The 57,671-nt window shown below is 72.5% G+C and carries 45 protein-coding genes (2 of these 45 running past the window's edge); 35 read left to right on the top strand and 10 right to left on the bottom strand.

The window, feature by feature from the left end; all coding sequences use genetic code 11:
• The 10 genes from ACH4T9_RS17810 to ACH4T9_RS17765 all read left to right on the top strand — a co-directional run.
• Window positions 1–260, top strand: partial view of a dipeptidase gene (locus ACH4T9_RS17810; RefSeq protein WP_396672348.1) — the 3' portion only. It extends 943 nt beyond the left edge of the window; only the last 260 of its 1,203 coding nucleotides appear in the window; its start codon lies beyond the left edge, outside the window; its stop codon occupies window positions 258–260.
• A gap of 5 nt (window positions 261–265) precedes the next feature.
• Complete coding sequence (locus ACH4T9_RS17805; RefSeq protein WP_396672557.1) at window positions 266–1,882, top strand: ABC transporter substrate-binding protein; 1,617 nt, start codon at window positions 266–268, stop codon at window positions 1,880–1,882.
• A gap of 31 nt (window positions 1,883–1,913) precedes the next feature.
• Window positions 1,914–2,867, top strand: a complete 954-nt coding sequence (locus tag ACH4T9_RS17800) for an ABC transporter permease (protein WP_396672349.1) — start codon at window positions 1,914–1,916, stop codon at window positions 2,865–2,867.
• A gap of 25 nt (window positions 2,868–2,892) precedes the next feature.
• Window positions 2,893–3,774 (top strand): ABC transporter permease, encoded by an 882-nt coding sequence (locus tag ACH4T9_RS17795; protein WP_396672350.1) that lies wholly within the window; start codon window positions 2,893–2,895, stop codon window positions 3,772–3,774.
• A gap of 2 nt (window positions 3,775–3,776) precedes the next feature.
• Complete coding sequence (locus ACH4T9_RS17790; RefSeq protein WP_396672351.1) at window positions 3,777–4,958, top strand: M24 family metallopeptidase; 1,182 nt, start codon at window positions 3,777–3,779, stop codon at window positions 4,956–4,958.
• Window positions 4,955–5,791, top strand: coding sequence for an alpha/beta fold hydrolase (locus tag ACH4T9_RS17785; RefSeq protein WP_396672352.1), 837 nt, complete (start codon window positions 4,955–4,957; stop codon window positions 5,789–5,791). Before ACH4T9_RS17790 ends, ACH4T9_RS17785 begins: the two co-directional genes overlap by 4 nt.
• Complete coding sequence (locus tag ACH4T9_RS17780) at window positions 5,788–6,771, top strand: ABC transporter ATP-binding protein (RefSeq protein ID WP_396672353.1); 984 nt, start codon at window positions 5,788–5,790, stop codon at window positions 6,769–6,771. Before ACH4T9_RS17785 ends, ACH4T9_RS17780 begins: the two co-directional genes overlap by 4 nt.
• Window positions 6,740–7,744 (top strand): ABC transporter ATP-binding protein, encoded by a 1,005-nt coding sequence (locus ACH4T9_RS17775; RefSeq protein ID WP_396672354.1) that lies wholly within the window; start codon window positions 6,740–6,742, stop codon window positions 7,742–7,744. Before ACH4T9_RS17780 ends, ACH4T9_RS17775 begins: the two co-directional genes overlap by 32 nt.
• A gap of 31 nt (window positions 7,745–7,775) precedes the next feature.
• Window positions 7,776–8,978 carry a dipeptidase gene (locus ACH4T9_RS17770; RefSeq protein ID WP_396672355.1) on the top strand — a complete coding sequence of 401 codons (1,203 nt, stop codon included), beginning with the start codon at window positions 7,776–7,778 and terminating at the stop codon, window positions 8,976–8,978.
• 88 nt (window positions 8,979–9,066) lie between these two features.
• On the top strand, window positions 9,067–9,813 hold the full coding sequence (locus ACH4T9_RS17765; RefSeq protein WP_396672356.1) for a GntR family transcriptional regulator: 747 nt from the start codon (window positions 9,067–9,069) through the stop codon (window positions 9,811–9,813).
• Between the two features lie 280 nt (window positions 9,814–10,093).
• Here ACH4T9_RS17765 and ACH4T9_RS17760 read toward each other — a convergent pair whose 3' ends face one another.
• Window positions 10,094–10,324, bottom strand: a complete 231-nt coding sequence (locus ACH4T9_RS17760) for a DUF2188 domain-containing protein (protein WP_396672357.1) — start codon at window positions 10,322–10,324, stop codon at window positions 10,094–10,096.
• A gap of 396 nt (window positions 10,325–10,720) precedes the next feature.
• On the opposite strand from ACH4T9_RS17760, the gene ACH4T9_RS17755 reads away from it, so the two are divergent.
• On the top strand, window positions 10,721–12,127 hold the full coding sequence (locus tag ACH4T9_RS17755) for a glycosyltransferase (protein WP_396672358.1): 1,407 nt from the start codon (window positions 10,721–10,723) through the stop codon (window positions 12,125–12,127).
• A gap of 171 nt (window positions 12,128–12,298) precedes the next feature.
• Here ACH4T9_RS17755 and ACH4T9_RS17750 read toward each other — a convergent pair whose 3' ends face one another.
• Window positions 12,299–13,924, bottom strand: a complete 1,626-nt coding sequence (locus ACH4T9_RS17750) for a glycoside hydrolase family 43 protein (RefSeq protein WP_396672359.1) — start codon at window positions 13,922–13,924, stop codon at window positions 12,299–12,301.
• A 251-nt stretch (window positions 13,925–14,175) separates the two neighbouring features.
• Between ACH4T9_RS17750 and ACH4T9_RS17745 the strand changes: the two genes are divergently transcribed.
• The 5 genes from ACH4T9_RS17745 to ACH4T9_RS17725 all read left to right on the top strand — a co-directional run bounded on the left by ACH4T9_RS17745 (window position 14,176) and on the right by ACH4T9_RS17725 (window position 19,079).
• A complete protein-coding gene (locus ACH4T9_RS17745) occupies window positions 14,176–15,468 on the top strand; it encodes an extracellular solute-binding protein (protein WP_396672360.1) in 1,293 nt (430 codons plus the stop codon).
• Between the two features lie 55 nt (window positions 15,469–15,523).
• A complete protein-coding gene (locus ACH4T9_RS17740; protein WP_396672361.1) occupies window positions 15,524–16,522 on the top strand; it encodes a carbohydrate ABC transporter permease in 999 nt (332 codons plus the stop codon).
• Entirely contained in the window at window positions 16,519–17,358 is an 840-nt protein-coding gene (locus tag ACH4T9_RS17735; protein WP_396672362.1) for a carbohydrate ABC transporter permease, read from the top strand. The genes ACH4T9_RS17740 and ACH4T9_RS17735 overlap by 4 nt, the downstream gene beginning before the upstream one ends.
• A gap of 96 nt (window positions 17,359–17,454) precedes the next feature.
• Window positions 17,455–18,441: a LacI family DNA-binding transcriptional regulator gene (locus ACH4T9_RS17730; RefSeq protein ID WP_396672558.1), complete on the top strand. Its 987-nt coding sequence runs from the start codon at window positions 17,455–17,457 to the stop codon at window positions 18,439–18,441.
• A complete protein-coding gene (locus ACH4T9_RS17725; RefSeq protein ID WP_396672363.1) occupies window positions 18,438–19,079 on the top strand; it encodes a M23 family metallopeptidase in 642 nt (213 codons plus the stop codon). Before ACH4T9_RS17730 ends, ACH4T9_RS17725 begins: the two co-directional genes overlap by 4 nt.
• Window positions 19,080–19,155: 76 nt before the next feature.
• Here ACH4T9_RS17725 and ACH4T9_RS17720 read toward each other — a convergent pair whose 3' ends face one another.
• Window positions 19,156–19,899 (bottom strand): YqjF family protein, encoded by a 744-nt coding sequence (locus tag ACH4T9_RS17720; RefSeq protein ID WP_396672364.1) that lies wholly within the window; start codon window positions 19,897–19,899, stop codon window positions 19,156–19,158.
• A 217-nt stretch (window positions 19,900–20,116) separates the two neighbouring features.
• On the opposite strand from ACH4T9_RS17720, the gene ACH4T9_RS17715 reads away from it, so the two are divergent.
• A complete protein-coding gene (locus ACH4T9_RS17715; protein ID WP_396672365.1) occupies window positions 20,117–22,375 on the top strand; it encodes a catalase in 2,259 nt (752 codons plus the stop codon).
• Window positions 22,376–22,627: 252 nt separating this feature from the next.
• Here ACH4T9_RS17715 and gmd read toward each other — a convergent pair whose 3' ends face one another.
• From gmd to ACH4T9_RS17700, 3 genes are all read right to left on the bottom strand, one after another.
• Complete coding sequence (gene gmd / locus ACH4T9_RS17710) at window positions 22,628–23,665, bottom strand: GDP-mannose 4,6-dehydratase (protein WP_396672366.1); 1,038 nt, start codon at window positions 23,663–23,665, stop codon at window positions 22,628–22,630.
• Between the two features lie 30 nt (window positions 23,666–23,695).
• Complete coding sequence (locus tag ACH4T9_RS17705; RefSeq protein WP_396672367.1) at window positions 23,696–24,916, bottom strand: class I SAM-dependent methyltransferase; 1,221 nt, start codon at window positions 24,914–24,916, stop codon at window positions 23,696–23,698.
• Between the two features lie 103 nt (window positions 24,917–25,019).
• Window positions 25,020–25,571 (bottom strand): NUDIX domain-containing protein, encoded by a 552-nt coding sequence (locus ACH4T9_RS17700; protein ID WP_396672368.1) that lies wholly within the window; start codon window positions 25,569–25,571, stop codon window positions 25,020–25,022.
• A gap of 619 nt (window positions 25,572–26,190) precedes the next feature.
• On the opposite strand from ACH4T9_RS17700, the gene mmsA reads away from it, so the two are divergent.
• The 4 genes from mmsA (at window position 26,191) to ACH4T9_RS17680 (ending at window position 31,563) form a co-directional block, all read left to right on the top strand.
• Window positions 26,191–27,738: a multiple monosaccharide ABC transporter ATP-binding protein gene (gene mmsA / locus ACH4T9_RS17695; protein ID WP_396672369.1), complete on the top strand. Its 1,548-nt coding sequence runs from the start codon at window positions 26,191–26,193 to the stop codon at window positions 27,736–27,738.
• Window positions 27,735–29,033, top strand: coding sequence for a multiple monosaccharide ABC transporter permease (gene mmsB / locus ACH4T9_RS17690; RefSeq protein WP_396672370.1), 1,299 nt, complete (start codon window positions 27,735–27,737; stop codon window positions 29,031–29,033). The genes mmsA and mmsB overlap by 4 nt, the downstream gene beginning before the upstream one ends.
• A gap of 53 nt (window positions 29,034–29,086) precedes the next feature.
• Complete coding sequence (locus tag ACH4T9_RS17685; protein WP_396672371.1) at window positions 29,087–30,187, top strand: substrate-binding domain-containing protein; 1,101 nt, start codon at window positions 29,087–29,089, stop codon at window positions 30,185–30,187.
• Window positions 30,188–30,297: 110 nt separating this feature from the next.
• On the top strand, window positions 30,298–31,563 hold the full coding sequence (locus ACH4T9_RS17680; protein WP_396672372.1) for an ROK family protein: 1,266 nt from the start codon (window positions 30,298–30,300) through the stop codon (window positions 31,561–31,563).
• 3 nt (window positions 31,564–31,566) lie between these two features.
• Here ACH4T9_RS17680 and ACH4T9_RS17675 read toward each other — a convergent pair whose 3' ends face one another.
• A complete protein-coding gene (locus ACH4T9_RS17675) occupies window positions 31,567–32,184 on the bottom strand; it encodes a TetR/AcrR family transcriptional regulator (protein WP_396672373.1) in 618 nt (205 codons plus the stop codon).
• A gap of 109 nt (window positions 32,185–32,293) precedes the next feature.
• On the opposite strand from ACH4T9_RS17675, the gene ACH4T9_RS17670 reads away from it, so the two are divergent.
• The 4 genes from ACH4T9_RS17670 to ACH4T9_RS17655 all read left to right on the top strand — a co-directional run bounded on the left by ACH4T9_RS17670 (window position 32,294) and on the right by ACH4T9_RS17655 (window position 36,592).
• Window positions 32,294–32,761, top strand: coding sequence for a MarR family winged helix-turn-helix transcriptional regulator (locus tag ACH4T9_RS17670; RefSeq protein ID WP_396672374.1), 468 nt, complete (start codon window positions 32,294–32,296; stop codon window positions 32,759–32,761).
• A complete protein-coding gene (locus ACH4T9_RS17665; protein WP_396672375.1) occupies window positions 32,758–34,401 on the top strand; it encodes an MDR family MFS transporter in 1,644 nt (547 codons plus the stop codon). The genes ACH4T9_RS17670 and ACH4T9_RS17665 overlap by 4 nt, the downstream gene beginning before the upstream one ends.
• A gap of 152 nt (window positions 34,402–34,553) precedes the next feature.
• On the top strand, window positions 34,554–35,405 hold the full coding sequence (locus tag ACH4T9_RS17660) for a phosphatase PAP2 family protein (RefSeq protein WP_396672376.1): 852 nt from the start codon (window positions 34,554–34,556) through the stop codon (window positions 35,403–35,405).
• 317 nt (window positions 35,406–35,722) lie between these two features.
• On the top strand, window positions 35,723–36,592 hold the full coding sequence (locus tag ACH4T9_RS17655; RefSeq protein ID WP_396672377.1) for a hypothetical protein: 870 nt from the start codon (window positions 35,723–35,725) through the stop codon (window positions 36,590–36,592).
• A gap of 130 nt (window positions 36,593–36,722) precedes the next feature.
• On the opposite strand, the gene ACH4T9_RS17650 is transcribed toward ACH4T9_RS17655, so the two are convergent.
• Window positions 36,723–37,955: an ATP-grasp domain-containing protein gene (locus ACH4T9_RS17650; RefSeq protein ID WP_396672378.1), complete on the bottom strand. Its 1,233-nt coding sequence runs from the start codon at window positions 37,953–37,955 to the stop codon at window positions 36,723–36,725.
• 492 nt (window positions 37,956–38,447) lie between these two features.
• Between ACH4T9_RS17650 and ACH4T9_RS17645 the strand changes: the two genes are divergently transcribed.
• The 7 genes from ACH4T9_RS17645 (at window position 38,448) to ACH4T9_RS17615 (ending at window position 47,961) form a co-directional block, all read left to right on the top strand.
• Entirely contained in the window at window positions 38,448–40,895 is a 2,448-nt protein-coding gene (locus ACH4T9_RS17645; protein ID WP_396672379.1) for an ATP-binding protein, read from the top strand.
• 352 nt (window positions 40,896–41,247) lie between these two features.
• The gene (locus tag ACH4T9_RS17640; protein WP_396672380.1) at window positions 41,248–42,396 is read left to right on the top strand and encodes a hypothetical protein; all 1,149 of its coding nucleotides are present in this window, start codon (window positions 41,248–41,250) and stop codon (window positions 42,394–42,396) included.
• 172 nt (window positions 42,397–42,568) lie between these two features.
• On the top strand, window positions 42,569–43,600 hold the full coding sequence (locus ACH4T9_RS17635; RefSeq protein ID WP_396672381.1) for a 3-oxoacyl-ACP synthase III family protein: 1,032 nt from the start codon (window positions 42,569–42,571) through the stop codon (window positions 43,598–43,600).
• Window positions 43,597–44,334, top strand: a complete 738-nt coding sequence (locus tag ACH4T9_RS17630) for a glycosyltransferase family 2 protein (protein ID WP_396672382.1) — start codon at window positions 43,597–43,599, stop codon at window positions 44,332–44,334. The genes ACH4T9_RS17635 and ACH4T9_RS17630 overlap by 4 nt, the downstream gene beginning before the upstream one ends.
• A gap of 33 nt (window positions 44,335–44,367) precedes the next feature.
• The gene (locus ACH4T9_RS17625; protein ID WP_396672383.1) at window positions 44,368–45,858 is read left to right on the top strand and encodes a class I adenylate-forming enzyme family protein; all 1,491 of its coding nucleotides are present in this window, start codon (window positions 44,368–44,370) and stop codon (window positions 45,856–45,858) included.
• Window positions 45,851–47,047 (top strand): cytochrome P450, encoded by a 1,197-nt coding sequence (locus ACH4T9_RS17620; RefSeq protein ID WP_396672384.1) that lies wholly within the window; start codon window positions 45,851–45,853, stop codon window positions 47,045–47,047. The genes ACH4T9_RS17625 and ACH4T9_RS17620 overlap by 8 nt, the downstream gene beginning before the upstream one ends.
• Entirely contained in the window at window positions 47,044–47,961 is a 918-nt protein-coding gene (locus ACH4T9_RS17615; RefSeq protein ID WP_396672385.1) for an NAD-dependent epimerase/dehydratase family protein, read from the top strand. Before ACH4T9_RS17620 ends, ACH4T9_RS17615 begins: the two co-directional genes overlap by 4 nt.
• Before the next feature lie 485 nt (window positions 47,962–48,446).
• Here ACH4T9_RS17615 and ACH4T9_RS17610 read toward each other — a convergent pair whose 3' ends face one another.
• Window positions 48,447–50,570, bottom strand: a complete 2,124-nt coding sequence (locus ACH4T9_RS17610; RefSeq protein ID WP_396672386.1) for a cellulose binding domain-containing protein — start codon at window positions 50,568–50,570, stop codon at window positions 48,447–48,449.
• Between the two features lie 327 nt (window positions 50,571–50,897).
• On the bottom strand, window positions 50,898–52,448 hold the full coding sequence (locus ACH4T9_RS17605; protein WP_396672387.1) for a class I SAM-dependent methyltransferase: 1,551 nt from the start codon (window positions 52,446–52,448) through the stop codon (window positions 50,898–50,900).
• A gap of 195 nt (window positions 52,449–52,643) precedes the next feature.
• Between ACH4T9_RS17605 and ACH4T9_RS17600 the strand changes: the two genes are divergently transcribed.
• The 3 genes from ACH4T9_RS17600 to ACH4T9_RS17590 form a co-directional block, all read left to right on the top strand.
• On the top strand, window positions 52,644–54,704 hold the full coding sequence (locus ACH4T9_RS17600; RefSeq protein ID WP_396672388.1) for a putative bifunctional diguanylate cyclase/phosphodiesterase: 2,061 nt from the start codon (window positions 52,644–52,646) through the stop codon (window positions 54,702–54,704).
• 80 nt (window positions 54,705–54,784) lie between these two features.
• On the top strand, window positions 54,785–55,873 hold the full coding sequence (locus ACH4T9_RS17595; protein ID WP_396672389.1) for an NYN domain-containing protein: 1,089 nt from the start codon (window positions 54,785–54,787) through the stop codon (window positions 55,871–55,873).
• Window positions 55,874–55,929: 56 nt separating this feature from the next.
• Window positions 55,930–57,671, top strand: partial view of an ABC transporter ATP-binding protein gene (locus ACH4T9_RS17590; RefSeq protein WP_396672390.1) — the 5' portion only. 241 nt of this gene lie beyond the right edge of the window; the window shows 1,742 of its 1,983 coding nt (coding positions 1–1,742); the start codon lies at window positions 55,930–55,932; its stop codon lies off the right edge, out of view.

The following is a 57,671-nucleotide window of genomic DNA, read 5'->3' as shown; positions in this document are numbered from 1 at the left end:
TCGAACACGTGGCGTTCGGCCCGGACACCAACTTCGGTGACCACGTGGGGCTGCACGACAGCTTCACCCAGCACCTGGCGATCGGGAAGGCCCACGGAGTGGTGGACCACCCCCGGGTCCCGCACGTGAGCGGCATGGAGAACCCGGCGGAGTGCTTCAGCAACATCGTCGGGTGGTTGGTCACGCACGGTTACTCCGACGACGAGATCGCCAAGGTCATCGGCGGCAACATCATCCGGGTTCTTGAGGAGGTCTGGTGAAAAGCATGGTCAAGGGTCGGTGGCGGCTCGCCGTCGCGCTCGGCGTGGTGGCCACGCTCGGCGTTTCCGGCTGCGGCATCAACGAGGACAACGCGTCCTCCAGCAGCTCGACGGGCGATTCGGTGCTGCGGATCGGCACCACCACCGACGTGAGCAACTTCAATCCGCTGCAGTCGCTGAGCAAGACCGACTCGTGGATCCTCAACGCGATGTACCCGCACCTGCTGCGGATCGACGAGAACGCGAAGAAGGCACCTGAGCTGGCCAAGGAGTACCGCTACGAGGACGACGGCAAGACCGCCGTGTTCGTGCTGCGGGACGACTTCAAGTGGACCGACGGCAAGCCGGTGGTCGCGGACGACGTCAAGTTCAGCGCCGAGATGATCATGAAGTACAAGCTCGGCAACGTCGCCGCGAAGCTGACCTGGGTCGAGTCGATCGAGGCGCCGGACGCGACCACGGTCAAGTTCAAGCTCTCCCAGCCGTACGCGCCGTTCGCCGAGGGCGTCGGGTTCTGGATGTCGGTCGTGCCGAAGCACGTCTTCGAGCCGGCCGGCGACCTGTCCAAGTTCCCCAACGACTCGAACTGGGTCGGCGCCGGGCCGTTCGTGCTGGACAGCATGACCAAGGGCCAGCGCTACGTCATGAAGCGCAACGAGAGCTACCCGCTCGCCCCGGGTGGCAAGGCCGCGGTCAGCAAGGTCGAGTACCGGGTCTACCCGGACGTGAACACGATGATGCTGGCGCTGCGCAACGGCGACATCGACCTGATGGGCACCCCGGTGCCGGTGTCGGCGGCGAAGACCTTCGAGGGTGACTCGAAGATCAAGATGGAGAAGGTCGGCGCGTTGGGCTTCGCGCACCTGACCTACAACATGAAGAACAAGTTCCTGGCCGACCAGGAGGTCCGGCAGGCGCTGTCGATGTCGGTCGACACCAAGTCGATCATTTCGGCTGTGCTCCAGGGCGACGCCCAGGAGATGGCCGGCCCGATCTCGCCGGTCTTCTCGGACTACGACAACTCCGAGGTCAAGCCGTACGCGTTCGACCCCGCCGGGGCGAAGGCCAAGCTGACCGCAGCCGGCTACAAGGACGCCAACAACGACGGGTTCTTCGACGAGCTGGCCTTCGGCGTTGCGTGCGACCAGTCCAACGCGAACATGACCCGCGTCGTGCAGCTCTTCCGGGAGAGCGCGGCCAAGGCCGGCATCAAGCTGAAGAACGAGTGCGTCGAGCGGAACACCTTCCTGTCCCGCACCAAGAGCGGCGAGTACGACATCGACGCCTCGCAGTGGGGCGTGTTCGACAACCCGATGGACCAGCTGCGCAGCACCTACCTGTCCAGCAACCCGGGTGGCATCAACTACAACCTGCTCGAGTCGGCCGAGATCGACAAGCTGATCAACGACGCGGCCGGCACCACCGACCCCGAGGCGTTCAAGACCAAGATCAAGAACCTGGACAAGGTCGTGCACGACCAGGCGTACCTGACCCCGCTGTACGTGGAGAACTTCCGGTTCGCCTACAACGCCAGCAAGTTCACCGGCTTCACCCCGTCGCCGTCGGACCTGCTCGGCATGGTCACCGCGTACTCGCTCGCCCAGGTCACCCCGGTCAAGTAGCCGATAACCAGAGGGAAAGGAGGGGTCCCCCGTGGCGCGTTTCATGCTCAGCCGGGCACTGAAGGCCGTCCTGACCGTGTGGATTGCGATCACCTCGACGTTCTTCCTGCTCCGGATGCTGCCGGGGGACCCCACGGCCCTGATGGTCGAGGGGGACATGACGCCGGAGATGCAGGCGGCGCTGCTCAAGACGTACGGCCTGGACCGTCCGTTGTGGGAGCAGTACGTGTCGTACCTGCGTGAGCTGCTCCAGGGCAACCTGGGCATCTCGTTCCGGCAGATCCAGCCGGTCGCCGACATCATCGTCGACCGGCTGCCCTGGACGCTGCTGCTCGCCGGCAGCGCGTTCGTGATCACCATCGCCGTCGGCATTCCGATCGGCGTCTCCGCCGCCGTGCACCGGGGCCGATGGCTGGACCGTACGCTGCAGGCGCTCGGCATCGGCGGGCACGCGCTCTTCGTGCCCAGCGTCGCCATGCTGCTGCTGGTCTTCCTCGGCGCCCAGCTCGGCTGGTTCCCGATCGGTGGGGCGATCGACCCGGACACCCGGGGCGCGGCGGCCTACCTGAGCCTGGCCCACCACCTGGTGCTGCCGGTGCTGTCGCTGGTGCTGGTGCAACTCGGCCCGTACGCGCTGACCCTGCGCACCAACATGATCGAGGTCCTCGGCGAGGACTACATCCGGGCCGCCCAGGCCCGGGGACTGTCGGCCCGGCGTCGGGTCTGGAAGCACGGTCTGCGCAACGCGATCCTGCCGGCGCTGACCCTGATGGGCCTGCAACTGGGCACTCTGGTCGGCGGCGCGGTGCTCACCGAGACGGTCTTCGCCTATCCCGGAGTCGGCCGGCTGATCTTCGAGGCGGTCGGGCAGCAGGACTACCCGGTGCTCCAGGGGGCGTTCATCATGCTCGCCGTCACGGTGGTGGCCGCCAACGCGCTGACCGACATGCTCTACGCCGTCCTCAACCCCCGGATCCGACTGTGACCGCCACCTTCGAAGGGAGAACGCCGTGAGCGCCCCCGTGCTGACCGAGCAGACGGTGCCGCCGGTCGTCCCGGTCCCCGTCAAGCGGTCCTGGTACGGCTACCTGCGCCAGCCCTCCGCGGCGCTGTCGGTGCTCGTGCTGCTCGTGATGGTGGTGATGGCGGTCTTCGCGCCGCTGATCGCCGACGAGCCGGTCGGTGCCGGCTCGGACGTGCTGCAATCGCCGTCCGGTGGGCACTGGTTCGGCACCGACGACCTCGGGCAGGACATCTTCGCCCAGGTGGTCTGGGGCACCCGGACCAGCCTGGTGATCGGCCTGGCCGCCTCGGTGATCGCGATCGTGCTGGGCACCGCGATCGGGCTTGCCTCGGCCTACTTCCGCCCGATCGACGCGGTCGCCACGGTGATCACCGACGTGATGCTGGCGCTGCCCACCCTGCCGTTGATGATCATGCTGGCCGCGGTGATCAGCCCCAGCGTCTGGACGCTGACCATGATCATCGGCTTCTTCGCCTGGCCCGAGGTGGCCCGGCTGATCCGGTCGCAGGGCCTGGTCGTCAGCGCGATGCCCTACATCGACGGGGCCCGGGTGCTCGGCGCCACCGGCTGGCGGATCGTCACCCGGGAGATCCTGCCCGCGGTCGTCTCGCTGGTGATCGTCAGCGTCCTGCTCACCGCCTCCCGGGCGGTGATCTCCGAGGCCGGGCTGAGCTTCCTCGGCCTCGGCGACCCGGACGCCTGGTCCTGGGGGCGGATCCTGCTCAACGCCCAGCGCAGCGGCGTGATCGCCATCGCCTGGTGGCAGACGCTCTTCCCGTCGCTGGCGATCCTGCTGCTGGTGCTCTCGGCGACCGTCGCCGGCATGAGGTTCAACGACACCCGCGACCCCCGCCGCAACGGAGGCTGACCATGCGACTGCCCGACAGCTTCTACACCAGCGTCCGGACCCGGCTCGCCGAGGCGCTCGACGAGCGTGGCCTGGACGGCTTCCTGGCCACCTCACCGGCCGACGTCGCCTTCCTCAGCGGCTTCTTCTACATCGCCACCGAACGCCCCGTCTACCTCTGGATGCCGCGGGCGGGGGATCCGCTGCTGGTCATCCCCCGACTCGATGAGGAGTACGCCGCCCAGCAGGGCGTCCAGATGGCCACGGCCAGCTACTTCGAGTACCCGGGCGTGGTCACCGCCGAGCAGACCCTCGCCGCGGCGCTGTCCCGCCCCAACGGCCCGATCCGCCGGATCGGGGTGAGCACCGGCATCACGGTCGGCGCGTTCCGGGCACTGTCCCTGGCCATCGCAGGGGCCACCCTGGAGACCACCGACGCGGTGGCCCGGCTGCGGCTGCGCAAGTTCCCCGCGGAGATCCCGTTCCACGAGGCCGCCGCGCGGATCTGCGACGAGATGCTCGGCGCGGGCCGGGCGCTGATCGAGGAGGCGCTGGCCGGCGGGGGACCGCTGCCCCGCGAGGACGAGATCGCCCGGCACGTGATCGGGTACGGCACCGACCGGATGTACGCCCAGTACGACCTGGTCGTCTACACCACCAAGCTGGCCGGCGGGCTGGTCTACGCCGGCCCGAACTCCGCCCTGCCGCACGGCCTGCCGACCCGCCGGCGGCTCCAGCCGGGGGACACGCTGATCCTGTCCCTCGGCGCGGCGGTCGCCAGCCGGTTCGTGGAGAGCGAACGCACCTTCGTCATCGGCGAACCCACCGCCGAGCAGGCGCGCTACTACGAGGCCGACCGGGAGGCGCAGGAGGTCGGCACCGAGGCGATGATCGCCGGCCGGACCTGCGCCGAGGTCAACCGGATCTGCCTGGACGTGCTGCGCGGGCACGGGCTGGGCGACTACATCCGGCACCGGCAGGGGCACGGCATCGGGTTGCAGAACCACGAGGCGCCGTGGGTCGAGGACGGCGACGACACCGTGCTCGCCCCCGGCATGCTGCTCTCCAGCGAGCCGGGCGTCTACGTCCCCGGCCACGCCGGCTACCGCATCTCCGACACCGTCCTGGTGCGGGAGGCCGGCCCGCGCCGGCTCACCAGCTATCCGCGTGACCTGGCATCCAACGTCATCGAGGGGGTCCGATGAAGATCAACGGCGCAGAACTGGTCGTAGAGGCGTTCGGCCCGACCGACGCACCGGCGATGATCGTGCACCATGGCGCGCCCGGCCTGGGCTCGCGCAACGAGCCGAAGCGCTCCTTCGGCCCGTTCGCCGACCGGATGCGGGTCATCGTCTTCGACGCCCGCGGGTCGGGCGAGTCCAGCGACGACGAGCCGTTCACCCACGAGCAGTGGGTGGCCGACGTGGACGCCATCCGGGAGCACTTCGGCTACGAGAAGATCGTGATGGCCGGCGGCTCGTACGGCGGGTTCATCGCACTGGAGTACGCCGTCGCCCATCCGGACCGGGTCTCCGCCCTGGTGCTGCGGGACACCGCCGCGGACACCGCCCACGACCACCTCGCGGTCGAGCGGGCCCGCAACACCGACCGATCCGTGATCCCGGAGTGGGTCATCGAGCGGATCGGCACCGGCCGGTTCGCCGGCAACGAGCAGTTGCGGGAGTACTGGCGGGCGATCCTGCCGTTGTACGACCACCAGCACGACCCGGCCAAGGACGAGGCGAAGCTGGCCGCCACCCGGTTCCACTACCGGACCCACAACGCGGCCTTCGGGCAGAACATGCCCCACTACGACCTCAAGCCGAAGCTGCCGTTGATCACCTGCCCGACCCTGGTCACCGTGGGCCGGCACGACTGGCGTACCCCGGTGGCGGCCTCGCAGGTCATCGCGGACCTGGTCCCTGACGGCCGGCTGGTGGTCTTCGAGAAGTCCGGGCACTCGCCGCAGCTGGAGGAGCCCGAGCTGTTCCAGCGGGTGGTGCGCGACTTCCTCGCCGAAGCCGGGGTGCTGCGATGACCCTGCTGGAGATCGATGACCTGCGGGTCGCGTTCCCCGGCCCGACCGGGCCGATCAACGCGGTGAACGGGGTGACGCTCAGGGTCGATGCCGGGCAGACCCTGGCGATCCTCGGCGAGTCCGGCTCCGGCAAGAGCGTCACCGCGCAGGCGGTGATGGGCATCCTCGACACGCCGCCGGCCCGGATCAGCGGCGCGGTGCGGCTGCACGGCCGGGAGCTGCTGACCCTGCCGCGCAAGCAGCGCGACCGGGTCAGCGGCGAAGACATCGGCATGGTCTTCCAGGACGCGATGGCCGCGCTCAACCCGGTCTTCACGGTCGGGCACCAGATCATGGAGGTGCTACGGGTCCGCCGCGGCATGTCCAGGGCCGACGCCCGCCGCCGGGCCGTCGAACTGGTCGACCGGGTGCGGATCCCGGCCGCCAAGGACCGGATCCGGGACTATCCGCACCAGTTCTCCGGCGGGATGCGGCAGCGCATCATGATCGCGCTGGCCATCTCCCTGGAACCGGACCTGCTGATCGCCGACGAGCCCACCACCGCCCTGGACGTGACCGTGCAGGCCCAGGTGATGGAGCTGCTCGCGGAGATCCAGCGGGACAGCGGGATGGGCCTGCTGCTGATCACCCACGACCTCGGGGTGGTGGCCGAGGTCGCCGACGACGTGGCGGTGATGTACGCCGGCCGGCTCGTCGAGCAGGGCTCGGTCGAGCAGATCTTCGCCGGCCCCGCGCACCCGTACACCGAGGGGCTGCTCGCCTCGATGCCCCGGGTGGACCGGCGCGACGACGTCCTCTACGCGATTCCGGGCGCCCCGCCCAACCCGGCCCGGCTGCCCGCCGGCTGCCCGTTCCACCTGCGCTGTCCCCGGGCCACCGACGAGTGTCGGACGTCCCTGCCGCTGCTGGAGGTGCTGCCCGCCAACCGGGCCAGCGCCTGCCACCACCATGAGGAGGTGCTCAGTGCCACCCGGCGATGACGTGGTGCTGCGGGTCGAGAACCTGGTCAAGCACTTCCCGCTCAAGGGGCGGATACCGTTCACCTCCGGCGGCGTGGTCAAGGCCGTCGACGGAGTCTCCTTCGACCTGCGCCGGGGCGAGACCCTCGGCGTGGTGGGCGAGTCCGGCTGCGGCAAGACCACCCTGGCCCGGATGCTGGTCGGGCTGGAACACCCCACCTCCGGCGCGGTGCGCTTCGGCGAGTCGGTGGTGCACGCCGCCAAGGGGCGGGAACTGCGCGCCCTGCGTCGGCGGATCCAGATCGTGCTCCAGGACCCGTACACCTCGCTGAACCCCCGGCGCACCATCCGGGAGATCCTGCTCCAGCCCTTTGAGATCCACCCCGACGTGCTGGACCGGCGGCGCCGGCTCGACCGGATCCGGGACCTGCTCGACCTGGTCGGCCTCGACGCCGACCTGCACCTCGACCGCTACCCGCACCAGTTCTCCGGCGGGCAGCGCCAGCGCATCGGCATCGCCCGGGCGCTGGCCCTCCAGCCCGACGTGATCGTCTGCGACGAGCCGGTCTCCGCGCTGGACGTGTCGGTCCAGGCCCAGGTGGTCAACCTGCTGGAACGGCTCCAGGAGGAGCTGGGAGTGGCGTACGTCTTCATCGCCCACGACCTGTCCGTGGTGCGGCACATCTCCGACCGGGTGGCGGTGATGTACCTCGGCAAGCTGGTGGAGACCGGCCCCGAGGCGTGCCTGTACGACACGCCCCGGCACCCGTACACCAGCGCGTTGCTCTCGGCCGTGCCGGTGCCCGACCCGGCCGGACGCGGGCAACGGGAACGGGTCCTGCTGGCCGGTGACCCGCCCAGCCCGGTAAACCCGCCCTCGGGTTGCCGGTTCCGGACCCGCTGCTGGCAGGCGACCGAGACCTGCGCCACCACCGAACCGCCGTTGGCCGCCGGAGTGCACCCGGTTGCCTGCCACTTCCCGCTGGCCGCGTAACCGACCGGCGACCGTCCCGAAGGAGAGTGTCTTGCTGCAAGAACCCGCCCCCCGGTACCAGGGGCACAGGTCCTACTCGTACCTGGAGCCGCACTCGGACTACCGGGTGTTCGAGCTGGCGCGGGAAGTCGGCCGGGTGCCGGAGCACGACCTCGGCCTGACCGACGCCCAGCGCGAGCGGGTGACCCGGCTGCTGACCGAGCACGTCGCGATCTCCCTGCACGAGCACCCGGTGGTCCTGCCCGAGGACGTCCGCGAGCTGCGCACGTACAACCGCACCGCGCGCCAGCGCACCGGCTACGACGGGCTGGCGCGCTCCGGCCTGACCGCGGTGTTCGACAACTTCATGGCCGGGGCCTCCTGCGTGACCAGCGAGAACGGCTGGAAGTGGAACGACCTCGTCTACGCCCTCGGGATGCGGATGAGTGACCTCTACAAGCAGGACCACGTCTTCCTGGCCACCTCGCTGGCCGACATCCACGCCGCCAAGCGGGACGGCCGGCTGGCGCTCGTCGCCGGCCTGGAGTGCGCCAGCCCGATCGAGAACGAGCTGGACCGGATCGACATCCTCTACGGCTTCGGCGTCCGCCAGCTCGGCATCGCCTACAGCCAGGCCAACATGCTCGGTGGTGGCCTCTCCGAGCGGCACGACGGCGGGCTGACCCACTTCGGTCGTCGCGCGGTGGACCGGATGAACAAGCTGGGCATCGCCATCGACATCTCGCACTCCGGCGACCAGACCTCGCTGGACGTGGTCGAGGCCAGCCGGGTGCCGGTGTTCATCACCCACGCCGGTGCCCGCTCGGTGTGGGACACCTCGCGGATGAAGCCGGACGAGGTGATCCGGGCCTGCGCCGAGCGCGGTGGCGTGATCGGCATCGAGGCGGCCCCGCACACCACCCTGTCGGCCGATCATCCGCACCACTCGATCGAGTCGGTGATGGACCACTTCACGTACTGCGTGGAGCTGGTCGGCATCGACCATGTCACGTTCGGGCCGGACACCATGTTCGGTGACCACGTGGGGGTGCACAACACCTACGCCGGCAACTACGCGCACGACGCCGGCAACCGGCCGGAGCACCCCCGGGTGGAGTACGTGTCCGGGGTGGAGAATCCGGGCGAGGCGTTCGGCAACATCGTCGGGTGGCTGGTCACCCACGGTTACTCCGACGACGAGATCGCCAAGGTGATCGGCGGCAACACCGTCCGGGTGCTCGAACAGGTCTGGTAGCGCCCCGCCGGCCGATTCATCGGGCGGGCGCAGACGAACTAAACTCCGTAGGCCGCGGCCGGCGGCGGGGAGCGAAGAGGTGGAGCGGATGGTTCGGCGCGAGACCGCGCTACAGGCCGCGCACGGTCGGCTGCGTGAGCTGATCGGCAGCGAGTTCCGATCGGGCGACAAGCTGCCCAACGAGCGGGAACTGGCCGACCGTTTGGAGGTCAGCCGGGCCACCGTGCGTGAGGCGCTGGGTCAACTCGCCGGCGAGGGGGTGGTGACCCGTACCTGGGGGATCGGCACCTTCGTGCACGACGGCGGCGAGCGGGTGCCCGTGTCGATCGGTGACGTGACCGCGCTGCGGGACCGGATCACCGCCTCGGGCCACCGGCCGACGCTTCAGGACGCGGCGGTCAGCCGGGCGAAGTGCCCGGCTGACTGCGCCAGGGTACTCGGGTTGGAGGCGGGCTCGACGGTGTGGCGGGTCGACCGGCTCTTCGCCGTGGACGGGGTCGCGGCTGCCTGGATCCGGGATCATCTGCCGCTGCGTTTCGCCGGCCGGGACCTCGACCCGTCCGGGCTGGTCAGCATCGACCTGGACATGTTCGAGTTCCTGGCCAGCGCGACCGGCATGCCGGTGCGGCGGGCGGAGATCGAACTCGCCGCCGTGCTCGCCGACGAGGAATCCACCGCCCGGCTCGGCGTGGCGCTCGGGCATCCGTTGGTCACCGCGACCCAGATCGGCTACGGGGTGGACGACGCGGCGCTGTTCCACGGCCACATCACGGTTCGCACCGATGTGTTGACCCTGCGCATCAGTCGGGGAGGGGAGCCCCAGCCCGCGGAGTGAGGGTCGCGTACCGCCGGGGTCGCCCGTTCCCGTACGTCGTCCGCCGGGATCCGGCCGCAGCGGGGCCCACGTCAGGGTCCCCGTCGGCCTACCATGGCCGGCTGCGGCTGCGGCTGCGGATCGCGTGTCGCCCTTTCGCGTCACCGTCGAACTGACCGGCCCGGCCGGACGAGCGCCGTTCCCGTACGCATGGATGCGGGGCCGGCCACGTGGGGCGGCCCCGCATTCCATTGTTCTTCCGACGCTGGTCCGGGTGCTGGCGTAGGCTCTCTTCGCCCGGTCAGCCCTCGATGTCCCGTGGGTCGCGGCTGCGCGGGTACGTGTTCTTCTCCCCGATCGTGCCGTCCTGCTTTTTGATCACGTGCTCGACGCCACGGTCCGCCGCCATCTCGCGCCCCCGGGCCTGCGCCTCGTCCTTGGTGTCATGGGTGCTGCTGGCCTGCTGGTTGCCCTCGGCGCGGGTCTTCCACTGCCCGTCCTCTTGGTACGTGTCGATGTCACCCTTGACCATTTCCGACTCCCGTCTGTCCCTCGCGTGTACTCGTGCTGCCACCAACTACTTGCCGGAAACGCCCTCGGTCAAACAACCGGCCAGGCATCTCGCCGTGGTGCCGGCCGATGTCCACGCGGCGTCGGCAGGAACGTCGACTGTCCGGACCGGACAGCGCGCCGCAGCGCCCGACCCGGCCCGCACCGGTGTCCCTCCTCGCGCGACGCCGGCCCGCGCAACCTCGTCATCGCGGTCCTGCGCCACCACGGCTGCGCACCATGTCGTGGCCGCGAGATAACCGTATTTAAATGCGGCGATGTTAAGGTTTCGGGGGCCGCTGAGGGGCAATGTCTGAACCGGAGCCACGCCGACATGTGGCGCGTCGGCGCACCTTGACAGACGGATGGGACGGTGTTCATGACTGCAGACGAGTGCGGCAGAGCGGTGCTGGTATTCACGTACAACAGTGCCGGTCTGTTCAACCCGTTGCTGAGTATCGTGGGTGAGCTGAAGGCCCGAGGTGTCGAAAAGGTCTGGTTCGCGTCGACCGAGGACCGCCGGGCGGACGTCGAGGCGCTCTCCGGCCCGGGTGAGGTTACTTTCGTCTCGCTCGGCGAGGCCCTCCCGCAGTCGTCACCGGAGACCTGGGACGACGCGACATATCAGGCCCTGACCAGCGGCGATCGGGCGGTCAGGTTCGTCCGGTACATCGACGTCTGCACCGATTACGACCACATACAGCAGCTCTACCTGCGCTGCCTGGAGGTCATCGACGACGTTGGGCCGGCGGTGGCCGTGGTGGACAGCCAGGCAAGTTGGGCGATGGACGCGGCGCAGACCCGGCAGGTGCCCTTCATGGTGAGCATCTCGACGCCGCCGTCCAATTTCCTCCAGGAGCTGTTGCCACCCCGTTATCCCGCCCCGTTCTCCGGGCTGCCGCAGCGGATGACGCCCCAGCAGCAGGCGGCCAACGCCAGCTTCCGGAGCAGGATGGTGCGGGCGTTCGTAGAGCCGGACCGGCTACGGCGCAACATCGTCGCCATGGCCCGTCGCAAGGAAGCCGGTCTTCGTAATCCGGAGATGCGACCGGCGCACTACCTCGGGGATGCCGTGGCGCTCATGTCGTACACGGTCTTCGGCTTCGAATATCCGTTCGAGACCGCTCCGACGACCCTGCGGATGCTCGGTCCGGTGGTGCCCAGGGAATTGCCGCCGGTCGAGCAGGACGACGGACTGAACCGCTGGCTGGACGACCATCCCTCAGTGGTCTACGTCGGGTTCGGCACCATCATGCGACCGTCCGAGGCGCAGGTGAGGGCGGTCGTCGAGGTCGCGGAGCGGCTCGGGCCGGAGCACGCCGTGCTCTGGAAGCTGTCCGCGGACCACCAGCGCCTCCTCCCGTCCGCGGCACGGTTGCCGGGCAACCTTCGGGTGGAGGAGTGGCTGCCCTCCCAGCTTCGGGTGCTGGCCCACCCGCACGTGCGGGTCTTCTTCAACCACGGTGCCGCCAACGCGATCCATGAGGCCATCTACTTCGCCACCCCACAGCTGATGATGCCGTTCTGGCTGGACTGTCCCGATGGCGCGGTGCGCGCGGTCGACAGCGGGTTCGCGCTGGCCGTCGAGCTGACCGACCCCTTGGACGTCGAGGACATCCTCGCCAAGCTCAGGAGACTGCTGAGCGAGGACTCGTTCCGGGAACGGGCGGAGCTGTTCAGCCAGCGGATGCGGCAGGCCGGTGGGGTCGCCGTCGCCGCCGACCTCGTGCTGCGGCACCGCGACGAGGCGGCGGGCCACCGTACCGCCCCGGCGGCGGTCGGCTGAGCGGTCCCCGCCGCCGTCGTGCGGCAGCACCACGGCACCGGGCGTGACGCCGTCGCTCAGCCTGGTGGACGAGCTCGTCGGTGCCCGGTGGCTCCCACTCGCCGACGGCCGGCCGCGGAGGGTGGCATCGGGATGTCCCTTCTGCGGCCGGCGACCCGCGTCGGTCGCCGGTCAGCCCTCCCGGTAGGTGGCCAGGTCGAAGTCGGCGTAGCCGCCGTCGCCGCCGAGATCCTGCACCCACAGGCCGAGGAACGCCCCGGTGAAACCCCAGGCCGCCGGCTCCCCGTCGATGATCAGCGCGGCGTGTTCGTCGGACAGGATCGTCGCGTCGAGGTCCACCGGTAGCTGCCGCCAGCCGCTGCCGAGGTCGTACCAGAAGCGCACGGCGGGCCCGTCGAACACCGCCCGCAGCCCGACCCGGGCGACGCCGGTGGCGTCGACTGTCAGCCCGGGGTACGGGGTGCGCCGCCCGCTGTCGGAGCTGAGCAGCTCCAGCACGGTCCGGCCGTCGTCGGCGCGGGTCAGGTAGAGGTGGTGCCAGTTGAGGGTGTTGTAGTAGGCGGTGATCCCGGCCAACTGACGATGGTCGAGCGGGTCGAACTCGACCACGGTCTCCAGGGAGCACCGCGCCGCGCCGACGCGCCGCGCGACCAGGCTGGGGGTCTGCCGGCCCACCGGCGACTGCCCGCCGTGGATCCGCAGGTGCGACGGTCGGGTCCGCAGGTCCACCCAGTCCGCGGTGGCGGGCCGGCGCAACGTCGACCACCCCGGGTGGAGCTGCGCGGCGTCGAAGTGGTCGGTGGCGGGATCAGCCGGCCACGGGTGCGTGGGAAGGTCAGGCGCCGGGACCTCGTCCGCCGGCACGCCCCCGGGTACGCGGGGCCAGCCGTCCGGGGCCCACTCGACCCGCTGGATCGCGGTCTCCCGGCCCAGCACGCAGTTGCCCAGCGGGGCGTAGGGGCGACCGACCAGGTGGGCCAGGTACCAGTCGCCATGCGGGGTGCGGACCAGGCTGCCGTGGCCGGCCTTCTGCAACCGCAGGTCGGGCCGGCCCACGGAGGTCAGCAGCGGCCCGGCCGGGTCCACCTCGTACGGCCCGAACAGCCCCCGGGACCGGGCCACCGTGACCTGGTGCTCCCAGCTCGTGCCCCCTTCGGCGGTGACCAGCCAGTACCAGCCGTCGTGGCGGTACAGGTGCGGGCCCTCGGTGAGCCCGACCGGGGTGCCGGTGAACAGCAGGCGGGGCCGGCCGACGAGGCGCCGCGCGGCCCGGTCGTAGCGCTGGATCTCGATGCCGGCGAAGCGGTCGCGCCCGGGTCGCCAGTCCGCGCTCATGCTCAGCAGCCAGCTGGATCCGTCGTCGTCGTGGAACAGCGAGGCGTCGAAACCGCGCCCGTGCAGTGCCACCGGATCCGACCAGGGGCCCGCGATGTCGGGTGCGGTGACCAGGTAGTTCTGCGGGTCCCAGTAGCCGCTGGCGAAGCTGGCCACATCGCTGTACACGAGGAGGAACTCGCCGTCGTGGTGGGACAGGTCGGGCGCCCACACCCCGTTGGAGTCGCCGCAGCCGCGCAGATCGAGCAGGCGGCGCTCGGTGATGATCCCGCCCAGTGCCCGCCAGTGCACGAGGTCCCGGGAATGGTGCACGCGGACCCCGGGATACCACTCGAACGTCGAGGTGGCCAGGTAGTAGTCGTCGTCGACCCGCAGGATCGACGGGTCCGGGTGGAACCCGGTGAGGACGGGGTTGCGGATCGACCGGGCAGCGGTCGCCACGTCAGCGGTCTCGGTCGACACGTCGGCTCCTCTGGTGTGGCTCTCGGCAAACTTCCGGATGCTCTATCCGGAATCTCGATGGATGCCGACCACGGTAGCCGTTTGTGTCGCCATAGGACAGACCCCTTGACCCGGGTAGAAGCTACGTCGTAGCGTGCCGGCCATCGATCGGTAATACCGACCGAAGCACCGAAAGTTCCGGAGATCCACCTTCGATACCCGCCGGCTGGATCGGCATCCGAGCACCTCGTGAGTCCCCGAAGGGATGGACCATGACCGCGCACCTCTCCCGCAGAACGCTGCTCGGCCTCGTCGGCGCCGGTGCCGGCGCCTATCTGCTCACCGGCTGCGGCGATGGGGAGTCCGGCGACCCGGACGCTCCGCAGGCCGTCAACTGGTGGCACATCCAGAACACCGAGCCGATGCTGCCGGTGTGGGCGGCGATGGCCCAGGAGTACCACGGCGCACACCCCACCGTCACCGTCGAGGTCCAGCCGCTGGAGAACGAGGCGTTCAAGGCCAAGCTGACCACCGCCACCCAGGCCGGGTCCCCGCCCGACCTGTTCCAGTCCTGGGGCGGCGGCGTGCTCAAGCAGCAGGTGGACGCGGGCCTGGTCAAGGACCTCACCGACGACGTGCGGCCCTGGATCGGCGGCCTGCTGCCCGCCGCCGTGCAGCCGTTCACCGTCGACGGCAAGATCTACGGCGTCCCGTTCGACGTCGGCATGGTCGGCTTCTGGTACAACAAGGACCTCTTCGCCTCCGCGGGCGTCACCGCCGCACCCACCACCTGGGCCGGGGTCCTCGACGCGGTCCGCAGGCTCAAGGCCGCCGGGACCGTTCCGATCGCGCTGGCCGGCAAGGAGAAGTGGCCGGCCCACTACTACTGGGCGTACCTGGCCATGCGCATCGGCGGGCTCGGCGCCCTGCAACAGGCCGCCAAGGACAACAACTTCGACACCCCCGACTTCGTCGCAGCCGGCGACCGGCTCAAGGAACTGGTCGACCTGCAACCGTTCCAGAAGGGCTTCCTCGGCGCGGACTACAGCTCACCGGACGGGCAGGCCGCGACCATGGGCAACGGTCGCGCGGCCATGGAACTGATGGGCCAGTGGGCCCCGTCGGTGCAGGCCTCGGCCTCCACCGGCAAGAAGGGCCTCGGCGACAAGCTCGGCTTCTTCCCGTTCCCCGCCGTCGACGGCGGCAAGGGCTCCGCCTCGGAGGCGTTCGGCGGCGGCAACGGCTTCGCCGTCGGTAAGGACGCCCCCGCCGCGGCCGTCGACTTCCTCAAGACCCTGCTCACCGCCGACAACCAGCGCAGGGCCGCCAGGACCGGCGCGGTGCTGCCGACGGTCAGGGACGCCACCGACGCCATCTCCGACCCCAACAACAAGGTCGTCGCGGCGAGCCTGGCCGGTGCCACCGGCTTCCAGCTCTACCTCGACCAGGCGTACCCGCCCGCAGTCGGCCAGCAGGTCAACGACAGCGTCGCCGAGCTGATCGCCGGCTCCAAGACGCCCGCGCAGATCGTCAAGGACATCACCACGGTGGCGAAGAGCCAGTAGGCATGGCCACCCCCCGCCGACCCGTTGCCGGTTGCGAGAATGGAGTGGAGCAGGCATGACCAGGCCATCGACCGTGCCGCACAGGTGGCACGGCGACAAGGCGACCGACCCGTCGGCACCGGGGCCGGACGCCACGCGGTGGCGCGCCCGCCGGCCCCGGCCGGGCCGCCGGGGCGTCCTCGCCGCCTTCCTGACCCCGTCCCTGGTGCTCTTCCTGCTGCTGGTCATCGCCCCGATCGTGGTGGCCAGCTACGCCAGCCTGTACAAGTGGAACGGCTTCGGGCTGCCGGAGAACTACGTCGGGCTGGACAACTACACCCGCGCCTTCCGCGACCCGACCTTCCGTGGTGACCTGTGGCGCGGACTCGTGCTGATCGTGCTGTCGCTGGTGGTCCAGCTGCCCGCCGCGCTGGGCCTGGCCATGCTCCTCAACCAGCCGTTGCGGGGTCGCGGCGTCTACCGGCTGGTGTTCTTCGCCCCGTACGTGCTCTCCGAGGTCACCACCGCGGTCCTGTTCACCCTGGTCTTCTCGCCCAACCGGGGGCTGGGCGAGGCGATCTCGCGGTGGCTGGGCGCCGACGCCGGGGCGGTCTTCGCCGACCCGGACACCGTGCTGGTCGCCGTCTTCATGGTCGTCTCCTGGAAGTACTTCGGCCTGTACATGATGCTCTTCCTGGCCGCCCGGCAGGGCATCCCCAAGGAACTGTCCGAGGCGGCCACCACCGACGGCGCCAGCTCCTGGCAGGCATTCCGGCACGTCACCCTGCCCCTGCTCGGGCCGACGATCCGGATCAGCGTGTTCCTGTCGGTCATCGGCACCATCCAGCTGTTCGACATGGTCTGGGTGCTCACCGGCGGCGGCCCGATCCACTCCTCGGAGACCATGGCGGTGACGATGTACCAGTACGGCTTCCGCCGCTTCGAGGTCGGCTACGCCAGCGCGATCAGCATCGTCATGTTCGTCCTGAGTCTCGTCTTCGCCCTCTTCTACCAGCGCGTCGTCATGCGCCGCGACACCGAGGGCGCGATCACCACCCAGGGAGCCCAGCGATGACCGGCCCTGCGAACCCGGCCCTGCGGGCCCGCCGCCTCGCACTGCACCTCGTCTGCGTCGCCGTCGGCGCGCTCATCGTCGTACCGGTCTGGTTCGGGGTGCTCGGCGGGTTCAAGGACAACGGGCAGCTCTCCACCAACCCGCTCGGCTGGCCCGACCCCTGGGTGACCGGGAACTACACCGGCATCCTCGCCTCCGGCGTGTTCTGGCGACAGCTCGGCAACAGCGTCCTCATCGCCGTGACCAGCGCCCTCGTCGTCGTCGGCGCGGCGGCGACGGCCTCGTTCGTCTTCGCGCGCTTCGCCTTCCGGGGCCGGGAACTGCTGTTCACCCTGTTCGCGGTCGGGCTGATGTTCCCGTTCGCGGTGGCCATCCTGCCGCTGTTCGTCCTGCTGCGCGGCCTGGGCCTGCTGGACAACCCGCTCGGGGTGATCCTGCCCCAGGCCGCGTTCGGGCTGCCGGTCACCATCATCATCCTGCGCCAGTTCTTCCGCACCATCCCCGGCGAGGTCGAGGAGGCCGCGATCCTCGACGGGTGCACCCCCTTCGGGTTCTTCTGGCGGATCCTGCTACCGATGGCCCGGCCCGCCCTGGCCACCGTGTCGGTGCTGGCCGTCGTGACCAGTTGGAACAACTTCATGCTTCCGCTGGTCGTGTTCACCGACCAGAGCTGGTGGACCCTTCCCGTCGGGGTCCAGGCATTCCAGGGCCAGTACGCCGACGACACCGCACGGGTGCTCGCGTACGTGGTGCTGTCCATGCTGCCGGCGCTGGGTTTCTACGCCGTGGCCGAACGCCAGCTCATCGGCGGCCTGGCCGGCAGCGTGAAGGGGTGAGGCGCACCCGCTGCGGTAGCCTTCTGCGACCGTAGGCTCCCCAAGGCGAAAGGGCGGACCGTGGGCCCCGACAACAGCCGGAACGTCACCATCGCGATGATCGCGCGCCTGGCCGGCGTCTCCGTGCCCACCGTCTCCCGGGTCATCAACGGCCGCTCCGACGTCGCCCCCCAGACCCGGGAACGCGTCGAGGAACTGCTCACGCGGCACGGCTACCGCCGCCGTTCGCCGCGCCGTCGGCCCAGTACCGCCCTGATCGACCTGGTCTTCAACGACCTCGACAGCCCCTGGGCGGTGGAGATCATCCGAGGGGTGGAGGACGTCGCGCACAGCAGCGGAGCCGGCACCGTCGTCTCGGCCATCCACCGGCGCACCTCCTCGGCCAAGCAGTGGCTCGACAACATGCGTACCCGCTCGACCGAAGGGGTCATCTTCGTGACCTCGATGGTCGCGCCCCCGTTGCAGGCCGAGCTGCGCCGGCTCAACGTTCCGGTGGTCATCGTCGACCCCGCCGGGGTGGCCCCGCAGGAGGCGCCCACCATCGGCGCCACCAACTGGGCGGGCAGCCTCGGCGCCAACCAGTACCTGCTCGGCCTCGGTCACCGCCGCATCGGCTTCATCGCCGGCCCGCCGCAGCTGATGTGCAGCCGCGCGCGGATGGACGGCTACCGGGCGGCGCTCGACGCGGCCGGCGTCGCCGTCGACGACGCGCTGATCCGCCCCGGCAACTTCTACCACGAGTCCGGCTACGCCGCCGGCACACAACTGCTGGCGCTGCCCGACCCGCCGAGCGCCATCTTCGCCTCCAGCGACCAGATGGCGCTCGGCGTCTACGAGGCGGTCCGCAAACGTGGCCTACGGGTGCCCGACGACATCAGCGTGGTCGGCTTCGACGACCTGCCCGAGGTCCGGTGGTGCTCCCCGCCGCTGACCACGGTCCGCCAACCGCTGGCCGAGATGGGCATGCTGGCCGCGCGCACCGTGCTGCGGCTGGCCCAGGGCGAGAAGATCGAGAGCCCCCGCCTCGAACTCGCCACCGAACTCGTCGTACGCGACAGCACCGCACCACCCCGTCAGCGATGACGCCCGGCCAGCCGACCAGCCCGCGCGCCCGCCGCAACCGACTCCTTCGCGCCGGCCTCGCGCTCGGCGCGCTCGCGGCCGTCGTCGTCGCCGCCGCGGTCGTCGTCCCGCTGCTGCTGCCGCCGGGCCCGCGCCCGTCCTTCCAGCTCCCCGTCGCGTGCGGCGAGACCTGGCAGCTCGGCACCTACCCGGGCCACGACGACTACGACGTCGACCTGTTCCCCACCGAGGGCGAGGCGTGGGGGCGGCCGGTGCTCGCGTCCGACGCGGGCACGGTCACCGAGGCGGGGATCAACGGGTCCCTCGGCGGGCGCACCCCTGACGACCCGGACGGCCCGCGCGGCCGGGGCGGCGGGTACTGGGTGAAGATCGACCACGGCGGCAAGTGGGAGACGCAGTACCTCCACCTGCTCGAACCGCCGCTGGTCCGGGTCGGTCAGCGGGTGGCCCGGGGCGAGCAGCTCGGGCGGGTCGGCAGCACCGGCAACTCCGGGGCGCCGCACCTGCACTACGAGCAGCACCGGGGCTGGCAGAAGGTGGAGACCCACTTCGACGGCTCACCGTCGGGCATCACCCACGACGACACCGAGTACACGGTCACGCGTACCAGCAACAACTGCGGCCCCGGGGCGCCGTAGCCGCTGACCGCCGGCCGGCTCTGCGGTGTCGATCGTGGACCGCGCCCTCCGCGCCTCGCGGTTGGGCGCGGCGTGGTCAGCCGGTCCGGGGCAGGGCGGCCGGTGGGCCGAACGCGACCGGGACGCCGGGGGAGTGGAGCACGCTCACCGGCGGACCGGCCGGCGCCGGCAGCCCGGCGGCGGTGACCAGCTCGTCGTCCAGGTGCAGCAGCTCGGCCCGGTGCAGCGGCCAGCGTGGATGCCAGTTCGGCAGGTGCAGAGTGCGGCCGTACGCCCGGGTGTGCAGCGCCCAGCGGGCGGTGACGAAGTGTTCCAGCGGGGTCGGATCGGTGATCGGCCCGCCCACCCGGACGACCATCCGGCTCGTCGTGCCGGCCGGGCCGGGCCAGCGACGCCGGCACCGGTAGGTGAGGAGGTCGCCGTCGCGGTCCATCCGCATCGACGACCACAGGTACGGCAGCCGCAGGGTCGCCCGGGCGACCAGCACCGGGACGAGCCGAGAGGCGTCGAGCGAGCGGAACACCACTGCCCGGCGGCCGGTGTCGTCGACCGAGTAGAGCCGCACGTTGGTCTCCCAGAAGGTGCCGAGGTACGGCACCCCCGGTCCCCGGCCGAGGCCCAGCCCGACCATCCGGAAGCCGATCAGCCCGACGTGGGCGACCCCGTCGAGGGTGTCCGGGCGGGTGCCGGCGGGCAGCAGCGGCGCGACGAGTTCCGGTTCGACCGCCCAGTGCAGGAAGGTGAGGTCCTCCCAGCGCTGCCGCAGGACCCTCCGGCGGAACGTTCGATCGGGTGCGGGATCGACCCGCTCGATGTCCACGCGCCCATCGTGCCGCCCGTCGGACCCGCCGGGCAACAGTCACTCGGCGAGACCCGTGGCGGCGCGGCTGCCGCAGGTGCGGGTGGGCTGCATCACCGGTGAGCGCCGGTCCGGTGGCCTGTCCGTGCCGGAACACGCCCGGTCCGTTTTGCTCGCGCGAACGGGGGTACCGCGCAGGAGCCTGCAAAACAGCCGCTCCACGGAGGTAACAGACTAAATGAGCAGCAATCCCGCTAAGGCGGTTAAGGGTGTCGTGGAGGCAGCCACGGGAAAGGTGGCCGACATCCTGACCCCGGACGTGCCCGGCGCGCCGGGCAGCGCCCCACCGACCGCCGCGGAGCCGACGACGCCACACGACCCGCTGCCACCGAAGAAGGAGCAGGGGGCCCCGGAGACGCGCACCCCGACCGGCGCGAGAACCGGCGCGCCGTCGACCGCGAACGGACAGCAGGGCGCCTTCCTCACCACCTCGCAGGGGGCGCGGCTGCGCGACACGGACCACTCGCTGAGGGCCGGGCCGCGCGGCCCGGTGCTGCTCCAGGACCACCATCTGCGCGAGAAGATCACCCACTTCGACCACGAGCGCATCCCCGAGCGCGTCGTGCACGCCCGGGGGGCCGGGGCGCACGGCGTGTTCACCGCCTACGGCACCGCCGAGGCGGTCACGAGGGCCGGCTTCCTCAAGAAGGGGCGGGAGACCGACGTCTTCGTCCGGTTCTCCACCGTCCTCGGCTCGCGCGGCTCGGCCGACACGGTCCGCGACACCCGCGGCTTCGCGACGAAGTTCTACACCGACGAGGGCACGTTCGACCTGGTCGCCAACAACATTCCGGTCTTCTTCATCCAGGACGCCATCAAGTTCCCCGACGTCATCCACGCCGGCAAGCCGCACCCCGACCGGGAGATCCCACAGGCCCAGAGCGCGCACGACACGTTCTGGGACTTCGTCTCCCTGCACACCGAGGCGCAGCACCACACGATGTGGAACATGTCCGACCGGGGCATCCCGCGCTCGTTCCGGACGATGGAGGGTTTCGGCGTGCACTCCTTCCGGCTGGTCAACGAAGCCGGGGAGACCGTGCTGGCCAAGTTCCACTGGAAGCCCAAGCTGGGCGTGCACTCCCTGACCTGGGAGGAGGCGCAGCTGCTCGGCGGCATCGACCCGGACTTCCACCGCCGGGACCTGTACGACGCGATCGAGGCCGGCGCGTACCCGGAGTGGGAGCTCGGCATCCAGGTCTTCCCCGACACGCCGGAGGAGACGTTCGCCGGGATCGACCTGCTCGACCCGACCAAGATCGTGCCGGAGGAGCTCGCCCCGGTGCAGCCGATCGGGAAGCTGACGCTCAACCGCACGCCGACGAACTTCTTCGCCGAGACCGAGCAGGTCGCCTTCCACGTCGGCCACCTGCCGCCGGGGATCGACGTCACCAACGACCCGCTGCTGCAGGGCCGGCTGTTCTCGTACGTGGACACGCAGCTCACCCGGCTGGGCGGCCCGAACTTCTCGCAGATCCCGATCAACCGCCCGCACGCCGCGGTCAACGACATGCTGCGCGACGGTTTCCACCAGCACGCCGTCCACGCCGGGGTGGCGCCGTACCGGCCGAACTCGCTCGACGGCGGCAACCCCTTCCCGGCCGGCGACGCCGAGCACGCGTTCGTCGACGTGCCGGTGACGGTGGCGGAGGCGCCCAAGGTGCGCGCGAACCCGGCCTCGTTCGACGACCACCACAGCCAGGTCCGCCTGTTCTGGCTGAGCATGGCGCCGGTCGAGAAGGAGCACATCATCCGTGCCTACACCTTCGAGCTGGGCAAGTGCTACCACCAGGCGATCAAGGAGCGTCAGCTCCAGAGCCTCGCCAACATCGACCCGGTGCTCTGCGCTCAGGTGGCCACCGGCCTGGGCCTCCCCGCGCCGGAGCCGACCATGCCGCTCGCCGACGTCGCGCCGAGCCCCGCGCTGTCCCAGGTCGGCCGGCTGTGGCCGACCGACGGGCGAACGATCGGAATCGTCGTCGGCCCCGACAGCGACCTCGACGGCGTCGGCCAGGTGCGCCGCGAGGTGCTCGCCGCCGGCATGGTGCCGCTGCTGATCGCCCCGCACGGCGGCAAGGTCGGGGACCTGCCCGTGCAGCGGACCTTCGCCACCGGCCGGTCGGTCGAGTTCGACGCGCTGCTGCTGGCCGGGGCGCCGGCGCCGGCGCCCGACGCGCTCCCCGCGCGCGACGCCAAGGCGGGCGCGGCGGACCCCACGTCCGTGGACCCGCGCGTGCTGCTCCTGGTCGAGGAGTGCTGGCGGCACGCCAAGGCCGTCGGCGCGTGGGGCGACGGCGTCACGGTGCTGGACCAGGCGGGGGTGACGGGCACGCCGGGCGTGGTCACGGGCGGCTCCGGAACCGAGGTCTTCACCACCGTGGGGCAGTTGCTGGCCGCGCACCGGGTGTGGGAGCGGTTCCCCGCATCCGTCGCCTGACAGGCCCGTCCGTTCGCCGACGAGGGGTCGTCCTCCGCATCGCCGGAGGGCGGCCCCTGTCCCGTCGTACGGCCCGCGCCCGCGTCGGGTGAGCCGGCAGCCGTCGCCGGCCCGCCGGTGGGCGGGGGGACGCCGGCCCGGCCGGTGGACGCACGGCTGGCTGCAGGACCGCCAGCTCCCGCCACCGGCCCCCGCCAACCCGGCCGGCGGGCGCGACACCCGGGTCGCCTGGTCGGCGGGTCCGTCGGCGCGTCAGCCGGGACCGCCCGCCTGACGAACTACGTCGTCCGGCGACCGTTCGGCCGGGCCGTGCCCCTCCCGCCTCGCGTCGGCGAGGTCGGCGTCGACCATCGTCTCCACGAGAGATCGGAATTCGCTGCGGGGCTTCCACCCGAGCCGGGACCGGGCCTTCGACGCGTCACCGACCAGCAGGTCGACCTCGGCGGGGCGGAACAGGCGCGGGTCCTGCGCGACGTGCCTGGCCCAGTCCCCGATCCCGACGCGGTGGAAGGCGACGTCGAGCAGGTCGCGCACGGAGTGGGTGACGCCGGTGGCGATCACGTAGTCGTCCGGCTCAGCCTGCTGAAGCATCAGCCACATGGCCTCGACGTAATCGCCGGCGAAGCCCCAGTCCCGGCGTGCCTCCAGGTTGCCCAGCGTGATCCTGTCCTGTAGGCCGAGGGCGATGCGGGCCACGCCGCGGGTGACCTTCCGGGTGACGAACTCGTGGCCGCGCCGAGGGCTCTCGTGGTTGAACAGGATCCCCGAGCAGGCGTGGGCGCCGTACGACTCGCGGTAGTTGACGGTCATGAAGTGGCCGAAGACCTTCGCGACCCCGTACGGCGAGCGGGGGTGGAAGGGGGTCGTCTCGGTCTGCGGAATTTCGCGGACCTTGCCGAACATCTCCGAGCTCGACGCCTGGTAGAAGCGGACGCGGCCCATCTCGTTGTGGGTGTGGATCTGGATCGCCTCGAGCATCCGTAGCACCCCGATCCCGGTGATCTCGCTCGTCAGCTCGGCCTGTTGCCAGGACATGCCCACGAAGCTGACCGCGCCCAGGTTGTAGACCTCGTCGGGCTGGGCGGTGTCCAGGGCGCTGATCAGGCTCGGCAGGTCGCGGAGGTCGCCGTCCAGCAGCCGCACCGACGGAACGATCTGCTTCACCCGGGGGACCCGGGGATTGTTCTGTCCCCGGACCAGGCCGAACACCTCGTAGCCCTTCGCGATCAGCAGCTCGGCCAGATAGAGGCCGTCCTGACCGGTGACTCCCGTGATGAGAGCGCGTGGCACGTGAACTCCTCGTCGGCCCCGGCGGGCCACCTAGGCCCCGTCCTGACCGACGATCTCCAGGTCCGGCAACGGGAATATCAGCTTCCCGCCCTTCTCCAGGTATGCGCGTTCGCGTTCGACGAACACCTCCCGGAAGAACCACGGCGCGACCAGCATGTACTCCGGGTGGTCCGAGCGGGCCTGTTCCTCCGAGATGATCGGGACGCCGATGGAGGCGATCCTGCGGCCGATCTTGGCGGCCTGGCGTTCGACGGCGAAGGGCAGGTCCGTCACGTCCAGGTCGGCCGCCTGCCAGATGGTGCCGCCCCGGGTGCTGGCGCCGTAGATGTAGCAGCGCTGCCCGGCGGCGTTGATGCCGTCGATCAGCCGACGCAGGCCCTCGAACGCCTTCCTCGCCCGCGCCGCGAACCCGAGCCAGACCTCGGGCCGGTGCAACGCGGCCTCCCCCTCGCGGCGCCGCTGCCGCGCCACGGAGTCCTCGACCGGCCGGCTGCCCCGACGGGAGACCAGGGTGCGGAACGACCCGCCGTTCACCGTGGACAGCCGTACGTCGTTGACCTCCAGGCCGTGCCGGTGCAGCAGGCTCTCCAGGGCCGTCAGCGACCAGTAGGTGAGGTGCTCGTGGCACACGTTGTCGACCGCGCCGAGCTCGACCATGGTCAGGGCGTAGTTCTGCTGGATCAGCCAGACGCCGTCGTCGGCGAGGACCCTGGCGACGTCGGCCACGAAGTGGTTCGGGTCGTCCAGGTCGTAGAACATGGAGACGCTGGTGACGACGTCGAACCTTTCGTACCCCCCGGCGGGGTGCGCGGCGCGGAAGTGCCGGGAGTCGAAGAAGTCCGTGACGACGCGGTCGGCGTGCCGGCCGGACTCCCGGGCGAAGGCGCGCACCGGGTCCACGCCGACCCGGTGCACCCGCTCGGGCACGAACGACAGCAGCGTGCCGTCGTTGCAGGCGATGTCCAGCCACCGCCGCGCGTCCGGCCGGCTGTCCAGCGCGTGGTTCACCACGGTCCGCAGGTCCTCGCGGATCGCCTCGTTGGTGCCGGACCGGAAGCCGTAGCGATCGTGGTACATCAGCTCGCGGGGGGTGGTGTCCCGCAGTTGCGCCAGTCCGCACTGCTCGCACAGCACCAGTACCAGCGGCCACCGGGGCGGACGGAGGTCGTCGTCCCGGAAGTCGCTGAGGTACTGGTCGCCGAGGTCGAGGACTTCGGTGAGCCCGGTGGCGTGACAGGATCGGCAGATCACAGGTGCCTCCAACGGCCTGGTTCGTCGGGTGCTGGGCGTGCGGGCGGCCACCCGCCGGGACGGCCGCGCACCCGCCCCGGGCCGCCCGCCGCCGGGCCCGGCCTCAGAGCAGGTGCGCGTTGCGCAGCACGACGGGAAGGAACGGGTGCAGCAGGCCGGACCCGGACTCCTCGAGCTGCCGCAGGTCCGCCCGGGAGTGCCAGCGGACCCAGCCGTGGGTCCGGTCGGCGGGGGTCAGCGAGCGGGCCTCCTCGTCGGTGCACTGGTACGTCATCAGTGTCAGGATGGTCTGGAAGCCACGCTCCTCGGGGGGAACGCTCCTGGTGCCCCACCTGACGTTGTAGGTGTGGTTCAGGACCAGCCGGGAACGATCGGCGTCGAGGTGTAGTTCCCGCCGCAGCGCCCGGACCGCGCTGTCGGTGAGCGTCTCGCCCACCTTCATCCGGCCGCCGAAGACCCAGAACATGTTCCGCAGCGGCAGGTCCTCCCGGTAACCGAGCAGCACCCGACCGTCCGCGGTGTGCGGTATGACATCGACGTTGGCCTGCACCAGGTTGTCCAGTGCTCGTGCGTAGTCGTCCTCGGCCAGGCCGAACTCGGGCACCTCTCGGTGCGTGAAATCATCTTCCACGAGCTCGTGGATCACAGGTTTCACAGGGCACGCTCCTGGCCGTGGCGTACGGGTTGGTCCCGCCCGGTGGCGGGTCTCGGCGCGCCCTCGCTCGGAAGGGCCCCGGGAACACCCGGTGGGGGGTGACTGGGCGGTGTGAGCCGCCCGGCGAGGTTGGTCGGTGACGTGACCGCGGAGGGCGGAGGCCGGCCGCGGCAACGCTGGGATTCGGAACTGTCGGTGACCGTTTGACAGCAGCGCGTCAACTGTTCCACACGCATAGCCGGCTGTCCATACCCTGCCGTGCAACTACCACGGTGCCGGCGGAACGCTCGCCGGGCGGTGGGCGCATCGGCCGTCTACCGTTGTCCTTCGGCCCGTGGTTCCGCGCGGTTCGGGACGCGGCCGTGTCGCCGTGCGTCCGCGCTCCGTGCGGGCGGACGCATCGGTGGTGGGCTGTTCGACGGCCCTCCGGTGGTGCCGGCGTGGCGAGTGGTGCGGATGACGCCCAGCTACCCCCCGCATTGCCGGATTGTTACATCTTCGGGCCGGCCGAGCCTTGCGGTTGACCCTTCGCCGGAATACGTTGCCTCCAACAACAAAACCAGGTGAGGGTTTTTCCCCTTCCGGAGGTATCGATGATGTTGGCGAGGTGGTGCGAACGATGAGCGGCGTACCCATCCTCCTGGAGATGCGCTCCATCACCAAGGAGTTCCCCGGAGTCAAGGCCCTCGCCGACGTCAACCTGGTGGTGCGCGCCGGCGAGATCCACGCCATCTGTGGCGAGAACGGCGCCGGCAAGTCCACGCTGATGAAGGTGCTCAGTGGGGTCTATCCGTACGGCACCTACGACGGCCAGATCATTTACCAGGGCGCGGAGACCCGCTTCTCCGACATCCGCGCGAGCGAGAGCGCGGGGATCGTGATCATCCACCAGGAGCTCGCGCTCATCCCGGACATGTCGATCACCGAGAACATCTTCCTCGGCAACGAGCCGCGCAGGCGGGGCGCGATCGACTGGAAGTCCGCGAACCGGATGGCGCTGGACCTGATGGCCCGGGTCGGCCTGACGGAGAACCCGGACACCCTGATCAAGGACATCGGTGTCGGCAAGCAGCAGCTCGTGGAGATCGCCAAGGCGTTCGCCAAGGACGTGAAGCTGCTCATCCTGGACGAGCCGACCGCCGCGCTGAACGAGGCCGATTCCCGGCACCTGCTGGACCTGCTGCGCGGCTTCCGCGCCCGGGGCATCACCTCAATCATGATCTCCCACAAGCTGAACGAGATCGAGGCGATCGCCGACCAGATCACCATCCTGCGAGACGGCCGGACCGTCGAGACCCTCGACGTCAAGGCCGACGGCGTCGACGAGGACCGGATCGTGCGGGGCATGGTCGGCCGCGAGCTCAGCAGCCGGTTCCCGGACCACACCCCGAAGATCGGCGAGGTCTTCTTCGAGGTCCGCGACTGGAACGTCCGGCACCCGATCTCCGCCGAGCGCCAGGTCTGCAAGAACGAGAGCTTCGTCGTACGGCGCGGCGAGATCGTCGGCTTCGCCGGGCTGATGGGCGCGGGCCGCACCGAGCTGGCCATGAGCGTCTTCGGCCGCTCCTACGGGGTGTACGAGTCCGGCACGATCGTCAAGGACGGCAAGGAGATCGTGCTCAAGTCGGTGGCGGACGCGATCGCCCACGGGCTCGCGTACGTCAGCGAGGACCGCAAGGCGATCGGCCTGAACCTGCTCGACGACATCAAGACCTCGACGGTGGCCGCCAAGCTGTCCAAGATCTCGCACCACGGCGTGCTCGACGAGGTCGCCCAGTACCAGGCTGCCGAGGCGTACCGCAAGGAGTTGCGGACCAAGGCCCCGACGGTCGACGAGGGCGTCTCCAAGCTCTCCGGCGGCAACCAGCAGAAGGTCGTCCTGGCGAAGTGGATGTTCACGGACCCGGACCTGCTGATCCTCGACGAACCGACCCGCGGCATCGACGTGGGCGCCAAGTACGAGATCTACGGCATCATCCAGCGGCTCGCCGACCAGGGGAAGGGCGTCGTCGTCATCTCCTCGGAACTGCCTGAGCTGATCGGGCTCTGCGACCGCATCTACACCGTGTTCGAAGGCGCCATCACGGGCGAGATCGCCCGGGCCGATGCGGACCCGGAGACCCTCATGAAGCAGATGACCTCGACGAAGAAGATGCAGACACGATGAGCCGGATCAAGGACCTTCAGAAGAACCTGTTCGGAGGCACGACCTCCAACGCCCGTCAGTTCGGGATGATCTTCACACTGGTCGCGATCGTCGTCCTTTTCCAGATCCTGACCGACGGCCTGACCCTGCGATCGGACAACCTGATCGCGCTGTTCCAGCAGAACTCGTACATCCTCATCCTGGCCATCGGCATGCTGATGGTGATCGTCGCCGGGCACATCGACCTGTCGGTCGGCTCGGTCGCCGCGATCGCCGGCATCCTGGTGGCCAAGTCGATGGCCGACTGGTCCCTGCCCTGGCCGGCCGCCATCGCGTTCGGCCTGGTGATCGGTGCGGTGATCGGCGCCTGGCAGGGCTTCTGGGTGGCCTACGTCGGAGTGCCGGCGTTCATCGTCACCCTGGCGGGCATGCTGCTCTTCCGGGGCGGCAACCAGTTCATCGGCAACGCGAACACCATTCCGGTGCCCGAGGGCTTCCGGGTGATCGGCTCCGGGTTCCTGCCCGAGGTCGGCCCGAACACCGGCTACAACAACCTGACGCTGCTGCTGGGCCTGGCCGCGTGCGCGGCCGTGGTGTGGCGGGAGCTCCAGTCGCGCCGGACGCGCCGGGAGATGGACGCCGACGCGGCCCCGATGTGGATCTCGATCCTGCGGATGGCCGTGATGATCGGCGTGATCGTCTTCGCCTCGCTGCGCTTCGCCAGCGGTCGCGTCGGCACCAGCTTCCCGGTCTCCGGCATCATCCTGGTGGCCCTGGTGCTCGCGTACTCCTTCTACACCCGCAACACGGCGGGCGGCCGGCACATCTACGCGGTGGGCGGCAACTCCCGGGCCGCCGAGCTGTCCGGCGTCAAGCTCAAGCGGGTCAACTTCTTCGTCATGATGAACATGTCCGTGCTGGCAGCCCTGGCCGGCATGATCTTCGTGGCCCGTTCGGCGGCCTCCGGTCCGCAGGACGGTAACGGCTGGGAACTGGACGCGATCGCCGCGGTGTTCATCGGTGGCGCGGCCGTCGCCGGCGGCATCGGGACCATCAGCGGCTCGATCGTCGGTGGTCTGGTCATGGCCGTGCTCAACAACGGCCTGCAACTGATGGGCGTCGGCACCGACCGCGTCCAGATCATCAAGGGCCTGGTCCTGCTGTTGGCCGTCGCGATCGACGTCTACAACAAGAGCCAGGGACGGTTCTCCGTCATCGGCAGCCTCACGCGCGCGTTCCGCCGTGACGGTTCCGGCCCCCCCACCGCGTCACCCAAGGTGGACCGCGAGCCCGGCCGCACCAAGGTGCCCGGCTGACGCCCACCGACCTTCTCTTCCCGTATCACCTCCGTAGAAGGGCATTACTGCTCATGCGCAACTTCCTCGGCAAGTCGGTGGCCATCGGTGCCATCGCAGCGCTGGCCCTCACCGCCTGCGGCTCCGGCCGCGACGAGGAGTCCGGCAGCTCCGGCGGCGACGCCAAGGGCTTCGCGGCCAACTCCCTGATCGGCGTGGCCCTTCCGGCCAAGACCTCGGAGAACTGGGTCCTCGCCGGTGACCTGTTCACCAACGGCCTCAAGGAGGCCGGGTTCACCAGCGACGTGCAGTACGCGGGCGCGTCGACCACGGTCGCCGACCAGCAGGCGCAGATCACCGCCATGGTCACCAAGGGCGCCAAGGTCATCGTCATCGGCGCGACCGACGCCGCGCAGCTGTCGACCCAGGTCGCCGCGGCCCACCAGGCGGGCGTGAAGGTCATCGCCTACGACCGGCTCATCACCAACACCCCGGACCTCGACTACTACGTCGCGTTCGACAACTTCAAGGTCGGCCAGCTCCAGGGCCAGGCCCTGCTGGACGGCATGAAGGCCAAGAAGCCGAACGGCCCGTACAACATCGAGCTCTTCTCCGGCTCGCCGGACGACAACAACGCCGGTGTCTTCTTCAACGGCGCGATGGACGTGCTCAAGCCGGAGATCGACAAGGGCAACGTCGTCGTCGGCTCGAAGCAGGTCGACGTCAAGCAGACCGCCATCCAGGGCTGGAAGGCCGAGGGTGCGCAGGCCCGCATGGACCAGCTGCTGACCTCGACGTACGGCAGCAAGGAGCTGGACGGCGTCCTGTCCCCGAACGACACGCTCGGCCGCGCGATCATCACCTCGATCAAGGGTGCCAACAAGCCGATCCCGGTCGTCACCGGCCAGGACTCCGAGGTGGAGTCGGTCAAGTCCATCATGGCCGGCGAGCAGTACATGACGATCAACAAGGACACCCGGAACCTGGTCAAGCAGACCATCACCATGGTGAAGTCCCTGCAGGCCGGCGAGACGCCCGAGGTGAACGACACCAAGTCCTACAACAACGGCAGCAAGGTCGTCGACACGTACCTGCTCCCGCCGGTCGCCGTCACCAAGGCCAACGCGGCCGAGGCCTACGCGAACGACCCGAAGCTCGCGCCGCTCACCAAGTGAGCACCGCGAGGTAGCCAGCGGCGAAGGGTCCCGGAGTCCACGTCCGGGGCCCTTCGCCGTGACAGCGTCCACCAGCGACGCCGAGCCGACCCGGGGGAGGAGGCCCGACCGTGGCGACACCCACCCGGTCCGGGCAGGCGCGGGTCGGCCGCGACCCGGACCTTGCCGCGCCGGGGGCGCCCGGCGTGACCCAGGAGGAGACCCGCCGGCGGAACCTCGGCGCCGTGCTGCGTCACGTCCACGTGCACGGCCCGACGTCCCGCGCCGAGCTGACCAGCCGGCTCGGCCTCAACCGCAGCACCATCGGGGCGCTCGCGGCCGACCTCGCCGCCGCCGGGCTGGTCACCGAGGAGACGCCGACCACCGTCCACCGGGCAGGGCGGCCGTCGCTGGTGGTGCGCCCCCGCTCGGAACAGGTGTACACGCACGCGTTGAGCGTCGAGGCGGACCGGCTACGCGCCGCCCGCATCGGCCTCGGCGGTCGCATCCTCGACCTGCGCGAGGTCGAAAGGCCCGGTGGGATGTCCACCTTCGACGCGATCGGCCCGCTGGCCGGTCTGGTCCGCGACATGCAGCGCGCCGTCACCGGCGACGCGCTGCTGGTGGGCGGCGCGGTCGCGGTGACCGACACGACCCGTGACCGCGACGGGAGGATCCGGGTCGGCGGACCCGACGAGGCGCTGCGTGCCGCGTTCGAGGCCGGAATCGCCGCGGGCCCGGGTCTCGTCGCCGGGGACCTGGCCGACATCGCCGGCGTGGCCGAACACGTCCGGGGCGTGGCGGTGGGCGTCGACGACCTCGTCTACCTGCACGGCGATCTCGGGGTCAGCGCCGGCATCATCGTCGGCGGCCGGCTGGTGGCCGGCCACCGGGGGCATGGCGGCAAGGTCGGCCACATGGTGGTCAACCCGTACGGTCTGCCCTGTGGCTGCGGCTCACGCGGCTGCTGGGAGACCGAGATCGGTGGGGCGGCGCTGCTGCGGCATGCCGGCCGGGAGCGGGCCGGGCTGCCGGCGGTCGTCGAGGTCCTGCGCGCGGCGGCCGGTGGCGACCGCGCCGCCCAGGCGGCGGTGCGGCAGGTCGCCGACTGGCTCGGCTTCGGCGTGGCAAACCTCGCCAACGTGGTCAATCCGGGCGTTGTGGTGTTCGGCGGCTCGTTACGCGACATCTACGCCGTCGGGGCGGACACCGTCCGCCGTCGCCTGGACGCCATGGTGCTGCCCGCCTTCCGCGAGCACCTGCGGCTGCGGGTGGCGACGCTCGGCCGCGACGCCGCCCTGATCGGGGCTGCCGAGATGGCCTTCGCCGAACTGCTGGCGGACCCGCTGAAGGTCGGGGCGGCGGGCCGGTCGGGCACCGACCCCGCACCGGCCTGATAGTCAGTCGGTGCCGGTTGCCCGGCTCGGGGTGCCGGTTGCGGGCGCCGCCTCGGCGAGCGCGATCCGGATCGTGTCGAGCAGCGGACCGTCTGGGTGCTCGATCCACTGCTGGAGGGCGACGCGCAGGGTGGCCAGGCAGGTCGCCGCCAGGACCCGCGCCCGCAGGGCCACCTCCGGTCCGGTCAGCCGGTGCGTCAGCTCGGCGGCCAGTTCCCGTTCGACCGTCGTGTACGCCGCCACCTGGTGGGCGAGCAGGCCCGGGTGCCCGCGCACCCGTCGGCGTTGGGCCAGCCAGGACGGCGTCAGGTCGCCGTACACCTCGGTGGTGAAGCGCTCCGCCGCGCGACTGAGCACCGTCCACGGCTGCTCGTCGGCCGGCTGGTCCCGGATCAGTTCCAGCATCCGGCGCAGCCGCACGGTGTCGCCGTGGAAGATCGCCTCCTCCTTGCTGGAGAAGTAGTTGGAGAACGTCCGCCGGGACACGTCCGCGGCATCGGCGATCGCCTCGACGGTCACCCGGTCGAGGCCCTCCTCGGCGGCGAGGCGCAGGGCCGCCTCGTGCAGGGCGAGGCGGGTGGCCGCCTTCTTGCGTTCCCGTAGCCCGGTGGCCTCGTCCATGCGGTCAGGCTACGCGATGGTGACCTAGTTCTCAATGCGCAAACTTGCCCGCTGCGCAAGATTGCTGGATAGTTGCATGCGGCAACCATCGGGCACCGGGAGGACAAGCGTGGAAACCACCGCCCGTGAACTCGTGATCCGGATGTTCGGCCTGCTCAAGAGCGTGCGGATGATCAAGCAGCGGCGGGCCGACGACCGGCCGTCCGTGCCGATCGGCCTGGTCGGCATGCTCATCCAGATCGACCAGGCCGCCACCGGCTGCCATGCCAGGGAGTTGGCCTCCCGCACCGGGCTCGACCCGTCGACCGTCAGCCGCGCCGTCGCCTCGCTCGTCTCGCACGGCCTGGTCGAGCGGCGTACCGACCCGGCCGACCGGCGGGCCAGCTGGCTGGCAACCACCCCGAAGGGCCAGAGCGCCCTGGCCGACGCCCACGGCTGGTACGCCGAACTGATCGAGCGGGCGCTCGCCGACTGGACCCCCGGCGAGGTGACGGCGCTGTGCGCCGCACTCGGCCGGTTCACCCGCGACCTCGATGTCGCCCTCGAAACCAACGACAACCTGGAGGACGCGCGATGAGCGCACCCACCGCCACGGCGGCAGACGCGCCGATGACCCATCGGCAGACGCTGGAGGCACTCAGCGGACTGCTGCTGGTGCTCTTCGTCGCCATGCTGAGCGGCACGGTCGTCTCGACGGCGCTGCCGAAGATCATCGGGGCGTTGGACGGCTCGCAGATCCAGTACACCTGGGTGGTCACGGCCACCCTGCTCACCGCGACGGCCACCACCCCGATCTGGGGCAAGTTGGCCGACCTGTTCAACAAGAAGACCCTGGTGCAGGTAGCCATCGTCGTCTTCCTGGTCGGCTCGGTGGTCGCCGGCTTCGCACAGAGCGCCGGCCAGCTCATCGCCGCCCGCGCTTTCCAGGGCATCGGCGTCGGCGGCCTGCAGGCCCTCGTCCAGGTCGCCATCGCGGCGATGATCCCGCCCCGCGAGCGCGGCCGGTACAACGGCTACCTCGGTGGCGTGATGGCCGTCGCGACGGTCGGCGGACCGTTGCTCGGCGGGCTCATCGTCGACACGTCCTGGCTCGGCTGGCGCTGGTGCTTCTTCGTCGGCGTGCCCGTCGCCGCGATCGCGCTGGTTCTGCTCCAGATGACCCTGCGGCTGCCCACCGTCCGGCGCGAGAACGTCAAGATCGACTATCTGGGCGCGAGCCTGATCGCCGCCGGCGTCAGCGTGCTGCTGATCTGGATCTCGTTCGTCGACAGCTCGTTCGCGTGGGTGTCCTGGCAGTCCGGCGCGATGGTCGGCGGCACCGTCCTCCTGCTGGGCCTGGCTGTCTGGGTCGAGTCGCGGGCGGCCGAGCCGGTCGTCCCGCTCAGCATCATCCGGCAACGCACCACGGCCCTCGCCATCCTCGGCAGCCTCGCGGTCGGCATGGCCATGTTCGGCGGCGCCGTCTTCCTCGGCCAGTACTTCCAGATCGGGCGCGGCTACAGCCCCACCGAGGCGGGCCTGCTCACCATCCCGATGATGGCCGGCGTCCTCGGCTCGTCCATCATCGCCGGCCGCATGATCACCAACTCCGGCAAGCTCAAGCCGTACATCGTCTTCGGGGCGGTCGTCCTCGTCATCGGGTTCGGCATGCTCGGCACCATCGACCACGAAACGTCGCTCGTCCTGGTCAGCGTGGCCATGTTCATCGTCGGCACCGGCGTCGGCATGACCATGCAGAACCTCGTCCTCGCCGTGCAGAACACCGTGGCGCTCAAGGACATCGGCGCGGCCAGCTCCACCGTCGCGTTCTTCCGTTCCCTCGGCGGCACCATCGGCGTCTCCGTGCTCGGCGCCGTCCTCGCCCGCCGGGTCAGCGACCAGGTCACCCACGACCTCACCGCCGCGGGGATCCCCGCATCCGGCAGTGGGGGCGGCAGCCTCAACCTCGAGGTCCTACCCGAGCCCGTGGCGAACATCATCCGCGCGGCGTACGGCGACGCCACCGGGCACATCTTCCTCATCTCGGCAGCCATCGCCGTCGTCGGCATCATCGCGGCGCTCCTGCTCAAGCCGGTCAACCTGCGCACGAGCCTCGACCTGCCCGACCCGGCGAAGTTCGCGGCCGTCGGCGCCGACGCCGTCGACGGCGCGCCCGCCTCCGACCAGGTGAGCGTCGGCTCCGGCGGGACGAGGCGCCCACCCGCCGCCGGCGCCTGACGTACGACCCGGCGCTTGACCTACATACCCGGGGCCGCCACCGTCCGACGACGGTGGCGGCCCCGGCCTGTGTGGAGCGCCGGGGCGGGCGTACGCTGCCGATCCGCTTAGCGAGGGCCGTCACCCACGGCCGTGACCGAGTCGAGGGACCCGTGGAAACTGCCGAGGCCGCACCGGCTCCGCTCGCGGTGCCCGGCCGGCGGCGCGGCCCGCTGCACCGGGCGATGCGCGAGCTGACGCTCGTGGCCGTGCTGTTCCTGGCGTACAAGGTGGCTCGCGTCGCCGTGGTCGGCCGGGCGGCGACCGCGGTGGAGAACGGGGAGTTCATTTGGCGCCTGGAGCGGCTGCTCCGGCTGCCCAGCGAGGCCGCCCTCCAGCTCCCACTGCTCGCGGGCGACCTGCCGGTGCGCCTGGCCAACAGCTACTACGCCTACGTGCACTTCCCGGCCACGGCGGCGTGCCTGGTGTGGCTGTACCTGCGCCGCCCCGCGCACTACCGCTGGACGCGCCGAGCGCTGGCCGGGCTCACCGCCGCCGCGCTGGCCCTGCACCTGCTCGTGCCGCTGGCTCCGCCCCGGCTGACCCCGCTGACCGGAATGGTCGACACCGGCAGCCGGTACGGGCCCGCCGTCTACGGCGCACCCGGCGCCGACGAGCTGAGCAACCAGTACGCCGCCATGCCATCCCTGCACGTCGGCTGGGCCGTCGCCGTAGCCGTCGCGCTCGTCGCGGCCACCGCCGGGCGGCTGCGCTGGCTGTGGCTGGCGCACCCGATCGCCACGGTGCTGGTCGTCGTCGGCACGGGCAACCACTACTGGCTGGACGGCGTCGTGGCCGCCGCCCTGCTCGCCCTGGTCCTGTTCCTGCTGCCCGGGCCTGTCCCCGCCCGCCGGTCCGCCGGCGGACCCCGGAGCGACCCCGCCGCTTCGGGCCGGACGGCGGGGCCGGCCCGGTGCCGGGCGGCGTCCCGTCGCGGTGCGCGGCGGCGGGTACGGGCGCGGTGAGGGCGTCGGCCGGGGAATCCGGGCCCCAGTAACTTTCGTCACAGCCTGCAATCGGCCCACCGGGGCCCGAGGCGAATGGTCCCACGGCGCGGATTCCCTTTGCCAGCGGGCGTCACCGGGTCCCCGGTGCCCCCTCGGCGGCACTGGGGACGGCCACGGAACTGCTCAGCCCTGTCTGCGCAGAGTGACGGACTGCGGCCCATTCGGGCCGGTGGTGGCCCGTCGCGGTAGCCGGCAGGTGCCCGGGCTTGTGCGGCTCACTACCCTGTTCATGTTCATCGTGCATGGGCACCCGTCGACAGCGATAAGGGCTTCAGATGACCCACAGTCAACCTCCGTACGGAGGGCAGCCGGACCCGAACGTCACTCCGTGGAGCGGGCCGCCGGCCCCACCGGCTCAGCCGGGCGGATACCCTGCCTACGGCCAGCCGCCGCAGTTCGCCACCCCCGTGCCGCCGCCGCAGAAGTCGAACCGAGGGCTGGTCATCGGACTGTCCGTGGGCGCCGCCGTGGTCGTCCTGCTCGCGTTGTGTGGCACCGGCATCGGGTTCTTGCTCGTCAACGGGGACGACGATGACCCCAAGCCGATCGCGTCCGCGTCCACGCCCGCGAACCCCACCGACGGCCCGCAGCCGAGCTCGGACCCCTCGGCGGAGCCGCGGCCGTCCGAGTCGCAGGAGCAGCCGAACAACAACAACGGGGTGACCGCCCGCTACTCCAGCGAGCTCTCCGCGGTCTGCGACGGCGGCCAGATCCTGAACGCGGCACCGTACAACGGCCCGTCCGGCGCCAAGGCGTACGCCTTCTCGAACTCTCCTGACCGGCCGTCGTCCTGGTCGTCGAAGTCGGTGAGCTCGAACAAGCCGTACTACGCCAAGTCGGCCGACTTCCAGACGGTGTCCGTGGTCGGATGCCTGAAGGTCGTGGAGGGCAGCGAGGGCGCGCCCAAGGAGTGCAACTACAAGGACAGCGCGGGCAAGACCGTGAGCGTCTCCTACATCTCCTCGAGGTACACGCTGACGTTCTACGCGGCGAAGACCGGCGAGAAGATCGGCGACGGCGGCACCGTGAGCGCCCCGGCCAACCGTTGCCCGAGCTTCATCTCGTACAACAAGACCACCATGAAGTCGTACGCCGCGCCGGACAGCGGCAGCATCGAGGCGGCGCTGGACAAGTTCCTGTCCTGAGTCGGCCCGCCGGACCGGGGAGGGGCGGGACACCGCCCCTCCCCGGTCCGGGCGACCGGCGTGGGGCCCCGCTCGTCGGTCGCCCCGCCGCCGAACCGGCGCCGAACGCGTCCTGACCGGCGAGGGCGGGTCAGGCGGCGTCCGGTGGCAGGATGCGCAGGCGCTCCTGCACCGCGTCCAGCGCTGCCAGGCACCCCTGGCGGTCGTCTGCCACGACCGTGGCGTAGGCGACCCGGCCCACCATCGTGCCCTTCGGCGGCGGCGACAGTGTGGCGCCCGGCTCGGCCAGCACGACGAACCGGTCGACCGCAGGCGGCAGGCCGCCGTCGACGCGCACCGACCCGACGGCCGTGTCGTCGTGCTCCGGGTAGAAGAACCTGATCGCCGCGACCCGGGCCGCCGGCTGCACCGTGCGCGGCTGCCGGCCGCAGGCGATCGCCGCTGCCGCCAGCCCCGGGTCGGTTCCGCCGACAAGCAGCCCGAGGTACGGGATCAGGTCGCCGCCGACGCGCGCGTTGACTTCGATCACCCGCGGGCCGGCGGCGGTCAGCCGCAGCTCGGTGTGCGTCATGCCGTCGGTGAAGCCGAGCGCGGCGTGGGTGTCCCGCAGCACGGCGAGCAGCTCCGGATCGGTCAGCAACGGGTCGGCGCCGTCGACGAGGTGGCCGACCTCCTCGCAGTACGGCGCGAAGCCGAGCTGCTTGTGGCCCACGCAGATCGGCCGCACCTCGCCCCGGAACACCGCCGCGTCAACGCTGATCTCCGGCCCGTCGGCGTACTCCTCCCACAGGATCCCCCAGTCGTCGGCCGGGACCTCGGGCAGCGCGGCGTGGCCGGTGTCCGCGATCGCGAACCCGGCGGCCACCTCGGCCGGCGAGCGCACCACCGTGACCCCGATGCTGCCGCCCAGCGCGCGGGGCTTCAGCACGGCCGGGTAGCCGGTCGACCGGCCGGCGGCCAGCGCCGCGTCGACGTCGGCGACCGGCAGCGAGCGGGGCTGCGGCACGTTCCGGGCGGCCAGCGCCAGCCGGGTGCGGTGCTTGTCCCGGCAGCGGGCCACCACCTCGGGGTCGCCGCCGGGCAGCCCGAGCGCCTCGGTTACCCGCGAGGCGCCCAGGATCCGGGTCTCGTCCCAGCAGATCACCCCGTCGATGCGGTTCTCGGCCGACACGGCGTGGGCGGCGGCGGTCATGGCGTCCACGTCCAGGGTGTTCAACAACGTCCAGCCGTGCAGGTACTCCCGTTCCCAGGCCGGTTCCCGGTCGCAGAACAGGTGCACCCGGTAGTCCTGGCTGATGCTGTTCAGCAGGTACTCCCGGAACCACTGTCCGCCGGGGGTCACCACCAGAAGCTGGGGTTTCATGCCGGTTCTCCTTCGTCGTGGCGGGGCGGCGGCGAAGCCGAGGGCCCTCGCGATGGCCCGACCGGCGACCGGCAACCCGTGGCCGTCACGGCCGGTCGCATCAGTCGCACCAACCACCCGGCTCGTCAGGAACTCGGGGGAGCACCAGACCGCAGGAGCACCGTCCACGGTAGCGGTTCAGGGGCGGCCTCGCTGTCCGCTGTCCGGCAGTCACGCACGCCCCGACGCGACCGCCGTCCGACAGCCACGCACGCCCCGACGCGACCGCCGTCCCAGCGTGCTGCCGGCCTGGGCCGCGCGGAACCGCGGCGTCTCCGGTCGTCCGTCCACTGTGGTGAACGAGCCCGTCCGCGGGTGGCCGGACGGAGCATTGGCAGCGGCGGCGGTCGGCCGTTCCTCGGCGGGCCGCCGGCGGTCGGGACAGCACCGGCCCCGGGTGGCTACCCTGACCCCAGCTCATCGAAGCTCGTCCGTGCGTCGGGAAGGTGGGACGTGGGGAAGACCGGTCGGGACGCGCTCGTGGTGTTCGTCGGCGAGCTCACGCGGCTCCGGACGCTCGCCGGGGGACCGTCGTTGAACACGCTGGTCGCGGTCGCCGCCGGGCTGGGGAGGTCGCTCGCCCGGTCCACCCTCAGCGACAAGCTCAACGCCAAGTCCCTGCCCGAGTGGGACTTCGTCGTCGCGTACGTCGGCGCCTGCCGCGCCCACGCCGAGCAGGTCGGCGCCCGGCTGCCGGCGGAGCTGACGGAACTCGCCCGGTGGGAGGACGCGCACTGGCGTCTGTTGCGGGCGGCCGACGCCGCACGGGCCGGCGACCGGCTCGGCGGCGCAGCCCGGGCCCAACTCGGCCGCCGGGCCCGGGCCGCGTCGCCGCCCGAGCCGGTCGGCCGGGACCGGCGGACGCCCGGGCAGTGGATGGTGCCCCGGCAACTGCCCGCGGCGGTGCCGCACTTCGTGGGGCGGGCGTCCCAGCTCGCCGCGCTGACCGCGCTGCTGGCCGACCCGGCCGCTGCCCCGGGCCCGGTGCTGATCTCCGCGATCGGCGGGACGGCGGGGGTCGGCAAGACCGCCCTCGCCGTGCACTGGGCACACCAGGTGGCCGACCGGTTTCCGGACGGGCAGCTCTACGTCAACCTGCGCGGGTTCGACCCCGACGGGAGGACGACGAGCCCGGCGGAGACGCTGGGCGGTTTCCTGGAGGCGCTCGCGGTGCCGCCGGAGCGGATCCCGACCGGACTCGCCGCCCAGGCCGGGCTCTTCCGCAGCCTGCTGGCCGGCCGGCGGATGCTCGTGCTGCTGGACAACGCGCGCGACGCCGACCAGGTGCGACCACTGTTGCCCGGCTCGCCGGGCTGCCTGGTGCTGGTGACCAGCCGGCACCGGATGCCGGGCCTCGTCGCCGTCCAGGGCGCACACCCGCTCGCCCTGGACCTGCTGTCCGCAGCCGAGGCCCGCGAGTTGCTGTCCCGACGCCTCGGCGCGGCCCGGGTGGCCGACGAGCCGGACGCGGTGGACCGCATCGTCGGGGCGTCGGCGGGGCTGCCGCTGGCCCTGGCCGTCGTCGCCGCCCGGGCCGCCACCCAACCGGAGTTCCCCCTCGCCCGGCTCGCCGACGAGTTGGACGACACCCGGGGCAGCCTCGACGGGTTCTCCGGCGGGGAGGCCGCCGCCGACGTGCGGTCGGTGCTGTCCTGGTCGTACCAGAGCCTGGAGCCGGCCGCGGCGGCGCTGTTCCGGCTGCTCGGGCTGCACCCGGGCCCGGACCTCTCCGTCGCAGCCGCCGCCAGCCTCGCGGCCACCACCGTCGCGCGGGTTCGGGAACCGCTGGCGACCTTGACCCGGGCGAACCTGCTCGCCGAGCCCACCCCGGGCCGGTACGCCCTGCACGACCTCCTCGCCGTGTACGCCGCCGAGCTGACCCGGACCACCGACCCCGAGCCCGTGCGCCGGGCCGCGCTGGGCCGGCTGCTCGACCACTACCTGCACACCGCCCACGCCGCGGACCTGCTGCTCTACCGGCACCGCGACCACATCGACCTGCCGGCGGCGGACCCCGGTGCGGCGCTGCCGGAGCTGCGCGACCGCGACGAGGCGTGGGCCTGGCTCACCGCCGAGCACCGGGTGCTGCTCGCCGCCGTCGCCCTCGCCGCAGGCAACGGCTTCGGGGCTCACGCCTGGCAACTCGCCTGGAGCGTCAACACCTACCTCGACCGGGTGGGGGCCTGGCAGGACCAGTCGACCGCTCAACAGTTGGCGCTGCGTGCCGCCGCGCAGGCGGGCGACCGCAACGGCCAGGCCCGGGCGCACCGCAACCGCGCCGTGGCGTGCCTGCGGCTGGGCGCCCACGACGAGGCCCGTGCGCACCTGGAGCAGGCCCTCGACCTGCACGGTGCGCTCGGCGACCACGTCGGCAGCGCCCGGACCCAGCTCAACCTCGGCATCCTGGCCGAACGGCAGGGCCACCACCGGCAGGCCCTCGGGCACGCGCAACGCGCCTTCGACCTGTTCGAGACCGCGGGTCACGCCTACGGTCAGGGCAACGCGCTCAACAACATCGGCTGGTACCACATCCAACTCGGGGACCACCGGCGCGCGCTCGACTACTGCCGGCGGGCCCTCGCCCAGCAGCAGCGCGCCGGCAACCGGTACTGGGAGGCCCACGCCTGGGACAGCCTCGGCTACGCGCACCACCACCTCGGCCAGGCCGCGGAGGCCGTCGACTGCTACGAACGCGCGCTCGCGCTCTGGCGGGAGGCCGGCGAGCGCTACTTCGAGGCCACCACGCTGACGCACCTCGGCGACACCCGCCACGCCGCCGGGGCTCCCGGGGCTGCCCGCACCGCCTGGCGTCGGGCGGTCGACATTCTCGACCGGCTCGGTCATCCGGACGCCGACCAGGTCCGGGCCAGGCTGGCCCCCGACGCCCGGGGCGCCCCCTGAGCTCGCCCGCACCGGCCGCCGGGATCCTGCCCGACCCGGGCTGACCGGGCTGACCCGGCGCAGCGACTGGTGCCCCAGCCTGAACGATGACGCAAGCGCGGGCCGTCCGGCGGATTCCCGGACGCCGGACGCCGGGCGGCCCGACGCAGGCGCGGGTTTGCCCTGGTCAGCGGCCCGTAGCGCGGGCGGGCGCGTGGCCGGGGAAGGCGACTCGGGGCGCCGGACGGCGGGCTGCGGAGCTCCGCCGGATGGGTGTTCGCACAGATGGCTACCCGTTCAGCCGGTTTCTGGCGATGACCTCGCCCGGGCCGGGAACCTGTCCTCCCGGTACCCGGCGAACGGAGAGGACATCGTGATATCCACCCGCTTCCGGCGCCCCCGCGTCGCGGTGGCGGTCGCAGCCGCACTGGCTCTGACCGTCACCCCGACCGGGGCGCCACCCGCGCGGGCCGCGCAGGCCGCGGCGTCGCAGGTCGTCAGCTTCACCGTCGGCCAGGACGGGCGCCTCTACCGGGCGTCGACGGCCGGCATCACCCCGTTCGGCAGCACGCCGGTCGCCCCGCCGGGGGCGGGCGTCGCCGCCGCCCGGCAGCCGGACGGCAACGTCGCCGCGTTCGTCATCGGCACCCAGGGCGGGCTCGTCGCCGCCGTCACCAGCTCGGCCACCTCCAACATCAGCGTGTACCGGGACGGGGCGGCCAACCTCGCCCCACCCGGCGCGCACGTGAGCTCGGTGACCGACTCGGCCGGTTACGTGCACGTCTTCTTCGCCGGGACCGACGGGGCGATCTACAGCACCTCCTACTACCGCAGGGTGCAGCCCAGCTTCGGCCCCCAGCGGGTGTCCGCGCCCGGCCTCGCGCCGCCCGGGGCGGTCGTCGCCGCGGCTTGGCAGTCCACCATGCCGGGGGTGGTCTTCGTCGGCGCAGACGGTGCGCTGACCTCGGTCTGGCGTACCTCCGCCGGCACCTGGGCGACGATCCCGGCCGGTCCGGCCGGCCTGGCGCCGCCCGGCGGCGGGGTCGCCGTGGCCGCCACGGCCGGCGTGCAGGCGTACGTCACCGGGCTGGACGGCCGGATCTGGCAGGTCGGCTTCGCCTTCGGCCCACGCCCCGAGCCCTGGCAGCCGGTGGCGATCACCGGTGCCGGCGCGGCCCCGCCCGGTGCCCGCCTCGCGGCGGCGCAGTTCACCGGCGGCCCGTCGAACGTGTTCTTCGCCGGCTCCGACGGCGCGGTCCGGGTGGTGACCAACATGGCCGGCGGGTGGCAGCAGTCGGTGACGACGGCGGCCGGTGCCGCCAAACCGGGCGGCCCGGTGGCGCTCGTGGCCGTCGACGACTACCTCTACTCGGCCTGGTGCGGCAACGACCTCTGGTGGTGGCTGTACTGGTGGTGGCGCCGGCCGCCGCCTCCGCCGCCGTGGTGGGGCGAGTCCCTCACGCTGCCGCTCACCCAGCCGATCGAGTACGGCGCCGAGGTCGCGATCACCCTCTACCGGTAGGCCGGCGGATCCCGCGACCCGGTCGCGGAACGGCCCCCGCCCGACGCCCGCCCGGGCCCGTCCACCGCCACCGCGCGGCCGGGCCCGGGCGGTGGCGTGTCCGGGCGGTCACCCGGCGAACATGAGCACCCCTACTCATCCGCCCGCCGGCGGCGTTGGGCAAGCTCAACGCATGATCGCCCCCACGTCAGCGCCGTCTTCCGCCCGGGAACGAGTGGGCATCACCGCCGTCGGCGCGAGCCTGCCCGGCCAGGTCGTGCCCACCGCCGAACTGCACCGCCGCATCGCCGAGGCCAGCGGTCTGCACCTGCCGGACGGGCTGCTGTCGCGGATGACCGGCATCTCCTCCCGCCGGATGGCCGGCGACGGGGAGTACGCCTCGACCCTGGCGGTCCGCGCCGCCCGGCAGGCGCTCGCCGCCGCCGGCCGCGAACCGGAGGAGGTGGACCTGCTGCTGTTCGCCTCCGCCAGCCGGGACGTCGTCGAGCCGGCCACCGCACACATCGTGCAGGCGGAGCTGGGCGGCCGGGCGCACGCCCTCGACGTCACCAACGCCTGCAACAGCTTCCTCAACGGCATCGACCTGGCCCGGTCGGCCGTCCTCGCCGGCCGCGCCCGGCGCGCCCTGGTGGTGACTGGCGAGACACCGACCCGGGCGATGCGCTGGCAGCTCACCGACCTCGACCAGGCCCGCAGCGCCTTCGCCGGCTACACGTTCGGCGACGCCGGGGCCGCCGTGCTGGTGGAACCGGTCGCCCGGGGCGGGATCGTCGACGTCGACACCGAGACCTGGTCCGAGCACTGGACGGTGGGCGGCATCCCCGGCGGCGGCTCCCGGCATCCCCGGGGCGACGAGCACACCTACTTCACCGGCGACGGGCGGGCGCTGCGCGACGTGTTCGAGAAGATCGGCACGGACATCCTGCACCGGGTCCGGCACCGCACCGGGCTGGACTGGGCCGACTACGCCCGGGTGCTGGTCCACCAGGTCACCCTGCCCTACCTGGACCGGTTCGTCGAGGTGACCGGCGTACCCCGGGACAAGCTGGAGATCACCGTGGCCGAGCTGGGCAATCTGGCCAGCGCCACGCTCGGCGTGCAGCTCGCCCGCGTCGACGCCGGGCTGCGCCCCGGCGACCGGGTGCTGTTCATCGGCCTCGGCGGCGGCGTCAGCGTGATGACCATGGTCTGGGAGAAGTCGTGACCGCGCTGTGGGTGGTCGTGCCCGCCTACAACGAGGCCGCCCGGATCGGGGCCACCCTGGATGCGCTGTCCCGGCAGACCGACCTCGACTTCACCCTGCTGGTGGTGGACAACGCCTCCACCGACGGCACCGTCGAGGCGGTTCGCCGGTTCGCCGCCCGGTCGCCGGTGCCGACCCTGCTGGTCGAGGAGCGGCAGCGGGGCGTCGGCGCCGCCGTGGACACCGGCTTCCGGCACGCCATCGCGCACGGGGCGACGCTGCTGGCCCGTACCGACGCCGACTGCCTGCCCCGGCCCGGCTGGGTGGCGGCGGCCCGCCGCACGCTCACCGGCGGCGCGGCGATGGCCTGCGGCCGGATCGAGGCCCGCCGCGACGAGCACGGCCCGGTCGGCCGCGCCGTGTTCCGCGGCCTGGTCGCCGTCGCCGCCGCCTTCGGCCGGCTCCGGCCCGCCCACCGGGGGCCCGGCCACCTGGCCCCGTACCGGATGCACGCCGGCAACAACATGGCGATCACCCCGGCCGCCTACCTCGGCGCCGGCGGCATGCCGCGCCGCCCGTCGCCGACCGACCGGGAGTTCCTCAACCGGGTACGCCGCCACACCGGCGACATCGTGCACGACCGGACGATGGTGGTGGAGAACTCGACCCGCCGGCTGCGGGCGTACGGGCTGCGCCGCACCGCCGCCTGGTACCTGGACCGGGGCAGCGGCCGGCTGTCCCCGGACCCCCGCTGACCGACACCCCAGCACCAGGAGAGCGGGTTTCCGATGCTCGACGAACTGGCCGCCGCGCTGCGCCGCCACCCTGACCGGCCGGCGGTGCTCACCACGGCCCGGTCCGGCCGGCCCCGCATCCGCGCCACCCGTGGCGAGCTGGCCGACCTCGCCGACGGGTACGCCGCAGCCCTGCACCACCACGGGCTGACCGCCGGGGACACCCTCGGCGTGGCGGTCCGCCCCGGCCCCCGGGCGCTGTCGATCCTGCTCGCCGCGCACCGGCTCGGGCTGCGGGCGGCGGTGCTCGACCCCAGCGCCGGCCCGGAGGTGCTCACCGCGCGGCTGGCCCTGGCCCGCCCCGCCCTCGTCGTCGCCGACGCGGCGGCGCAGGCGGTCGCCGGGTGGGCGCGACCGCTGGCCGGCCGGGCCCAGCTGGCCCTGCCCCGGCTGGCCGAGCTGGGCCCGGTGCGTACCGTGGGCCGTCGGCTGCCCGGCTGCGCCCCGGCACTGTGCCCCCGGTCGGGGCCGGTGCCCGACCGCACCGGGCAGGACGGCGACGCCGTCGTCATCTTCACCTCGGGCACGACCAGCAGCCCCCGGGCGGTGGTCCACCGGCGGGCCGGGCTGGACGCCGGGATGCGCGCCGTCGCAGACCTGGTCCGGCCGCTACCCGACGAACCGGTGCTCGGCGGCATGTTCTTCGTCCTGGTGCCCGCCCTGGCCAGCGGCGCCCCCGTCGCCCTGCCGGCCCGGTCGCCCCGGGTGCTCGCCCGGCAGGTGGCCCGGCTGCGCCCGCAGGCCAGCTACCTCACCCCGCCCCAGCTGCGGGCGCTGCTGGCCCGGCGGCCCCGGCTGTCCGGCCGGTTCTACAGCGGCTCGGCGCCGGTGAGCGCCGCCCTGCTCGCCCGGCTCCGGCGGGCCGGCGCCGAGCAGGCGTGGGGGGTGTACGCGCTGACCGAACTCTTTCCGGCCGCCGCCGTCGAGGCCGGAGAGAAGGCCGCCTTCACCGGCGAGGGGGACCTCGTCGGGGCGCCGCTGCCGGGCGTGCGGACCCGGGTCGAGCCGGACGGGCGGCTGCTGCTAACCGGCCCCGGCCAGGCGCACCGCTACCTGGGCGAGGCCCCGCACGACTGGGTGGACACCGGCGACGTCGCCCGGCTCGACGACGGTCGGGTCGTCCTCGGCGGGCGGAGCAAGGACATGATCCTGCGCGGCGCGGAGAACATCTACCCCGGCCTGTACGAGCCGGCCCTGCACGTCCCCGGGGTCAACCTGGCGGTACTGGTCGGCGTGCCGGCCGAGGACGGCGACGAACGGCTCGTCGTCGTCGTCGAGCCCGAGCCGGGCGCCGACCCGGGCCGGCTGCGGGCCGCACTCGGCCCGGTCCTGGCCCGGATGGGGGCCGCCCGCCCCGACTCGCTGGTCTTCGCCCCGGTGCCCACCTCCGGGCGGTCCCGCAAGCCGGACCGGGCCGCCGCGGCCACCCTCGCCGCCGCCGCGACCGGTCGGCACGCCCCGGCGGGCGGACGCCGCCATGGCTGACCGGCGAGGGGGCGCCCGCGCCGGGCGCGTGGACGAGCCCTGGTGGACGGTCGACGCCGTGGCTGACGGCCCGGCCGACGCCCCCGCCCGGGACGCGCGGCGCCCGGCGCCGAGCCGGGGACGACGCCGGGACCGCCGGGTCTACCTGCGGCGGTACCCGGTGCTGTTCACCCTGCTCGCGGCGACCCGCCGCTGGCCGGCGGTGCGGCTGGGCCGGACGCTGGTGGTGCACGACCCGGACGGCTACCTCGACGCGCTCACCCGGACCCCCCTGGACCGGGCCGCCGCCGGCACCGTGGGCGGCACCGCCCACCGGCTCGGCACCGACGGGCTCCTGTTCGACCAGCAGGGCCCGGAGCACCGGCAGGCCCGCCGCGCCCTCACCGACAACCTCGGCCCCGCCGGGGTGGCCCGGCTGCGTCCGGTCTGGACGGCGGTGCTGCTGCGGCGGCTGGCCCCACTGGGGTCAGGCGAACCGGTGGACCTGGTGCCCGTGGTCGCCGAGCTGGCCGGCGCCACCACGGCGGCGCTGCTCGGGGTGGACGCCGACCCGGTCGCGCTGGCCGAGGCGGCCCGCCACGCCGCCGCCACGACCGCCGCCGAGCAGCTCCCCGGCCCGCGCCCACCCGGGCGGGCCCGCGCCGCCCGCCGGGCCGTCGCCGACCTGGCCGAGCTGCTCGACCTGCCGCCGGAGCACGCCGGCCTGGCCGGCATGCTGGCACTCGCCGCGGTCAACACCACCGTGTCCGGCATCCCGCGCGCGGTCGCCTGGTGCGCCGACGACCGGCTGTGGGACCGGGCCGACGCGGCCGGTAGCCGGGCCGTCCTGGTCGACGAGCTGCTGCGGGTCACCGCGCCGAGCCCGGTGCTGCCCCGGGTGGCCGCCGGGGCCGCGACCGTGGCCGGCTGCCCGGTCCGGGCCGGGGACCGGCTGCTGCTGGTCGCCCGGCATGCCGCCGGGGCACACCTCGCCGGGCCGGACTGCGCCGCGCCGGCGCCGGCCCGGACCGCCCGGCTGGTCTTCGGCGCCGGCGCGCACTCCTGCCCGGGGGCCCGGCTGGCCCGCGCGCAGCTCGCCGACACCCTCGCCGCCCTGGCGTCGTACCGGCCGGTCGTGGTGCGGGCCCGCGCCGACGGGCGCGCGGCGCTGCCCGGCTGGGCGCGACTGGTGATCAGGCCCGGCCGGTGAACCTCACCGGGGTCGAGGTGGTGGTCACCGGCGCGAGCGGCTTCTGCGGGGCCGCCGTGGCGCGGGCCGCCGAGGCAGCCGGGGCCCGGGTGCGCTGCCTCGGCCGGCGTCCCGGCCCGGTCGGCCGGCACGTGCCGTGGGACGCCGGCCGCGCCGTGCCCGACCTCGCCGGGGCCGACGTGGTCATCCACCTCGCCGCGGCCGTCGGCGACCCGGTGCCCGGCCCGGCGGCCGAGCGCGCCTACCGGGCGGTCAACGTGGACGGCACGGCCCGGCTGCTCGACGCCGTCGGGGACCGCCCGCTGGTCTGGATGAGCAGCGCCAGCGTCTACCGGCCCGGGGGAGCGACCCTGGTCACCGAGGACCACCCGGTCGACGGGCAGCTCTCCGCGTACGGGCGCACCAAGGCCGCCGGGGAGCGGCTCGCGCTGGCGGCCGGGGCCGTCGTGCTGCGCCCCCGCGCCGTGTACGGGCCCGGCGACCCGCACCTGCTGCCCCGGCTGCTGCGGGCCCGCCGGGGCGGGTGGCTGCCCGTGCCCGGCCCCGACGTCCGGCTCAGCCTCACCGCCGTGCAGAACCTGGCGGACGCCGCCCTGGCGGCGGCCGACTGGACGCCCGGCCCGTACAACATCGCCGACGACAGGCCGTACTCGCGGGACGCCGTGCTGCGCGCGGCGCTCGCCGCGACGGGCGCCCCGGTTCGGCTCGCGCACCTGCCGGTGGGCCTGGCCGCCGGCGCGGCGGGCGCGGCGACCGCGTTGTCCCGGCTGACCCGCCGGGCGCCGGTGCTGACCCGGTACGCCGTCGACCAACTCGCCCGGGCCATGGTGCTGGACATCAGCCGGGCGCGCGCGCAGGGCTACCGGCCAACTCACCGCTTCGGCGACCACCTGGGCCGGCTCTCCGCCTCCTGACGCACGGCACCCGAGTTTCGAGCGGGAACGGCGCAGGTTACGCATAGTAGCGCGTCATAACGCCTTGGCCGACATTCCAATCTGTCGGCGCTGCCTCCAGGCTCGCATATCGAAGCCGCGTGCGCGGCTGTCTCCGGTGCGGCGGTCGCCGCGCGACCGGCCACTCTGTCCCGCCGCCGGTCCCGCCCCCACGGGAGCCCTGTGCCGCCGCGCTGATCACCGCCCCCTGCCGAACCCGCCCGAACTTGTCCACCTCCCAGGAATTCCGTACCACCTATTGGGATGGCTGGAGATCTTGGAGCGAAATGGGACCGCCTGGAGGGGCCATTTCGCTCCAAGATCTCCCATCATGATCCGGCCTGGTGTCGGATATGGCGCTCCTGGTGGTGGTGTACGGGGGAGGCCCGGGGCACTGGGGCCGCACCCGCCCGGGTGAGACCGTCGGCCCGGGACCGGCGGGTGCCGGGCCCGGGCCGACGGCGAGGTCACAGCACGGTGCAGACGACGCCGTTGAGGGTGAACGCGGTCGGCAGGACGTTCGGGCCGCCGTACGAGCCGACGAAGCCGGCGCTCGTGCTGCCCCCGCCGCCGGCGATCTGCCGGTTGTCGGCGGTGTTGGTGACCCGGACGGTCCGGCCCACCTGCTCCCAGTTCGCGCTCCAGCCGCTGTTCACCTGCTGCCAGGTGGTGGGCCAGGTCCAGGTGAGCGTCCAGCCGTTGATCGGGGCGGCTCCGTTGTTGACGATGTCGACGGCGCCGACGTAGCCGTTGCCCCAGTTCGAGGTGTCGGTCAGGCGGATACCGCACGAACTGGTGGCGGGGCTGCCGGTGGTGAAGGTGAGCGGCGGTGAGGACCAGGAGACCCGGCCGGCGGTGTCCCGGGTCAGCACGTTGACCGTGTACCTGCCGCCGGGGACGAGGTTGCCGACCGTGAGCGAGGTCGCCGAGGTCTCGCCGAGCTGCTCGCTGATCGCCCCGTTCTGCCGGTACACCTCGTACTTGGCGATCGGGCTGCGGCCCGGGGCGGCCGCGGGCCAGGAGATGGTCGCGCCCCGGTCGGTGACGGCGGTGGCGGTGGGCTGGCCCGGCGCGCCGGGCTGCCCGGTGGCCGCGCCGGCCGGGCGCAGCACGAGCGTGGTCAGCGAGTACGGCGGCAGGACCCGGCTGGTCGCGCTGCCGGACTGGCCGGTGGTGATGGCGGTGGCGCCGTTGGTGTGGGTGTGCACCGTCGGCGCGGCGCCCGACGGGGTGAACCCGGCGTAGTCGATGGTGACCGGGTGCTCGTTGTCCGGGTCCTTGTTGACCAGCAGCACCGCGAGGTCCCCGTTGGCCCGGCGCGCGGCGTGCGCGGTGACCAGCGGCTCGTTGGTGCCGGCGCGGACGAACTGGTCGCCGGCCCGGGCGAACAGGTTCATCATGGACAGCCCGTGGTACGGCGCGAACGGCGTGTTCAGCGGTGGCTGGCAGACCGACCCGTCGGCGGTGCAGTTGCCGCTGGAGAGGATGCCGAAGTCCCCGTAGTCGGTGTGCCCCGCCACCTCGGAGACCGTGCCGATGCCGTTGTGCACGTTCCACCACTGCACCGTGAAGACCCCGTTCTCCAGCAGGTCGCTGTAGGCGTCGGCGAGGAACAGCGCCCCCGGCTGGGTGGTCCGGCCCGTGTCGACGTTCAGCTCGGTGAAGCTGATGCCGATGCGTCCCGAGTTCGGCCCGGCGTACGTGGCGATCTGCTGGCGCAGCAGGTGCGCGGCGTCGTCGATGTGGCCGGTGCGCGCCAGCGACTCGGCGGCGCTGCCACCCGGGTACCAGTGCACGTCCACGAAGTCGATCTTCGGCCCGGCGATCGAGAGTACGGTCCGGTTCCACGGCCCCGGGTCGGCCCCGGCGGTGATGCCGTCCGGCCAGTTCCCCGGCATGGTCAGCACCGCGCCGACCTTGATGGTGGGGTCGACCGCCTTCATCGCGTCGGCGTAGTCGACGACCAGCCGGGCGTACTGGGTGGCGCTCTTGTCGGGGTGGTCGTCGGCCTCCCAGGCCGACCCGTAGTGGCCGTTGCCGTAGTTCTCGTTGCCGACCGCCCAGTACTTCGCGCCGTAGCCCTTGGTGACGTTGGCGTACCGCACCCAGTCGGCGGCCTCGGCCGGCGTGCCGGTGCCGTAGTTCGCGATGATCATCGGCTGGGCGCCGACCCGCCGGGCCCCGGCCATGAACGTGTCGAAGTCGGTGTTGGGGGCGACGTACCCGCCGGGGGCGGTGTGGGTCTTCCAGTGGTAGATGTCGGCGTACGAGCCGCCCGGGTACCGCAGCATCTTCACGCCGGCGCCGCGCAACAGGTCCGACGTCTCGTCGGTGCCCAGGTTCTGGTCCCAGATGGCCTGGTTGACGCCCAGCGCGGTGTCCGGCACGGTCGCCAGTCCCGCCCGCGCGTTGACGGTGACGGCGACCGGGGTGGTGGTCGCCGCGCTGACGCTCGGCGGGCTGACCGTGGCCGAGGCCGCCGCGACGAGCAGCAGGCTCGCGGCGAGGGCCGGCCAGCGGCGGCGAGCGGACCGGGCCGGGCGTGACGGTGGGGGCTGCGCGGGGCACCCGGGGCTGATCGGGTTCTGCATGGTGGAGTGTCCTTCGTGGGTACGACGGAGACTCGCCCGGGCCGGTGACGGGTGGCTCGCACCTGCGGGTGCGCCGGTTCGGCGGCGGGCGGACTCGTGGACGGACTGCCCGGTGGTCATCGCAGTTGCCGCCGTCCACCGCAGGCCGTGCTGGCCCCCGGTTGCCCATCGGACGACTGTCAGCCCCGCGCGGCGACTAATCGACGCATCAGAATCTCACGGCGGTCCCGGGTAGCTCAAGGCCGCCCCGGACGCTTTCGTCCCGGGCCGCTTCCCGTTCCCGACCCGGTCCGGTGTCGTCCCCGGGATCGCCGGGTGGCGGCCGGGTCAGGTGTTGACCGGGCGGCGGGCGACCAGGAGGACGTGGGTGACCGGCCAGTCCAGCGGCCGGCCGTCCGGGGTGGACAGGGCGGCGACCGGGTCGAGGCGATTGGTGGCGATCCAGTGGTTGCGGTACGGCCCGCTGGCGGGGCCGACCTCGAAGCCGACGTCGGCCAGCAGCGCCTTCCAGTCGGCGTACTCCAGGCCGCAGAACTGCTCCTGGGTCTCCGACAGCCAGTTGTCGGTGTAGTCCTTGCGGGTCAGGAAGTCCATCGCCGCGCCCAGCGTCAGTTCCACCACCGCCCCGGCCGGGTCCGCCACCGGCCGGTACGCGAACGGGAACCGCCAGTCGACCGCGAACTGATCCAGCCGGGCCCGCGTCGACAGCCCGGCGACGTGGGCCGCCGCCTCCGCCGGCGACAGGGACGCCAGGTCGGTGCGCGGCCGGGCCGGGTTGGTGCCGTCCGCCGTTGCCAGGCGCAGTCGCACCGTCCGGTCCTGGCCGTCCGGCCCGCACACATCGCTGTTGATCCATACCCCGCCGGGTACGGTGTGGTCGTAGATGGCCTGCACGAACCGGCGCAGCGAGGCCATCCTGTCGCCGTACGACCAGATCTCGTGGGTCAGCGCGAAGGTCATCGTGGTGTCCACCGAGCGCGGCGCGAACACCGCCCCGCCGAGCACGTTGCGGCGGTAGAAGAAGACGTTGGGGTTGGTGAAGAAGCCCTGTGCCTTCTTGTGCACGCACTCCTCGAACAGGTGCCGGGCCACCTCGACGCCGATCAGGTCGCTCTCCCGCAGGGCCGGCTCCCGGTCGGCCAACTCCAGCACGGCGCCGGCGCCGCAGCCGATGTCGACGATCCGCCCCGGCCGGACGCGCTCGCGCACCGCCGCCCACTTGCGCTGCGCGGCGTCGGCGAACGCCTCGGCGTACGTCCGGTAGTCGCGGGTGGGGGTCAGGCCGCCCTCGTCGCCGACGACGGGGTCGTTGACCACCGCCCGCACCAGGTCGTCGAGGCGGTAGCGGGCGTACACGTCGATCGTCGCGGGGTGGGCGAGGTCCCGCCACGACGGGTCGCCGTCGGCCAGCCGCAGGAGCACGTCCCACGGCCGGGCGGGTGCTGGCGCGACGTCGGCCTCCACCCCGGCGATGGGGAAGCCGAGCCGTTCGTACATCGCGGCCACCTCCGGGGTGGAGCAGGCGACCACCGTGTCCGCCGGGGTCAGCTCCAGGCCGGTGGTCGCCGCCACGTTCTTCAGGGTCACCTCGGCGAACCGGTCCGTCACGGCGGTGTCGAAGACCGGCACGACCACCGAGCGGAGCCCGGCGAGGACGCTGAACCGCTCGATCGCCGCCTCCCGGCGGTGGTAGGGGACCGGGTTGCGCCGGGTGTTCTCGTGGTTGGCCGAGGTGACCGCCCAGACCACGGTGGCCCCGTCGCCGTCGCCGTCGCCGTCGCCGTCGCCGTCGCCGGAGCCGGCGAGCTGGCGCAGGTACTCCGCCTGGAAGCGGGTCAACAGATGGTGGCGGCCGGGAAAGAGCAGGTAGCGCGGCATGTGATGTTCCTAGCCGATGCCGGTCGGGCACCTTCGCGCAGGGGCCGACCTGCCTGACTACTCAGTCGGCGCGTACCCACCGGTCACCCGTGAGCGTGGCGAGCACCGCGCCCACGCCCGTGGGTAGACTCCGCGTCGCGGTCGGATCACCGTGTGCTGGTGTCGTGACGGGGCAAGGGACGGGGTGACCACCAGGTGAGGACTCTGCCCGCCGCCGCCGCCGACGCCGCGTCCACCGCCCTGATGGTCCTCGGCCCCGACGGCCGGTGCCTGTGGTCGAACGAGGCCGCGCGGCGGTTGGGCGTCCGGCCGGAGGACCTGCCGGTGACCCAGGTGGAGCCGGGCGGCCCGGCCATCGAGGCCCCCTGGCCCGACGCCGCCGGCCCCGCCCGCTGGCTCCAGGTGCGCTGCCAGGGCCTACACCACGAAGGGCAGTGCCTGCGCCTGTACGAGGTGCGCGATGTCACCGCCGAGCGTCGGGAGCGCGAGCAGGGGCGCAACCACCGCTGGCGCCTCACCCACATCGAGCAGCTAGCCAAGGTGGGTAGCTGGGAGTGGGACGTGTCTACCGGCGAGATCGTCTGGTCTGACGTGCTGCTGCAGATGGTCGGCTTCCCGCCGGGCACCGCGCTGGACTACCCGTCGTACCGGAAGCTGCTGCACCCCGACGACGTAGCCATGATCGAGCGGACCCTGCAGACCGCGCTGCGCACCGGGGCGCCGTTCTCGTTCACCCACCGGATGTACCTCGCGGACCGCGAGACGTTGCGCGTCTTCGAGTGCTACGGCGAGGTCTTCACCGACGGGGGCGGCGCACCGGCGCGCGTCCTGGGCACCGCCCACGACATCACCGAGAGGCGCCGGGCCCAGGACGAGCTGATCCGGCTGGCCGAGCACGACCCGCTGACCGACCTGCCGAACCGCCGGGCCCTGCTCGCCCGTCTGGACGACCTGCTGGTCCCGGGCGGCGACCCGTCCGGCGCGCTGCTGCTGATCGACATCGACAACTTCAAGGACATCAACGACGTGCACGGGCACGGCGTGGGCGACGACGTGCTGCGGGTGCTGGCCCGGCTGCTCGCCCACCACCTTCCGCCCGGCACGGTGCTGGGCCGGTTGGGTGGCGACGAGTTCGCAGTCGTGCTGCCCGACGCCTCGGCCGGCGACGCCCTCGCCGTCGCCGAGGGCCTGTGCAACGCAGCCGTGGGCACCCCGGTGCCGCTGACCGATGCCGGGCTGCGGGTCACCCTGAGCATCGGGGCCGCCTCGCTGCGGCCCGGCGACAGCCGGGACGTGGTGCTCGCCCACGCCGACCTCGCCCTGTATGAGGCGAAGAACGCCGGCCGCAACCGGGCCCGGCTGTACCTCCCGGAGCAGTACCGGCACGCGGTGCAGCGGGTCAACGTGGTGACCCGGGTCCGCAGCGCCCTCGACGAGCACCGGATGCAACTCGACGCCCAGCCGATCGTCGACCTGCTGACCAGCGAGGTGGTCAGCCACGAGTTGCTCATCCGGCTGCGCGACGGCCGGCAGCCGCCGCTGCCCCCGGCCGACTTCCTGCCCACGGTGGAACGCGACGACCTGATCGGCGAGCTCGACCGGTGGGTGGTGGCCACCGCCACGTCGGCGCTGGCCGATCGGTGGGCCGCGGCGGTCGGGATGTGCTTCGACGTCAACATCTCCGCCCGCTCGATGGAATCGCCGGGCTTCGGCGACTGGGTGGTGGGGCGGCTGCGCGCGGCCGGCGTCGAGGCTGGCCGACTGGGCCTGGAGGTGACCGAGACAGCGGCGATCACCAACGTGGCGGCGGTCCGCAACCTCGCCCGTACGCTGCGTAACGCCGGCTGCCGGCTGAGCCTGGACGACTTCGGCGCCGGGTTCGGGTCCTTCACCTACCTCAAGCACCTGCCGTTCAGCACCGTGAAGATCGCCGGTGACTTCGTCCACCAGGCCGACCGGGGCGGAGCCGACCCCGTCCTCATCGACGCGGTCGTCCGCGCCGCGCACGGGCTGGGCATGCACACGGTCGCCGAGTCGGTCGACCGTGAACCGCTGGTGCCCGCGCTGCGCCGGCTGGGTGTCGACGCCGGCCAGGGCTTCCACCTGGGTCGCCCGGTCCCGCTGGACATCCTGCTCGGCTCGGTCCGCGACGAGGGACAGGCCCGCGGCCCGGCCGACGCCGTGGCACGACATTCGGACCGGGCACGGGGCGCCCCGTCGGGACCTGACCGGGGCAGCCGGCGAGAGCGGCGTTGACGGCGGCGAGCCCGCACGCGATCGCGGTTCGCGGCGCGTACCCGCTGGTGGGCCGGGTGGCCGGGCGTAGGCTGGCAGCCGTGGATCAAGAAGACCGGATCGCCCTTTTCCTCGACTACGAGAACCTCGCCCTGGGGGCCCGCGAACACCTCGGCGGCATGGCGTTCGACCTGCGTCCCATCGCCGACGCCCTCGCCGAGCGCGGTCGGGTGGTGGTGCGGCGGGCGTACGCCGACTGGTCGTACTTCGACGAGGACCGCCGGATGCTCACCCGGTCCCACGTCGAGCTGATCGAGATGCCCCAGCGGATGGGCGCCTCCCGCAAGAACGCCGCCGACATCAAGATGGCCGTCGACGCCGTCGAGCTGGCCTTCGAGCGCGCGTACGTCTCGACGTTCGTGATCTGCACCGGTGACAGCGACTTCACCCCGCTGGTGCACAAGCTGCGCGAGCTGAACAAGCGCGTCATCGGCGTGGGCGTGGAGAAGTCCACCTCGGCGCTGCTGCCGCCCGCGTGCGACGAGTTCCTCTACTACGACCGTCTCGAAGGCGTCGACGCCCCGCCGGCGCGGGGCCGGCGCGGCCGGCCGGCCCGGCTGCCCAACGCCGAGCCGCCGCCGGCGGAGCAGGAGCAGGAGCGCGAGCCCGAGCCGCAGCCGGCGGCTGAGGAGTCGGCCCGCGACGTCGACACCCTCGCCGTGCTGGTGGCCCAGACCGTGGCCGGCCTCCAGGGCAGCTCCGGCGGCGAGGTGACCGCCTCGACGCTGAAGCGCACCCTGCTGCGCAAGGACCCGACCTTCAGCGAGTCCGACTACGGGTTCCGCACCTTCGGCGAGCTGCTGCGGCACCTCGCCGCGCACACGGTGATCGAGCTGGCGGAGGGCCCGGCCAAGGGCGACCCGGAGGTGTCCCTGCCCGAGCACGGCGACCGGGAGGTGGCGTTCGCGCTGGTGCGCGCCGTGGTGCAGGACCTGGCCGGCGACGACGGCGAGGTGGCCCTGTCCGGGTTGAAGAACCAGCTCCGCCGGGTCCGGCCCGACTTCAGCGAGAAGAAGCTCGGCTACCGCGGTTTCCTCCAGTTCTGCAAGGCGGCCGCCACCAGCGGGGCGGTCCGGCTGGAGTGGAACGCGGACGCGGACGACTACCTCCTCACCACACCGACCACCTGACCGCGCCGCGCGGAAACGGGCCTGCACGCGTCGGAGCCGCTCGGTAGTTTGGGCGGGTGCCGCCGCAGATTCCCCACCCCGATCCCGGTGTCCCGGACACGAGAGGGCCGCTGAGCTACATGTGGTGGCTGGTCCGCTGCCAGCCCTGGCGGGTGCTGCGCGGCAGCCTGTTCGGCACGGCCTGGATGATCGGGCTGTCGGTCCGGCCGTACCTGATCTCCCGCGCCGTCGACGACGGGCTGCGCGCCGGCGACGACGGCGCCCTGGTGTTCTGGGTCGCGGCGATCGTCCTCGCGGGCGTGGGCCTGGCGTGGCTCGGCATCATGCGGCACCGCACGATGACCTTCGTCCGGGAGGACGCGACGGCCCGCTCGGCGGCGGTCCTGCTGCGCCAGCTCGCCCGGATCGGCGCGGTGCTGCCGCGCCGGCTCGCCGCCGGGGAGGTGGCCACCGTCGGCGGCTCCGACATCAGCCACACCTCGCAGGTGCTGACGCTGACCGGCCCGGGGGTGGGTGCCGTGCTGGCGTACGCGGTCATCGCCGTCGTGCTGTGGTCGGTGTCCCCGCCGCTCGCGGTGTGTGTGCTGCTGGGCGTGCCGGCGATCGCGCTCGTCGTCGGGCCGCTGCTGCGCCGCCTGGAACGGGCGGAGTCGGTCTACCGGCAGCAGCAGGGCGCCCTCACCACCCAGGCGGGCGACATCGTGGCCGGGCTGCGGGTGCTCGCCGGGGTCGGCGGCCGGGGCCTGTTCGCCCGCCGGTACGCCACCGGGTCCCGGCGCCTGCTCGCCGAGGGCTACCGGGTCGGGGCCGTCAACAGCTGGATCGACGCGCTGACGGTCGCCATCCCGGGGTTGTTCCTCGCGGCCGTGGTGTGGCTCGCCGCCCGGATGGCGGTGACCGGCGACATCACCATCGGGCAACTGGTCGCCGTCTACGGCTACGTGGCGACCCTCATCGTGCCGGTCTGGTTCCTGCTGGAGGGCAGCTACCAGCTGATCCGGGGCCGGGTCGCCGCCGGCCGGATCGTCGCCCTGCTCACCCTGGTCCCCGACGACGCCGCCGGCCCGCGCGAGTCCGCCGGGCCGCGCCAGTTCGCCGAGCCGCGCCGGGCTGCTGAAGCGCGTCGGCCCGCCGACAAGGCAGCGCGGCCCGAGGGCGGCCCGCCGGCCTCCGTGCCCACCGCCCGTCCGCCCGGGAATCCGGCTGCCCCGGGCCGGGCCGGCGATCTGCACGACCCGGTTACCGGGCTGACCGTCCCGGCCGGCCGGCTGGTTGGCGTCGCCGCCGCCGACCCCGGCGAGGCCGACGCGCTCGCCGACCGGCTCGGCCGGTACGTCCCCGGCGACGTCACCTGGGGCGGCGTGCCGCTGGACGCCGTCCCGCTCGACGACGTGCGGGCCCGGATCCTGGTCGCCGACCACGACTCCTACCTCTTCGCCGGCACACTGCGCGACGTCCTGCGGGCCGGGCGGGCCGGGGACCAGGCCGGCAGGGTCGGCGACCGGGCTGGGCCGTCAGGTGACCGGGCCGGGCGGGTCGGCGGCGACGGCCGGGTCGACGAACACCGGGCCCACGCCGCCACCGACGACGCGCGGCTGACGGCGGGACTGCGGGCAGCGTTGGCCGAAGAGGTCGTCGACGCGCTGCCGGAGGGCCTCGACACCCCGCTCGGCACCCGCGCCCGCACGCTCTCCGGCGGCCAGCGGCAACGGGTCCGGCTGGCCCGGGCGCTGCTCGTCGAGCCGGAGGTGCTGATCCTGATCGACCCGACGTCCGCCGTGGACGCGCACACCGAGGC

Origin of the sequence: Micromonospora sp. NPDC020750 (assembly GCF_044334565.1) — a bacterium.
Lineage (GTDB): Bacteria > Actinomycetota > Actinomycetes > Mycobacteriales > Micromonosporaceae > Micromonospora.
The sequence above is the reverse complement of the archived record's forward strand: the minus strand, read 5'-3'. Positions and strand labels throughout refer to the sequence as shown.

Excerpts from the sequence above, each read along its gene's own strand:
- ACH4T9_RS17805 (WP_396672557.1), top strand. The coding sequence starts at position 266 with ATGGTCAAGGGTCGGTGGCGGCTCGCCGTCGCGCTCGGCGTGGTGGCC.
- ACH4T9_RS17790 (WP_396672351.1), top strand. The coding sequence starts at position 3,777 with ATGCGACTGCCCGACAGCTTCTACACCAGCGTCCGGACCCGGCTCGCC.
- ACH4T9_RS17785 (WP_396672352.1), top strand. The coding sequence starts at position 4,955 with ATGAAGATCAACGGCGCAGAACTGGTCGTAGAGGCGTTCGGCCCGACC.
- ACH4T9_RS17780 (WP_396672353.1), top strand. The coding sequence starts at position 5,788 with ATGACCCTGCTGGAGATCGATGACCTGCGGGTCGCGTTCCCCGGCCCG.
- ACH4T9_RS17775 (WP_396672354.1), top strand. The coding sequence starts at position 6,740 with ATGAGGAGGTGCTCAGTGCCACCCGGCGATGACGTGGTGCTGCGGGTC.
- ACH4T9_RS17765 (WP_396672356.1), top strand. The coding sequence starts at position 9,067 with ATGGTTCGGCGCGAGACCGCGCTACAGGCCGCGCACGGTCGGCTGCGT.
- ACH4T9_RS17760 (WP_396672357.1), bottom strand. The coding sequence starts at position 10,324 with ATGGTCAAGGGTGACATCGACACGTACCAAGAGGACGGGCAGTGGAAG.
- ACH4T9_RS17755 (WP_396672358.1), top strand. The coding sequence starts at position 10,721 with ATGACTGCAGACGAGTGCGGCAGAGCGGTGCTGGTATTCACGTACAAC.
- ACH4T9_RS17745 (WP_396672360.1), top strand. The coding sequence starts at position 14,176 with ATGACCGCGCACCTCTCCCGCAGAACGCTGCTCGGCCTCGTCGGCGCC.
- ACH4T9_RS17740 (WP_396672361.1), top strand. The coding sequence starts at position 15,524 with ATGACCAGGCCATCGACCGTGCCGCACAGGTGGCACGGCGACAAGGCG.
- ACH4T9_RS17735 (WP_396672362.1), top strand. The coding sequence starts at position 16,519 with ATGACCGGCCCTGCGAACCCGGCCCTGCGGGCCCGCCGCCTCGCACTG.
- ACH4T9_RS17730 (WP_396672558.1), top strand. The coding sequence starts at position 17,455 with ATGATCGCGCGCCTGGCCGGCGTCTCCGTGCCCACCGTCTCCCGGGTC.
- ACH4T9_RS17725 (WP_396672363.1), top strand. The coding sequence starts at position 18,438 with ATGACGCCCGGCCAGCCGACCAGCCCGCGCGCCCGCCGCAACCGACTC.
- ACH4T9_RS17715 (WP_396672365.1), top strand. The coding sequence starts at position 20,117 with ATGAGCAGCAATCCCGCTAAGGCGGTTAAGGGTGTCGTGGAGGCAGCC.
- mmsA (WP_396672369.1), top strand. The coding sequence starts at position 26,191 with ATGAGCGGCGTACCCATCCTCCTGGAGATGCGCTCCATCACCAAGGAG.
- mmsB (WP_396672370.1), top strand. The coding sequence starts at position 27,735 with ATGAGCCGGATCAAGGACCTTCAGAAGAACCTGTTCGGAGGCACGACC.
- ACH4T9_RS17685 (WP_396672371.1), top strand. The coding sequence starts at position 29,087 with ATGCGCAACTTCCTCGGCAAGTCGGTGGCCATCGGTGCCATCGCAGCG.
- ACH4T9_RS17675 (WP_396672373.1), bottom strand. The coding sequence starts at position 32,184 with ATGGACGAGGCCACCGGGCTACGGGAACGCAAGAAGGCGGCCACCCGC.
- ACH4T9_RS17665 (WP_396672375.1), top strand. The coding sequence starts at position 32,758 with ATGAGCGCACCCACCGCCACGGCGGCAGACGCGCCGATGACCCATCGG.
- ACH4T9_RS17655 (WP_396672377.1), top strand. The coding sequence starts at position 35,723 with ATGACCCACAGTCAACCTCCGTACGGAGGGCAGCCGGACCCGAACGTC.
- ACH4T9_RS17650 (WP_396672378.1), bottom strand. The coding sequence starts at position 37,955 with ATGAAACCCCAGCTTCTGGTGGTGACCCCCGGCGGACAGTGGTTCCGG.
- ACH4T9_RS17635 (WP_396672381.1), top strand. The coding sequence starts at position 42,569 with ATGATCGCCCCCACGTCAGCGCCGTCTTCCGCCCGGGAACGAGTGGGC.
- ACH4T9_RS17625 (WP_396672383.1), top strand. The coding sequence starts at position 44,368 with ATGCTCGACGAACTGGCCGCCGCGCTGCGCCGCCACCCTGACCGGCCG.
- ACH4T9_RS17620 (WP_396672384.1), top strand. The coding sequence starts at position 45,851 with ATGGCTGACCGGCGAGGGGGCGCCCGCGCCGGGCGCGTGGACGAGCCC.
- ACH4T9_RS17610 (WP_396672386.1), bottom strand. The coding sequence starts at position 50,570 with ATGCAGAACCCGATCAGCCCCGGGTGCCCCGCGCAGCCCCCACCGTCA.
- ACH4T9_RS17605 (WP_396672387.1), bottom strand. The coding sequence starts at position 52,448 with ATGCCGCGCTACCTGCTCTTTCCCGGCCGCCACCATCTGTTGACCCGC.